Annotated in this window: 48 protein-coding genes, 1 tRNA gene and 1 other RNA gene (1 of these 50 running past the window's edge); 24 read left to right on the plus strand and 26 right to left on the minus strand. The window is 63.7% G+C overall.

Annotated features, from left to right (window positions below; translation table 11 throughout):
* Together PYR64_RS00855 and PYR64_RS00860 are read right to left on the minus strand one after the other, a co-directional pair.
* On the minus strand, positions 1 to 456 hold the 5' portion of the coding sequence (locus tag PYR64_RS00855; RefSeq protein ID WP_275777774.1) for a carbon-nitrogen family hydrolase. It extends 339 nt beyond the left edge of the window; the window shows 456 of its 795 coding nt (coding positions 1-456); the start codon lies at positions 454 to 456; its stop codon lies off the left edge, out of view.
* Entirely contained in the window at positions 453 to 1,814 is a 1,362-nt protein-coding gene (locus PYR64_RS00860; protein ID WP_039239561.1) for an MFS transporter, read from the minus strand. Before PYR64_RS00860 ends, PYR64_RS00855 begins: the two co-directional genes overlap by 4 nt.
* 230 nt (positions 1,815 to 2,044) lie before the next feature.
* On the opposite strand from PYR64_RS00860, the gene PYR64_RS00865 reads away from it, so the two are divergent.
* Complete coding sequence (locus PYR64_RS00865) at positions 2,045 to 2,686, plus strand: GntR family transcriptional regulator (RefSeq protein WP_026267479.1); 642 nt, start codon at positions 2,045 to 2,047, stop codon at positions 2,684 to 2,686.
* Here PYR64_RS00865 and PYR64_RS00870 read toward each other — a convergent pair.
* Positions 2,683 to 2,976, minus strand: a complete 294-nt coding sequence (locus PYR64_RS00870; RefSeq protein ID WP_018780000.1) for a DUF503 domain-containing protein — start codon at positions 2,974 to 2,976, stop codon at positions 2,683 to 2,685. The two genes, PYR64_RS00865 and PYR64_RS00870, sit on opposite strands and share 4 nt — an antisense overlap.
* Before the next feature lie 204 nt (positions 2,977 to 3,180).
* Here PYR64_RS00870 and PYR64_RS00875 point away from each other — a divergent pair, with 204 nt between their 5' ends.
* The 6 genes from PYR64_RS00875 (at position 3,181) to PYR64_RS00900 (ending at position 12,036) form a co-directional block, all read left to right on the plus strand.
* Positions 3,181 to 5,157: a cellulose biosynthesis cyclic di-GMP-binding regulatory protein BcsB gene (locus PYR64_RS00875; protein WP_275777777.1), complete on the plus strand. Its 1,977-nt coding sequence runs from the start codon at positions 3,181 to 3,183 to the stop codon at positions 5,155 to 5,157.
* Entirely contained in the window at positions 5,147 to 6,841 is a 1,695-nt protein-coding gene (locus PYR64_RS00880) for a hypothetical protein (RefSeq protein ID WP_079582723.1), read from the plus strand. Before PYR64_RS00875 ends, PYR64_RS00880 begins: the two co-directional genes overlap by 11 nt.
* Positions 6,838 to 8,793: a glycosyltransferase gene (locus PYR64_RS00885; protein WP_079582725.1), complete on the plus strand. Its 1,956-nt coding sequence runs from the start codon at positions 6,838 to 6,840 to the stop codon at positions 8,791 to 8,793. Before PYR64_RS00880 ends, PYR64_RS00885 begins: the two co-directional genes overlap by 4 nt.
* A 104-nt stretch (positions 8,794 to 8,897) precedes the next feature.
* Positions 8,898 to 10,082: a GGDEF domain-containing protein gene (locus PYR64_RS00890; RefSeq protein ID WP_079582727.1), complete on the plus strand. Its 1,185-nt coding sequence runs from the start codon at positions 8,898 to 8,900 to the stop codon at positions 10,080 to 10,082.
* Positions 10,079 to 10,582 (plus strand): hypothetical protein, encoded by a 504-nt coding sequence (locus PYR64_RS00895; RefSeq protein ID WP_275777781.1) that lies wholly within the window; start codon positions 10,079 to 10,081, stop codon positions 10,580 to 10,582. Before PYR64_RS00890 ends, PYR64_RS00895 begins: the two co-directional genes overlap by 4 nt.
* Entirely contained in the window at positions 10,579 to 12,036 is a 1,458-nt protein-coding gene (locus PYR64_RS00900) for a bifunctional diguanylate cyclase/phosphodiesterase (RefSeq protein WP_275777783.1), read from the plus strand. The genes PYR64_RS00895 and PYR64_RS00900 overlap by 4 nt, the downstream gene beginning before the upstream one ends.
* Positions 12,037 to 12,062: 26 nt before the next feature.
* Here the strand turns inward: PYR64_RS00900 and purL are convergent, their stop codons facing one another.
* Genes purL through purS form a run of 3 tightly spaced genes read right to left on the minus strand, consistent with a single transcriptional unit; the run spans position 12,063 to position 15,398 of the window.
* Positions 12,063 to 14,372 (minus strand): phosphoribosylformylglycinamidine synthase subunit PurL, encoded by a 2,310-nt coding sequence (gene purL / locus PYR64_RS00905; RefSeq protein WP_275777785.1) that lies wholly within the window; start codon positions 14,370 to 14,372, stop codon positions 12,063 to 12,065.
* Positions 14,369 to 15,145, minus strand: coding sequence for a phosphoribosylformylglycinamidine synthase subunit PurQ (gene purQ, locus PYR64_RS00910; RefSeq protein ID WP_018779992.1), 777 nt, complete (start codon positions 15,143 to 15,145; stop codon positions 14,369 to 14,371). The genes purL and purQ overlap by 4 nt, the downstream gene beginning before the upstream one ends.
* A 1-nt stretch (position 15,146) precedes the next feature.
* A complete protein-coding gene (purS, locus tag PYR64_RS00915) occupies positions 15,147 to 15,398 on the minus strand; it encodes a phosphoribosylformylglycinamidine synthase subunit PurS (protein WP_011773385.1) in 252 nt (83 codons plus the stop codon).
* Between the two features lie 325 nt (positions 15,399 to 15,723).
* On the opposite strand from purS, the gene PYR64_RS00920 reads away from it, so the two are divergent.
* Positions 15,724 to 15,906: a hypothetical protein gene (locus PYR64_RS00920; RefSeq protein WP_018779991.1), complete on the plus strand. Its 183-nt coding sequence runs from the start codon at positions 15,724 to 15,726 to the stop codon at positions 15,904 to 15,906.
* Between the two features lie 127 nt (positions 15,907 to 16,033).
* On the plus strand, positions 16,034 to 16,324 hold the full coding sequence (locus PYR64_RS00925; protein WP_018779990.1) for a DUF1540 domain-containing protein: 291 nt from the start codon (positions 16,034 to 16,036) through the stop codon (positions 16,322 to 16,324).
* Between the two features lie 259 nt (positions 16,325 to 16,583).
* Here PYR64_RS00925 and PYR64_RS00930 read toward each other — a convergent pair whose 3' ends face one another.
* On the minus strand, positions 16,584 to 17,531 hold the full coding sequence (locus PYR64_RS00930) for a phosphoglycerate dehydrogenase (RefSeq protein ID WP_275777800.1): 948 nt from the start codon (positions 17,529 to 17,531) through the stop codon (positions 16,584 to 16,586).
* 236 nt (positions 17,532 to 17,767) lie between these two features.
* Here PYR64_RS00930 and PYR64_RS00935 point away from each other — a divergent pair, with 236 nt between their 5' ends.
* Both PYR64_RS00935 and PYR64_RS00940 read left to right on the plus strand, forming a co-directional pair.
* On the plus strand, positions 17,768 to 20,716 hold the full coding sequence (locus tag PYR64_RS00935) for an exo-alpha-sialidase (protein ID WP_275777802.1): 2,949 nt from the start codon (positions 17,768 to 17,770) through the stop codon (positions 20,714 to 20,716).
* 349 nt (positions 20,717 to 21,065) lie between these two features.
* Positions 21,066 to 24,161, plus strand: coding sequence for a S8 family serine peptidase (locus PYR64_RS00940; protein WP_275780047.1), 3,096 nt, complete (start codon positions 21,066 to 21,068; stop codon positions 24,159 to 24,161).
* A 66-nt stretch (positions 24,162 to 24,227) separates the two neighbouring features.
* On the opposite strand, the gene PYR64_RS00945 is transcribed toward PYR64_RS00940, so the two are convergent.
* Genes PYR64_RS00945 through PYR64_RS00960 form a run of 4 tightly spaced genes read right to left on the minus strand, consistent with a single transcriptional unit; the run spans position 24,228 to position 26,638 of the window.
* Positions 24,228 to 24,641: a serine protease inhibitor gene (locus tag PYR64_RS00945; protein WP_275777803.1), complete on the minus strand. Its 414-nt coding sequence runs from the start codon at positions 24,639 to 24,641 to the stop codon at positions 24,228 to 24,230.
* A 29-nt stretch (positions 24,642 to 24,670) separates the two neighbouring features.
* Entirely contained in the window at positions 24,671 to 25,609 is a 939-nt protein-coding gene (locus tag PYR64_RS00950; protein WP_055977086.1) for a hypothetical protein, read from the minus strand.
* Positions 25,596 to 26,141 (minus strand): SSI family serine proteinase inhibitor, encoded by a 546-nt coding sequence (locus PYR64_RS00955; RefSeq protein WP_275777806.1) that lies wholly within the window; start codon positions 26,139 to 26,141, stop codon positions 25,596 to 25,598. The genes PYR64_RS00950 and PYR64_RS00955 overlap by 14 nt, the downstream gene beginning before the upstream one ends.
* Before the next feature lie 8 nt (positions 26,142 to 26,149).
* Positions 26,150 to 26,638 (minus strand): MarR family transcriptional regulator, encoded by a 489-nt coding sequence (locus PYR64_RS00960; RefSeq protein ID WP_018779982.1) that lies wholly within the window; start codon positions 26,636 to 26,638, stop codon positions 26,150 to 26,152.
* 114 nt (positions 26,639 to 26,752) lie between these two features.
* Between PYR64_RS00960 and PYR64_RS00965 the strand changes: the two genes are divergently transcribed.
* The gene (locus tag PYR64_RS00965) at positions 26,753 to 26,977 is read left to right on the plus strand and encodes a hypothetical protein (protein WP_018779981.1); all 225 of its coding nucleotides are present in this window, start codon (positions 26,753 to 26,755) and stop codon (positions 26,975 to 26,977) included.
* Positions 26,978 to 27,057: 80 nt separating this feature from the next.
* On the opposite strand, the gene PYR64_RS00970 is transcribed toward PYR64_RS00965, so the two are convergent.
* A complete protein-coding gene (locus PYR64_RS00970) occupies positions 27,058 to 28,104 on the minus strand; it encodes an IS30 family transposase (protein WP_200888294.1) in 1,047 nt (348 codons plus the stop codon).
* Between the two features lie 329 nt (positions 28,105 to 28,433).
* On the opposite strand from PYR64_RS00970, the gene PYR64_RS00975 reads away from it, so the two are divergent.
* Both PYR64_RS00975 and PYR64_RS00980 read left to right on the plus strand, forming a co-directional pair.
* Positions 28,434 to 28,664, plus strand: coding sequence for a hypothetical protein (locus tag PYR64_RS00975; RefSeq protein WP_026267218.1), 231 nt, complete (start codon positions 28,434 to 28,436; stop codon positions 28,662 to 28,664).
* A 184-nt stretch (positions 28,665 to 28,848) separates the two neighbouring features.
* Positions 28,849 to 29,232 (plus strand): LapA family protein, encoded by a 384-nt coding sequence (locus PYR64_RS00980; RefSeq protein ID WP_039239589.1) that lies wholly within the window; start codon positions 28,849 to 28,851, stop codon positions 29,230 to 29,232.
* A 123-nt stretch (positions 29,233 to 29,355) separates the two neighbouring features.
* Here the strand turns inward: PYR64_RS00980 and PYR64_RS00985 are convergent, their stop codons facing one another.
* The gene (locus PYR64_RS00985) at positions 29,356 to 29,655 is read right to left on the minus strand and encodes a DUF4193 domain-containing protein (RefSeq protein WP_018778105.1); all 300 of its coding nucleotides are present in this window, start codon (positions 29,653 to 29,655) and stop codon (positions 29,356 to 29,358) included.
* 156 nt (positions 29,656 to 29,811) lie between these two features.
* On the minus strand, positions 29,812 to 32,307 hold the full coding sequence (locus PYR64_RS00990; RefSeq protein WP_275777810.1) for a glycoside hydrolase family 3 C-terminal domain-containing protein: 2,496 nt from the start codon (positions 32,305 to 32,307) through the stop codon (positions 29,812 to 29,814).
* A gap of 100 nt (positions 32,308 to 32,407) precedes the next feature.
* On the opposite strand from PYR64_RS00990, the gene PYR64_RS00995 reads away from it, so the two are divergent.
* The 5 genes from PYR64_RS00995 (at position 32,408) to PYR64_RS01015 (ending at position 36,384) form a co-directional block, all read left to right on the plus strand.
* Entirely contained in the window at positions 32,408 to 33,076 is a 669-nt protein-coding gene (locus PYR64_RS00995) for a TetR/AcrR family transcriptional regulator (RefSeq protein ID WP_275777812.1), read from the plus strand.
* Positions 33,077 to 33,162: 86 nt separating this feature from the next.
* A complete protein-coding gene (locus tag PYR64_RS01000; RefSeq protein WP_275777814.1) occupies positions 33,163 to 33,798 on the plus strand; it encodes a hypothetical protein in 636 nt (211 codons plus the stop codon).
* 95 nt (positions 33,799 to 33,893) lie between these two features.
* Positions 33,894 to 34,499, plus strand: coding sequence for a copper resistance CopC family protein (locus tag PYR64_RS01005; RefSeq protein WP_275777816.1), 606 nt, complete (start codon positions 33,894 to 33,896; stop codon positions 34,497 to 34,499).
* A gap of 78 nt (positions 34,500 to 34,577) precedes the next feature.
* Positions 34,578 to 35,126: a copper chaperone PCu(A)C gene (locus tag PYR64_RS01010; protein WP_275777818.1), complete on the plus strand. Its 549-nt coding sequence runs from the start codon at positions 34,578 to 34,580 to the stop codon at positions 35,124 to 35,126.
* A 10-nt stretch (positions 35,127 to 35,136) separates the two neighbouring features.
* Positions 35,137 to 36,384 carry a Dyp-type peroxidase gene (locus tag PYR64_RS01015; RefSeq protein WP_275777820.1) on the plus strand — a complete coding sequence of 416 codons (1,248 nt, stop codon included), beginning with the start codon at positions 35,137 to 35,139 and terminating at the stop codon, positions 36,382 to 36,384.
* 57 nt (positions 36,385 to 36,441) lie between these two features.
* Here PYR64_RS01015 and PYR64_RS01020 read toward each other — a convergent pair whose 3' ends face one another.
* Together PYR64_RS01020 and PYR64_RS01025 are read right to left on the minus strand one after the other, a co-directional pair.
* Positions 36,442 to 37,788 carry an aspartate kinase gene (locus PYR64_RS01020; RefSeq protein ID WP_026267216.1) on the minus strand — a complete coding sequence of 449 codons (1,347 nt, stop codon included), beginning with the start codon at positions 37,786 to 37,788 and terminating at the stop codon, positions 36,442 to 36,444.
* 157 nt (positions 37,789 to 37,945) lie between these two features.
* Positions 37,946 to 38,470, minus strand: coding sequence for a DUF427 domain-containing protein (locus PYR64_RS01025; protein WP_275777822.1), 525 nt, complete (start codon positions 38,468 to 38,470; stop codon positions 37,946 to 37,948).
* Between the two features lie 88 nt (positions 38,471 to 38,558).
* Here PYR64_RS01025 and PYR64_RS01030 point away from each other — a divergent pair, with 88 nt between their 5' ends.
* Positions 38,559 to 39,656: a hypothetical protein gene (locus tag PYR64_RS01030; protein ID WP_275777824.1), complete on the plus strand. Its 1,098-nt coding sequence runs from the start codon at positions 38,559 to 38,561 to the stop codon at positions 39,654 to 39,656.
* Here PYR64_RS01030 and PYR64_RS01035 read toward each other — a convergent pair.
* From PYR64_RS01035 to ffs, 4 genes are all read right to left on the minus strand, one after another.
* Entirely contained in the window at positions 39,653 to 40,243 is a 591-nt protein-coding gene (locus PYR64_RS01035) for a dihydrofolate reductase family protein (RefSeq protein ID WP_110504907.1), read from the minus strand. The genes PYR64_RS01030 and PYR64_RS01035 overlap by 4 nt on opposite strands.
* 36 nt (positions 40,244 to 40,279) lie before the next feature.
* Entirely contained in the window at positions 40,280 to 40,879 is a 600-nt protein-coding gene (gene recR / locus PYR64_RS01040; protein ID WP_018778094.1) for a recombination mediator RecR, read from the minus strand.
* A gap of 33 nt (positions 40,880 to 40,912) precedes the next feature.
* Positions 40,913 to 44,218, minus strand: coding sequence for a DNA polymerase III subunit gamma and tau (locus tag PYR64_RS01045; protein WP_275777827.1), 3,306 nt, complete (start codon positions 44,216 to 44,218; stop codon positions 40,913 to 40,915).
* Positions 44,219 to 44,252: 34 nt separating this feature from the next.
* Positions 44,253 to 44,349, minus strand: an RNA gene (ffs, locus tag PYR64_RS01050) — signal recognition particle sRNA small type.
* Positions 44,350 to 45,557: 1,208 nt separating this feature from the next.
* On the opposite strand from ffs, the gene PYR64_RS01055 reads away from it, so the two are divergent.
* Positions 45,558 to 46,115, plus strand: a complete 558-nt coding sequence (locus PYR64_RS01055) for a DUF5067 domain-containing protein (RefSeq protein ID WP_275777829.1) — start codon at positions 45,558 to 45,560, stop codon at positions 46,113 to 46,115.
* Positions 46,116 to 46,337: 222 nt separating this feature from the next.
* On the opposite strand, the gene PYR64_RS01060 is transcribed toward PYR64_RS01055, so the two are convergent.
* The 3 genes from PYR64_RS01060 to PYR64_RS01070 form a co-directional block, all read right to left on the minus strand.
* Positions 46,338 to 47,456 (minus strand): IS110 family transposase, encoded by a 1,119-nt coding sequence (locus PYR64_RS01060; protein WP_275777831.1) that lies wholly within the window; start codon positions 47,454 to 47,456, stop codon positions 46,338 to 46,340.
* 314 nt (positions 47,457 to 47,770) lie between these two features.
* The gene (locus PYR64_RS01065; protein ID WP_275777833.1) at positions 47,771 to 48,127 is read right to left on the minus strand and encodes a hypothetical protein; all 357 of its coding nucleotides are present in this window, start codon (positions 48,125 to 48,127) and stop codon (positions 47,771 to 47,773) included.
* Positions 48,128 to 49,044: 917 nt separating this feature from the next.
* Positions 49,045 to 49,368: a hypothetical protein gene (locus PYR64_RS01070; RefSeq protein ID WP_039239596.1), complete on the minus strand. Its 324-nt coding sequence runs from the start codon at positions 49,366 to 49,368 to the stop codon at positions 49,045 to 49,047.
* 304 nt (positions 49,369 to 49,672) lie between these two features.
* On the opposite strand from PYR64_RS01070, the gene PYR64_RS01075 reads away from it, so the two are divergent.
* Positions 49,673 to 49,757, plus strand: a tRNA-Ser gene (locus PYR64_RS01075).
* Between the two features lie 64 nt (positions 49,758 to 49,821).
* Here the strand turns inward: PYR64_RS01075 and PYR64_RS01080 are convergent.
* Positions 49,822 to 50,751 carry a LysR family transcriptional regulator gene (locus PYR64_RS01080; protein ID WP_055977164.1) on the minus strand — a complete coding sequence of 310 codons (930 nt, stop codon included), beginning with the start codon at positions 50,749 to 50,751 and terminating at the stop codon, positions 49,822 to 49,824.
* Between the two features lie 123 nt (positions 50,752 to 50,874).
* On the opposite strand from PYR64_RS01080, the gene PYR64_RS01085 reads away from it, so the two are divergent.
* A complete protein-coding gene (locus PYR64_RS01085) occupies positions 50,875 to 54,336 on the plus strand; it encodes a proline dehydrogenase family protein (protein ID WP_275777835.1) in 3,462 nt (1,153 codons plus the stop codon).
* A 160-nt stretch (positions 54,337 to 54,496) separates the two neighbouring features.
* On the opposite strand, the gene PYR64_RS01090 is transcribed toward PYR64_RS01085, so the two are convergent.
* Both PYR64_RS01090 and PYR64_RS01095 read right to left on the minus strand, forming a co-directional pair.
* Positions 54,497 to 55,417 (minus strand): oxygenase MpaB family protein, encoded by a 921-nt coding sequence (locus PYR64_RS01090; protein WP_275777837.1) that lies wholly within the window; start codon positions 55,415 to 55,417, stop codon positions 54,497 to 54,499.
* A gap of 98 nt (positions 55,418 to 55,515) precedes the next feature.
* Positions 55,516 to 56,958: an MFS transporter gene (locus PYR64_RS01095; RefSeq protein ID WP_039239599.1), complete on the minus strand. Its 1,443-nt coding sequence runs from the start codon at positions 56,956 to 56,958 to the stop codon at positions 55,516 to 55,518.
* Between the two features lie 96 nt (positions 56,959 to 57,054).
* On the opposite strand from PYR64_RS01095, the gene PYR64_RS01100 reads away from it, so the two are divergent.
* Positions 57,055 to 57,447: a MarR family transcriptional regulator gene (locus PYR64_RS01100; protein ID WP_018778087.1), complete on the plus strand. Its 393-nt coding sequence runs from the start codon at positions 57,055 to 57,057 to the stop codon at positions 57,445 to 57,447.
* Positions 57,448 to 57,524: the final 77 nt, after the last annotated feature.

Here is a 57,524-nt window from a genome sequence, read left to right on the forward strand (position 1 = left end):
CGGGAAACGCAGGTCGTAGCACGTGATTCCTGCCGTGGCCCCGAAGGGGAGCGGGACCACGGGCAGTGCGGCCCCGGCTGTCAGGAGACTGGCTTCCTTAGATTTGTAACCGAAGACGTGGATCTTCCTGTAGGTGTGGACCACGCTGCCGTCCGGGCCCAGCAGGATTGATGTGTTGCTGAGTTGCCCGTCCGCGCCGGCTTCAATGATGCTGCCGAGATGGAGATGGATGCCCAGTTCTTTCGCAACCCGTGAGCACATTGAAACGGTGGGGCCGGAGAGTGTCTCTGCCAGGGTCGCGTAGTCATCGAAGTGGAAGTAGCCTGCACTCCACAGTTCCGGGAGGACGATCAGCTCGGCGCCGCTGATGTTGCGAAGAATTTTCTCGACCCGGTCGATCCGGTCCCCGCGGCTTTCGGTGTCCGGACTGGCTACCTGGACCAATGCGATTTTCATGCTTGTTCCTTCTCTTTGCTGCTCGGCTCGTCCAGATCACTGAGCTTCAGGCCCTTGGTTTCCTTAGCAAACATCACCGAGACCATGGAGATCAGGCCCATCCCTGCCAGGTAGATGCCGATCGCGTAGCCCGTACCGAAGGCGCTGTAGAGAGCCAACGCAATGATGGGAGACAGCGACCCGGCGATCAGCGAAGCCAGATTGTAGGCCACGGAGGTGCCGCTGTACCGGACATCGGTGGGGAAGAGTTCGGAGAAGAAGGCGCCGATCACCGAGCTGTACGCGGCGAAGATCAACAGGCCACCTACCGCCGCGGCGATGATGCCCCACATCTGTCCGGTGTTGAGGAGGGCAAAGAAGGCGAATGCCCAGATGACGGTGGCGATCGAAGCCCCGATCATGATGGGCTTCCGGCCTACGCGGTCCGCGTAGATGGCCAGGACAGGAATAGCGACGACGGCCGCTGCCTGACCGATCATGACGGCGGTGAGTCCGGCTTGCCTTTGCAATCCCATGATTTGGGTGACGTACGTGATGATGAACAGCGAGTAGATGTAGAAGCCTGCGTTCTCACCCATGCGGCTTCCTGTGGCGATGAGGATTTCGCGCCAGTTGCGGCGGAAAAGGATGGCCAAGGGCATCTTGCGCTCGGACACTGCCATGGTCTCGCGCTTCCGCTGCGCTTCTTTGAACAGCGGTGTTTCCTGCACGTAGAGGCGGAGGACCAGGCCAATGATGACCAGCAATGCGGACAATCCGAATGCTATGCGCCAGCCCCATGCAAGGAATTCGCTCTCCGGCAAGGTGCCGGCGAGGATAGCGAGCACGCCGGCTGCCATGAGATTGCCCAGGGGCGGGCCCACGTTCGGCCAGGAGGACCAGAACGCGCGGCGTGAACTGTCATTGCTGTGCTCCGACACAAGAAGGACAGCGCCGCCCCATTCCCCTCCGAGTGCGAACCCTTGGATCAGCCGCAGCAACAGCAGCAGCAACGGTGCTGCAATACCAATGGCCGCGTATGACGGGATGAAGGCGATGAGGGTCGTCGCGACCCCCATGAGCATGAGGCTTGCTACCAACGTGGCGCGTCGGCCGTGTTTGTCGCCAAGGTGCCCCAGGACAATCGCGCCGAGGGGCCGGGCGAGGAAGCCGGCGGCGAATGTGCCCAGCGCCAGCATGGTGCCGACGAGGGGATCGTCCGTGGGGAAGAAGAGCTTATTGAATACCAGGGCAGCGGCTGTGCCGTAGAGAAAGAAGTCGTACCATTCCACTGCCGTACCGGCGAGGCTCGAAGCAGCAACCACGGGCAAGCTGGAGTGCTTTTGCTGCCTTGGCTCGGCTTTCTTCAAATCGGTCATTGTGGGGATCCTTTTGCGATTGGGAGCGGCCGGGCTTCTTGTGAGGCGGGCCGATGTCCCAAGAAATTGAGGGGTTCCAGTGCGTGAGCGGAATCACTTGAGCCGCCACTGAAAACTACTGTAGACGAGTTGTATACAACCTGTCTATAGTTGGGGTTAAAGATTCTTCCAGACGTCCGGGACCCTCCTGGAGGCAACTCGTATACTGGGCTTCGCGAGAAAGGCTCTCCATGATCCAAATGACTCCCACTGCGCAATCCCAGCCCGAAGTGGCTTATCAGTGGATGAAAAGCTACATCGCTGCCCTCCCGCGGGAGGAGGAAACGTTCCTCAACGAGGCCGTCCTCGCCAAGACCACGGGCACATCCCGTACGCCGGTACGGGAGGCCCTGCTGCGCCTCGAAGCGGAAGGCTTCGTCAAGCGGATCCCCCATAAGGGCGCGTTCGTGCCCCCAATTTCCGACCCCGATGTGCGGGCAATCCTGCAGGCCAGGGCCGTGGTGGAAAAGTGGGCCGTGTCAGCCCTGGACACCATGGCCGACGGACAGATCGACGCTTTCCAGAGCGTCATCGACCAGCAACGGGAAGCCAAGGACGATCCCGCGCGCTTCATTGAGCTGGATACCGAGTTCCATACGCTCATGGTTCAGGCCGGCGGAAATCCGGTCCTCGCCGACTTCTACGCCTCGCTCCGGCAGAAGCAGCTGAGAATCGGCGTCAAAGCAGTGTCCCGGGGATCGGATCGCGCCGGTGATGTGCTTCGCGAGCATCAACTGATTGTGGACGCCCTGCGCAGCCGAAGCCTGGAAGCGGCCCACCAAGCCATCGATGCGCACTTGGACTCCACCCGATGGGCCGTCATCGGCTACTAATCTTCGCTGTGCAACTCCCGCTGCCGTGCGCTAAGCAGCTCAAATTCAGGCCTGGCAGCCACGAAACGTTCAACGGCGTCGAGCACTTGCTGAAGGTGGGCGTGGTCAGGGGCCACCACAGCAGCGCCAATCAAAGCGCGCCGGTGCTGGTCCTGGAAGCCGGTCTCAGCTGCGGAGACCTCAAAGCGGCGCTTGAGTTCGGCGACCAGCGGCCGGACCAGCGAACGCTTCTCCTTCAGGCTGTGAACATCGCCCAGCAGGACATCAAATTCGATCCACCCGATCCACATAAACCCCATTCAACAGCAACGCGGGGTCACTTAAGGCCCATGTCAGGGGCGTTTACGGGCCAAAAGTGACCCCGCCTTGTTTGAGGTCTTGAGGGAATCTTGATCGAACGCAGCAAGGCGTCTTGAGTTCGGCCCGGCAGTGTCTATGAGGTGGCCCAAAAGGGCCCCCGACTCATCCGCTGCTAGTTACCCAGGACTGACATCGTGACCCAAAACCCTGCCAGAGCCCGCGCCCGATCCCGCACCACAGCCATACTCATCGCCTGCGCCGCCACCCTCGCGGTTTCCGCCATCACGGCCCCTATGGCTTCGGCCGGGCCCGCGCAGGGAGCAGTGGTCCGGGCGACCTCCAGCGTGTCGGCCATGGCCGGCCAGGTGGAGCAGACACTTGTGGTTCCGGTGACTGCGGGATTGGAGCCCACGCGGATCAAGGGCAGCATCGTGGTCTCCGGAAAGCCGGAAGGAACAGTCCGCGCAACGGTCAACGGCAGGATAGTCCTCGAAACCAACGCAGCAGCAGCCATCGCCCTGGACCAGGCAGTGAGCAGCGCAGACGTCATCAACCAACAGATGACCGTGGGACTGCAGTTCATCCCGGCGGCGCAGACTATGTGCGTCCTCTCAAACGCCACAGCCACGCTGAACAACCTCGCAGTCGATTTCTCCGGAACCGCGGAGGTTCCCACGACCGTCGGCGGGTTCTTCCCGGTGTCCGTGCCCGCCGTCGTACTTCCCGTCCCGGCGGACCCGGGTGCCGATGTTTCCGCAGCCGTCATGACTGCCGCCGCCTCGATGACGCACCGCTACCCGGACGCCTCTGTCAGCGTGGTCCCGGAAGCCGGACTTGCCGCCCGGGTGGCCGGCCTTCCTGCGGGCAGCCGGGTCCTCAGCGTCGTGGGTGACCAAGGCGAAACCAGCACCAAACTCTCCACCACAGCCGGCCTCCCGCAGCTCATCCTCAGCGGCCATGACGAACAGCTCCGTACCGCCGCGCGCGCACTGGCCAGCGACAATACAGCGCTCGCCGTGACGTCGTCCGTCACCGGGTTGACGTCCGCATTGCCTGCGTCGCCCGGCCTGACGCAAAGCCTCAAGGACCTGGGCAGCAGCACCCTGAAACTCTCCGGATACGGCACGCCGGAATCGTACGTGGGAGTCACACAGTCCCAGTTCGGCGGTCCCGTCCAATCAGTGAAGGTCCAGCTCAAGGGCACGCACACGGCGGTCCCGGCCAACGCCCAGGCTCAGCTTTCCGTCTTCTGGAACGATTACCTGCTTAGCTCCAGGAACCTCGACGGCGGTGACAGCTTTTCGGTGGACGCCGAAGTACCAGCCGGGCAGCTTCAGGCGAACAACGGCCTCCGGATCCGGCTCGCGGCCCTTCCCGCGGGCGGTGATTGCACCGGCCCCGCAGGTGTGATGCCCATGGAGGTCACCGTGGACACGGCAGGCAGCACGCTGACTGCCGCCCGGGGCGGTTCCATGAAGGCCGGTTTTGCACGGTTCCCCCAGGCCCTGGGACAGAGTGTTCCCGTAGCGTTCGGCGACGGCAACGCGCAGGCAAACACCGTGAACGCGGCCACCCTGGTAGCTTCCCTGCAGCGGCAGAGCGCCACCCTGCTGGACACCCGGGTGGTGGGCCTGGATACCTTGGCCGGCTCCAGCGAGTCCGGACTGGTGGTGGGCGCCACCGGCGATGTTGCCGACAAGCTCTCGGCACCCCTGCGTTTGGCCGAGTTCCGCACCATCTCCCCGAAGGACGTCGAATACGGGGTGGGCACGTCGGCACCGTTCGGTGTCCTGGAGGCGTTCGAACAAGGCGGCCGTGATCTTTTGCTCCTCGGGGCATGGGCACCGGACGGCGACGCTTCCGCGGCTGCGTTGCAGGCTTCCCTGACCTCGCACATCAGTGGTGTTGACGGCGGTTGGGCATCATTGTCCCGGAACCTCCTGGTCACCCAGCCCTCGGGTACGCCGGTCTTGCTGGAAAGCAACGTGGTGGTTCCGCAGAAGGCCGTCACCGACGACTACCGTCCCTACGCCGGGTGGATCGGCGGTGCAGTGCTGGTGCTGGGCCTCGCGTTCGCCGCCCGCACCATCCTGATGCGGCGCCGGGCCAAGGAAGCTCAGGCCTACGTGGACGCTGAACAGAAGGCGACCGAACCGGGCCATGGCAACTAGCGTTGCCACGCGGCGCCGCGCTGCCCACCGGCAGCCGGTGCTGCGGTCCCTGTCATCGCTGATGATCCGGGGTTGGGAACGGCTCGGCGCCCCGGTGGACGGACGCAAGGTCCCGGGCACCAGGATTGTGGCCTTGTTGGCCGCAGTGGTGGGCTACGTTGCTTGCCTGTACACCATCGGCCACGGCACCAACCTGGACTACTCCGACGCCCAAAGCCACCTGACCATCGCCCGGCGCATCTTCGACAGCAAGGCGCCCGGCTTTGAACAGCTCGGCACGGTGTGGCTGCCCATGCCCCACCTTCTGCTGGCGCCGTTCGTGGTGAACATGTGGCTGTTCAGCACGGGCTGGGCTGCGGGACTATTGGGGATCCTCGCCTTGTCCGCTACCGCCACGGGCCTGTACCTGATCGCAGCGCGCCTCGGTTTGGGCCGGGCGGGCCGCCTGGCGACCACACTGGTGGTCCTGGCGAACCCGGCGGTCCTCTACGTTTACACCACTGCTTTGACCGAACCCGTGCTGATCATGTGCATCGTGGGCGGCATGGCAGGGCTGGCACATTGGTCCACCAGCCGGCGTCGGATGAGCGCCGGTGAACTGGCTGTCTTCGCAGGCATTCCCTCGGCCGCAGCCGTCCTCTCCCGCTATGAGGGGTGGGCGCTGGTGATGACCGGGACGCTGTTCGTGCTGATCGTCTCCAAACGCCGCACAGGCCAATGGCGCGAAGCCCTCACCATGGCCGGCGGCTACGTGATGATCCCTGCTGCGGCGGTGCTGTGGTGGCTTTCGTACAACTGGGCCATCTACGGCAACCCGCTTGAGTTCATGTTCGGGCAGTATTCCGCTTACGCGCAGCAGAAAAACATCACCGACGGCGGCCTGTTGCCTACCAAGGGCAACCTCGGACTGACGCTGACTACTTTCCACTGGTCGTTGCTGGAAACCGCGGGGGTGGTGGTCCTCGCCCTGGCGGCGTGCGGCGCCGTCGTGCTGGTCTTCAGGAGGGGCTTCGCGAACAGCACCCTCCTGGTGGCGGTGACCGGCAGCGCCTACGCCTTTGCGCTGTTGAGCCTTTTCCTGGGCCAAACGGCCATCAACAATGACCACTCGCTTCCCACTACCTGGTGGAACAACCGCTTCGCCCTGACGGCGTTGCCGTTGGTAGCGGTTTTGGTGGCCGTCTTCGTGCAGGAACTGACCCGGCCGGCGCGGCTCCGGCCCTGGCTGATCTGTGCTTTGCTGGGTGCATTGGTGGTGCAGAACGTGTGGTGGAACGAGGACCCCACCGGGAGGTTGGCCGTCCTGGCGGAAGGCAGGATGTCAGCTGAATCCACCACCAACTCCACCGCCGCCGCCCGTTGGCTGAACCAGCACTACGAATCCGGCGGGATCCTGATGGACGAAAGCGCACGCGGAAACGCAGTGCTTCCAGTGATGGGCATCCCGCTCAAGGAAATCTACAACAGGGCCTCCGGCGATTACTTCGCTCCTGCGCTGGATGATCCGGCCAAGTATGCCAAATGGGTGTTCGTCAACGTCGAAGCAGGTACAGGAGCGCGGGATTCGGGCCCCACCGACCTCGTTTACCAGGCGATCATCAAGAACCCTTCCTTCGGCGTGCGCTACTCCGTCGCCTTTTCCACGCCCACGCACCGGATCTATGAAAGGTCCTCGGATTCATGACCCCTGCTTCCCTCGTCAAAGGACAGTTCAACCGGCAGTCGATCGGCCAGACACTGCTCGCCGCAGGCCTTGTGACCCCTGAACAACTGCAGCGTGCACTGGATCGGGCCGCGATCGAAGGCGGTTTGCTGGGACGGCACTTGATCCTGGAAGCCGGGCTGGACCGGCGTCGGATCTATGAAGTGCTGGCCCGGCAGTGGGACGCCCCGCTGGTGGATCTGGTGGCCGAGCCACCAGCGGACGAACTCATGGAGCAGCTCATTTTCAGCGAGCTTGCGGAACCTCAATGGTTGCCGTGGCGCAGCGAGGACGGCGTCCTGACCGTGGCGACGGCGGTTGTTCCGTCCGCGGCAATCGCCGAGGAAGCAGCAGCGAAGTTCGGGGCCACCGACGTCGTCTTCCGCACTACGACGGACTGGGACATCAACCAATCCATCCAACGCTCCTTCAGGCGCCACCTGCTTTACGAATCCGCTGAACGCCTGGCCGAGGAACGGCCGGGTGACTCCGCTCGCATCGCGTTGACGCCGTGGCAACGGTACCTTCCTGTGGTCCTTGTAGCGGCAATCATGGTGGGGTTCGTGATCTCGCCGCTGACGGCGGTCATCGTGCTGCTGGCTGCAGCGAACATCGTCTTCCTGATCAGCATCGGATTCAAGACGTTGGCCAGTCTCCGCCGGCCTTTCGACAAGCTCCACGAGGCGGCAGTGGTCCGGGCACGGAACAAGGAACGTGCACGACGCGGCCTTCCGCCGGTGGCCGATGAGCGGATTCCGGATTCCGAACTGCCCGTCTACACGATCCTCGTCCCGGTGTTCCGCGAGGCCAACATCATCGACAAACTGCTGACGAACCTGGGGCAGCTGGACTACCCCCGGTCCAAGCTGGATGTGCTGGTCCTCCTGGAGGAAGACGACGCCGAGACCATCGCCGCGGCCAAGGCCTCCAGGCCGCCGGAGTACGTCCGTATCCTCATCGTTCCGCGGGGCGAGCCCCAAACCAAGCCAAGGGCGTGCAATTACGGACTGACGTTTGCGCGGGGCGAATACGTGGTCATTTACGACGCCGAGGACCGCCCTGATCCGGGACAGCTGAGGGCTTCCATTGCAGCCTTCAAACGGGATGAGTTCGAGCGGGAGCACCTGAACCCCGGCCGCAAACCGCTCATCTGTGTCCAGGCCGCGCTGAATTACTTCAACGCCGACCAGAACGTGCTCACGCGCCTGTTCACCATCGAGTACACGCACTGGTTCGATTCCATGCTCCCGGGCCTGGACAACTCCGGGATCCCGTTGCCGCTGGGCGGCACGTCCAACCACTTCGTCACCGCGCTGCTCAAGGAAGTTGGCGCGTGGGACCCGTGGAACGTGACAGAGGACGCGGACCTGGGACTTCGGGCAGCCGTGGACGGTTACCGGGTGGGTGTCATCGACTCCACAACGTGGGAGGAGGCCTGTTCACAGGTGCCTGCCTGGATTAAGCAACGCACCCGCTGGATCAAGGGGTACATGATTACCTCGGCGGTGAATACCCGGAACTCCCTGAGGTACATCAAGAGCACGGGGGTAGCCGGAACCGTAGGCTTCCTTGGGCTGATCCTCGGCACGCCGCTGGCCTTCCTGGCTTATCCGCTGGTGGTTGGATTCACCGTGGTGACCTACATCGGTTACGACATCGTAGGCCTGGTCCTTCCCGGCTGGTTGCTGGCCGGAGGGGTGGTGTCCATGCTGTTCGGCAATGCCATGATGATCATCGTCTCCGGTGTCGCCACCTTCCGCAGGCATGGTTGGAGGATCGCGATTTTTGCCTTGCTGAACCCGTTCTACTGGGTCCTGCATTCCGTGGCGGCGTGGCGCGCGGCCTGGCAGATGCTGACCAGCCCCCATAAATGGGAGAAGACCCCGCACGGGCTGGAGGCGGAATACCACGACGACGGCCACTGGGTCGGGTGACGTACCGCACCTGATCTTGAGCCAATCTTGAGCAAATGCCGCAGAGAGGTTGAGTAAGCACCGCCACACTGAATCCAAAGCCGCAGGATGACCAGCTGAGGGGGTTGGACACGGTGCTCGATCCGTTCTCTGTAAGAGTCGCCCTGGGCGTCGTCACAGTAACCCTCTTGGTGTTGTTCTGTACCTCCTTCCACCGCACCCGTTCGCCGTATGCCGGTTGGTGGAGCCTGGCCTTGCTGCAATTCATGGCCGGTAACACAGCCTTCCTGCTCAACGGGTCCCCGCATCAGCAATGGGCCAATCCGGTGGGAAACGTCCTGGTGGTGGCTGGAGCATTCAGCGTGTGGGCCGGAGCCCGCTCCTTGCGGGACCTCAAGACCGCCCGCTGGCAACTTGCCGCAGGTCCTGTGGTCACTGCTGTTGCTTCTGTCCTCGAAAGCCCCGCCACCAATGTCTGGTCCGGGGGCTTCGTCTATCTGGCCATGATGGCCACCGGGATTGCCTTGGCCGCCCGGGATCTTTGGCTGATCAAAGCTTCCCATTCCCAGGTCCACAAGGCTTTGTCGCTGGCAGCAGGTCTCCTGGCCACGTACTATCTGGGCCGCTTTACGGTCTATGCACTGGAAGGGCCGGCAAGTGAGGCCTTCCGTATGTACTTCGGTCCCGGACCGTCGGGCCTGGTTTCGCTGGTGCTGTTGGTGACGGTGTCCTTCAGTATGACGGCCCTCACCAGCGACCAACTCATCAAGGGTTTGAAGGAGCGGGCGGCCCGCGACCACCTGACCGGCCTGCTCAACCGTGGAACGTTCCTCGAACTGGCCACCACCGAGCTCCACCGTTTGTACTCCACAGGATCCGGCGCTGCCGTGGTCCTGGCAGACCTGGATCACTTCAAGGCAGTCAACGACGAATACGGTCATGGCGCCGGGGATGAGGCCTTGAAGGCCTTCGCTGCGGCCTGCGCCGCGTCCGTGAGGTCCACGGACCTCATTGGACGCTACGGCGGGGAGGAGTTCATCCTTTTCCTGCCCGGGGCCACACAGGAGCGGGCTGAGAGCATCGCCGTCGAAATCAGCCGCCGGACCGCAGGCATGCGCACACCGGAAGGTATCCCGTTCCCCACCATCAGCTATGGAGTTACGTCCAGCATCTCTGCCGGAGCCGATCTGAACTTCATGATCGAGGTAGCTGACGCAGCGCTTTACAGTGCCAAGGCACAAGGAAGAAACCGGATTGTAGGAGCCGACCGCCTCGAGGCGGCCACTATTGCGGATGAGGCACGATCATGACGCTCAATGAACTGACCACCAGGATCCAGATCCAGCACAGCCAGGAGTTGTCCGTCTTCAGGAAAGACATCACCAGTGCTCCCTACAAAGCCGGAACAGTCACATCCTTGAACGCGGACCGGCGCTCGGTGCGGATGGGTCCTGTCCAGTCCGTTGAGGACGGAAACGCCAACCTGACCATCGTGGCCGATGTTGAAGGCCTTGCCTGGTTCACTGCGGACAAGGGTCTCCTGGGAAGTTGCATCACAGTGTCCATCGCCGGCCACCGGCGGAACACCGGCACGCGCGTCCATCTCCCGCTAACTGAATGCGATGCCTGGATCGAGGCCATCCTGGGCGGGTCATGGATCACAAACGTCTACCGCATGGGCAACAAGGCAAAGCCCGACGGCCGGCTGGATATCGCTTCCTATCGCTTGTTCCTGGACGAGCACCGCAACCCGGTTCCCAAGCCCCAGGCCGTAGCCGATATGACGCTGCGCAGCCTGGACGAATCGTGACCAGTACCAAGCCTCGCCGGCTGGTGTCCACCGATGATGACGACCCCCGAATACAAAGCCTGGAACGGCAGGTCCGGGCACTCATGCAAGAACTCCATGAGGTCCGGAATGAACGACGCCATGAGGCCCTTACCGACCCCCTGACAGGTGTCGGCAACCGGCTGGCCCTGGCCGATGCCTTCAAGGAAGCCGCGGCTGCCATGGCCAACAGCATCGCCCCGCCCGCGCTGCTCCTGTTGAACCTGGACGGATTCAAGACGTTGAAGAACTCTGCGGGCCATGCGGCAGCGGACCAGGTTCTGGTCACCGTTGCCATGCGCATCCGCTCGGCAGTCCGGGAGAACGACGTCGTCACCCGCCTGGGTGGCGACGAATTCGCTGTGTTGATGCCCGGCACCCCCAAGAACCGGGCTGCCGCCGTGGGGAACCGCATCCTGGCCGCGCTGGAACCCGGCATCGACCTCGGCAACAACAGTGTCCAGTGTGCTGCCAGCATGGGCCTGCGGATCGCCGAGCCGCACCACACCTTGGAGGACCTCCTCCAGGAAGCCGATTTCGCCCTGGAGGAATCCAAGAGCGAGGGCCGGAACAAGCTCAAGCTGTTCGATCCCGTGACCCTGCATTCCCGGCAACTCCAGCGGCAGATCGTGGGCGACTTGAGGGAGGGGATCCGCTCTGAGCAGCTGGTCCTCTATTACCAACCAATCGTTGACCTTGCCACGGGAACCATTGAGGGTTGCGAGGCCCTGGTCCGCTGGAACCATCCGATACACGGGCTCATCATGCCGGACCAGTTCATTCCCGTGGCAGAGGCCACCGGGTTGATTGCGGAACTGGGCAGGTGGGTGCTTCGCACAGCAATGCGCCAGCTGAGGCAGTGGCGGGATAACCCGGCGACGTCGGATCCCGCCTTCTCCATGCGCATCAACGTCTCTGCCGCCGACCTTCAAAGCCTGGAATTCGTGGACGACGTCCGCGACGTTCTCCAAAAGGAAGGATTGTCCTCGGATTCGCTGGTCCTGGAACTTACCGAGAGCGCCATCATCCAGAACAACGAGCTGGACCGTTACACCCTGATGAGCTTGCACAGGCTGGGTGTAGGCCTGGAGATAGACGATTTCGGCGCCGGTTATTCCTCGATGGGCTACCTGCGCAAACTCCCCGTGGATCGGGTGAAGGTCGACCGGCAGTTCGTGAAGGACCTGGAGAAGGACCCGTCCCAGCTGGAGTTCCTGGCGGCAATCCAGCAAGTCATCCGCTCGTGCGGGCTGGAAGGGGTCTGGGAAGGCATTGAGACAGCGCGGGAAGCGGAGTTGCTGCGGAGTATTGGCTGCACGAGCGGACAGGGGTATTTCTTCGGCAGGCCGTTGCCCGAAGCCGACTTCCTTGCCCGGTTAAAGGAAACGCGAGGTCACTTATGGCCCATCCCGGAGGGATTTACGGGCCATAAGTGACCTCGCGTCACTTCAGGCGGAGAGGATCAGCCGAAGTACTTCGGCAGGGTTCCTTCGTGGGCTTCGCGCAGGGCGTCCAGCGAGAGCTCATCCACGCCGTTGATCTCCAGCTTTCCACCGGCAGCGTCAACGACGCCGATCCGGAGGTGGGCGAAGCCACGGGCGGTGCACATGTCCTTGAAGCGGACTTCCTCGGAGCGCGGCACGGACACGATGGCCCGGGCCTGGGACTCGGAGACGAGGGCCGTGAACAGGTCCACGCCGTCGCGCTCCATGAGTTCCTCAAGGGCGATGCGGGCGCCGACGCCGTAGCGCAGCGAGGACTCCACCAAAGCAGCCGCGAGGCCACCTTCGGAGAGGTCGTGTGCCGCGTCGACCATGCCGTCGCGTGAAGCGTTGATCAGGATTTCACCCAGTGCACGCTCAGCTGCGAGGTCAACCTTCGGCGGCAGGCCACCGAGATGTCCGCGCAGGTTGGACCATTCTGAACCATCCAGCTCAGCTGCGGTGGTACCCAGCAGGTAGATGGCCTGGCCATCTTCACGCCAGCCCGACGGCGTACGGCGGGCGACGTCGTCAAGCTTGCCCAGGACCGCCACAACGGGGGAGGGGTGGATCGGCGTGGTGCCGGTCTGGTTGTACAGAGAGACGTTGCCGCCGGTTACCGGGATGCCAAGTTCCATGCAGGCGTCCGAGAGGCCACGGATGGCCTCGGCGAGCTGCCACATGACATCCGGGTCCTCGGGGGAACCGAAGTTCAGGCAGTCGCTGACGGCCATCGGAACGGCGCCGGAGGTAGCGACATTGCGGTAGGCCTCAGCCAGTGCAAGCTGTGCGCCCTGGTACGGCTCAAGGTAGGTGTAGCGGCCGTTGGCGTCGGTGGCCAGGGCAACGCCCAGGCCCGTTTCCTCGTCAACACGGACTACGCCGGCGTCATCCGGGAACGCCATGGCGGTGTTGCCGCCAACGTAGCGGTCGTACTGCTTGGTGATCCAGGACTTGCTGCACATGTTGGGCGATGCCACCAGTTCGGTGACAGCCGCAGCCAGCTCGGTGGGAGCCGACGGGCGGCCGGCGTCCTCAACGGAACCGGTGAAGGAGTTTGCCTGGACGGAATCCTGCCACTCCGGACGGGCGAACGGACGGTCGTAGACCGGGCCGTCGTGCGCGACGGTGCGGGGATCGACGTCGACAATTACTTCGCCTTCCCAGGTGATGATGAGGCGGCCGGTGTCGGTGACTTCACCCAACCAGGAGTACTCCACGGCCCACTTGTCCATCACGGCTTCGAAGGCTTCGATGTTCTCCGGGGTAACGACGGCCATCATGCGTTCCTGCGACTCGGACATGAGGATCTCGCCCGGGGTCAGCGTGGGGTCGCGCAGCAGGACCGAGGTCAGCTCGACCTCCATGCCGCCGTCGCCGTTGGAGGCGAGCTCGGACGTGGCGCAGGAAATGCCTGCAGCGCCGAGGTCCTGGATACCTTCAACCAGGGAGCCCTTGAAGAGCTCAAGGCAGCACTCGATGAGGACCTTCTCAGCGAACGGGTCGCCCACCTGGACGGCCGGGCGCTTGGACGGCTTGGTGTCATCGAAGGACTCCGAGGCCAGCACCGAGGCGCCGCCAATGCCGTCGCCGCCGGTGCGGGCACCGAAGAGGACAACCTTGTTGCCCTTGCCGGAGGCGTTGGCCAGGCGGATATCCTCGTGGCGCATTACGCCCACGGCCAGCGCGTTCACCAGCGGGTTGCCCTGGTAGACGGAGTCGAAGACCATTTCGCCACCGATGTTCGGCAGGCCAAGGCAGTTGCCGTAGCCGCCGATGCCGGCAACGGCACCGTGCATGACGCGTGCGGTGTCCGGGTGGTCGATGGCGCCGAAGCGCAACGGGTCCATCACGGCTACCGGGCGGGCGCCCATGGAAATGATGTCGCGGACGATGCCGCCGATGCCGGTAGCGGCACCTTGGTACGGCTCAACGAACGACGGCGAGTTGTGGGACTCGATCTTGAACGTTACGGCCCAGCCGTCGCCCAGGTTGGTGACGCCGGCATTCTCGCCGATGCCCACCAGCATGTCCTTCTTCATTTCCTCGGTGACCTTCTCGCCGAACTGGCGGAGGTGGTTCTTGGAGGACTTGTAGGAGCAGTGCTCGCTCCACATGACCGAGTACATGGCCAGCTCGGCACCGGTGGGGCGCCGGCCAAGGACCTTGACGATCTCGTCGAATTCGTTCTGTTTCAGGCCCAGCTCGGCCCACGGGAGTTCCGTGTCCGGGGTCTTGGCAGCGTGCTCAACGGTGTCGATGTTGAACTTCTTGGTGGTTTCCGTGGTCACTTGTCGCCTCCCACAATCTTGGTCAGTACGGAGGTGAAGAAGCCCAGGCCGTCGGTGTCGCGGGGTTCGCCGTTCAGCGACTCGGGGCCGAAGCCGGCCTCCACTGCGTGCTCGGGGTGGGGCATGAGGCCCACCACGTTGCCGGCTGCGTTGGAGATACCGGCGATGTCGCGGCGGGAGCCGTTTGGGTTGAAGCCCACGTAGCGGAACACCACGCGGCCCTCAGCCTCAAGGGCGTCCAGGGTCTTCTCGTCGGCGATGTACTGTCCGTCCTGGTTCTTCAACGGCACGATGATTTCCTGGCCATCGGTGTAGTCCACGGTCCAGGCTGTGTTGGCGTTTTCCACGCGCAGCGTCTGGTCGCGGCAGATGAACTTCAGGTGGTCGTTCTTGATCATGGAACCGGGCAGCAGGTGCGACTCGGTGAGGATCTGGAAGCCGTTGCAAATACCCAGGACCGGGAGCTTGGCGTCGGAGTTCGCGGCGTCGATGATCTTGGACATCAGCGGTGCGAAACGCGAGATGGCGCCTGCGCGGAGGTAGTCGCCGTAGGAGAATCCGCCGGGGATGATGACTGCGTCAACATCGCCGAGTTCGGAGTCGGCATGCCAGAGCGGCACCGCTGTGCCACCTGCGAGACGCACTGCACGGGCGGCGTCGCGGTCGTCAAGGGTGCCGGGGAAGGTGACGACGCCGATCTTGGCACCAGCGAGGCCACGAGCACCATAAGCGTCGGCGGCGATAGCCTCGCCGATCAGGGGGAGTGAAGTCATATCAGGCCTCGACGACCTCGACGTTGACGACATCCTCGATCACCGGGTTGGACAGGAGGGTCTCGGCAGCTTCGCGGGCCTGGGCCAGGATAGCGTCGGTCACCTCGCCGTCGACAGTCAGTTCAAAGCGCTTGCCCTGGCGGACTGCGCTGAAGCTGTTGAAGCCGAGGCGGGGCAGTGCACCCACGATGGCCTTCCCCTGGGGGTCCAGAATCTCGGGCTTGGGCATGACGTCAACGACGATCCGGGGCATCCGGTAACTCCTGTGCGTGAGTTGGGTGAACCTTAAATAAGGCTGCCGCGGAGATGCCGTCTCACGCCGTTCAGCCGCATTCAAACAGCGTTATGGACACAGGGTTAAACACGGTTGTGAACTGCATTGTTTGAACGGCATGGGGGCGCTCCGCGAGCTTGCACAACCATTCTACCGGGAGCGGCGCACATACCCTATTCAGCCCGATTCTGCGAGGACACCCCGCCGTCACGGCGGAAATCGTGCCAAGGGAACGTCCGACGGCGGCAGGCACGAGCGCCTGTCGGCGCTGGCCGCCGCGGCCCGGCGTCACTAGGATTGCCGCATGGCTGAAAAACCGAAATCGATGGTGCTGGGTGTTGTGGCCGCAGCCGTTTTTGCAGGTTTGGGCCGCATGGTCATCCAAAAGATCAGGGCTGACAAAGCTGCCCGCGACCACAGGGTGACAGCTCCCTTGGACGCGGAGACCCGGGCGAAAATCAGCGACGCCCTGCGCGGACCCCGGTAGGGAACCTGACATTAGCGCACGTACAAATGCGCTATTCAAAGGGGTTAAACGGCGTGATTCCGGCGTACTTTGGAGATACACGCGGGGGTTCACCCCCCTGGTAACACAAAGATAACCAGGAGGACCAATGACCGATCACATTGCAGAAGTATCCGCCTGTAGCGTTGGCAGCTGCGGATTCAACCACGATGGCTGCACCGCTTTTGGAATCACCATCGGCGGAACCCAGGACCACGCTTCCTGCGCAACTTTCATTGACACCAATGCCATGGGCGGCCTGCCCAAGGTCCTGGCCCACGTCGGCGCCTGCCAGCGGTCCGAGTGCGTCCACAACAACAACCTCATGTGCGAGGCCCACGACGTCAAGGTCGGACCCGGCCGCGAAGCCGCCGATTGCCTTACCTACGAGCACGCCTGATTGCTGACTAAGCGAAAAGTGGGCCCACCTCCTGTGAACTGAGCACTGGGGAGGTCGGGCCCGTTTTTGCTGTCAGGCTATTGCCCTGCGGTCCTGGATGTGGCCGACGTGGAGGGCGTTGGCTGCTGCGGAGCCGGGCTCGTCCGCTGCATTCCGTTGATCAGGAGTTGGGTGTGCAGGTACATAGGTTTCCTCACGTTGGCTCATGCACTACGTGGGATGGGAACCCAAGGAATTTCGCAAGTAAGTGGAGATTCGTTCAGCCCGCCACTTGATTGGCGAGCGGCTTGCCTTCCTTGAGGGCGGAAATGTTGGCCAAGACCAGCTTCGCCGAACCCTTGGGGCGGTTGCCCGCGACGTGGGGCGTGATGATCAGGTTGGGCGCCGACCACAATTCCGAATAGGCCGGCAGTGGTTCCACCTTGGTCACATCCAGTGCTGCTGATCGCAGGCGGCCCTCCTTCAGCGCTGCCAGCAGCGCGTCTTCATCCACCGTCGCGCCGCGGCCCACGTTGACGAACACAGCGGTCGCCGGCAGATGACGCAGGACCTCGTCATTGAGGGCGTCGGCGGTTTCCGGGGTCGCGGGCAATATTGAAATCAGCACGTCCGTGGTGCCCAGGACCTCCGGGAACCCATCCGCGGCCACCACCGGGAAGCCATAGCGCTCGCCGGCGGAACTTGCGACGCCGGTGACCTCCGCGCCCAGCGCGGCCAGCAGGGGAGCCAGCCGCCCGGCGATGGAACCGAACCCCCAAATGGTGACCTTGGCGCCGTCGAGCGTGTAGAGCTGTTCGGTGCCGGGGTTGGACTGCTCGGCGTTGTACGGCTGGTTCCAGGTAGCGGCTTTTTGCGATTCCAGGAGGACATCCAGGCGCCGCACGGCAGCCAGGACCAGCGCCAGCGCGTGTTCAGCGACCGGGCCGTCGTGGAGTGAGCGTCCGGACGTGATGGCTGTGGTGTCCCCGAATCCAGCGGCGAGTACGGAGTCGGGTCCGGCTGCGAGCGTCTGGACCAGCTTGAGTGAGGTCATTTCCTTGGCGGCATCGGCGAGGTTCTCCGACGTGTTCCGCCATGCCACCAGAACCTCTGCGTCGCGGTGCTCGCCGGGGATGGGCTTGTCCACTGCGTAGACCACGATCTCGTCCCCGGAGGTTGCGGGATCGGAAAGGTCCAGTTCGATGGTGTCCGGGATGAGGATTTTCACGGCAACTCCAAGGTTTACGGGCGTCGGGCAGTTTGCACTCGAGGCTACCGCTTTATCCCGCCGCGCATCTGCTCCTGCTCCATCTCTGGCAATGTGACGGCCAGCACTCTATGGTTGTAGGACGTTCGACGTAGCACGTAACACGAACGCCCATCACGAGGTAGCACTACACGCAAATCCCTGAACCAACCACGCGTGAAGTGCCAACCCGGAGCCGATTCGAAAGGACACTGGATTTGAAATCCATACCCCCTGCACCATCGCTCGCCCGCATCGCAGCTGCCGGGACCCTGAGCCTGGGCCTGCTGGCCGGGCTCGGCCTTCCGGCCACCGCCGCCCCCATCCCGCCCAACAACCCCTCTGCATCCCCCGGCACCTTCACCGAGGCCAACATCGCCGCTGACCGCACGGCTGCCAACTTCTTCTACCGGATCCCCGCCCTGACCTATCTGGGCAACAATGTGGTGTTGGCAGCCTGGGACGGACGTCCCGGCTCAGCGGCCGACGCACCCAACCCGAACTCGATAGTCCAACGCCGCAGCACTGATGGCGGCCAGACCTGGGGGCCGGTGCAGGTCATCGCTGCGGGTCACGTGGCTGACGCCAGCGGACCCAAATACGGTTACAGCGACCCCTCCTACATCTACGACGCGGAAGCAGGCAAGGTCTTCGCTTTCTTCGTCTACTCCAAGGACCAAGGCTTCGGCGGCAGCCAGTTCGGCAACGACGACGCCGACAGGGCAGTGATCTCCTCGGCAGTCATCGAGTCCTCCGACGGCGGAATCACCTGGAGCCAGCCCCGGCTCATCACCAACGTGACCAAGCCCGGGACCAGCAAGACCAGCCCGGCGGCCGGGGACGTCCGCTCGAACTTTGCCTCCTCCGGCGAAGGCATCCAGCTCAAGTACGGCCAGTACAAAGGCCGGCTCATCCAGCAGTACGCCGGCGATGTGCGCCAGGCCGACGGCACCAACAAGATCCAGGCCTACAGCGTCTATTCGGACGATCACGGCGCCACCTGGCACAAGGGTGCCAACGTCGGTGACCGGATGGACGAAAACAAGACCGTTGAACTCTCCGACGGCCGTGTCCTCCTGAATTCCCGGGACAATGCCAACCAGGGCTACCGCAAGGTGGCCGTTTCCACTGACGGCGGCGCCACGTACGGTCCGGTCACGCAGGACACGGAGCTTCCGGATCCCGCCAACAACGGAGCCATCGCGCGCATGTTCCCGAACGCCGCGCAGGGCTCGGCCGATGCCAGGAAGCTCATCTTCACCAACGCCAACTCCAAGACCGGCCGCGAAAATGTCTCCGCCCGTGTCTCCTGCGACGACGGGGCTACGTGGCCGGGCGTCCGCACCATCCGCTCCGGTTTCTCCGCGTACTCCACTGTGACCCGGCTGGAGGATGGCAAGTTCGGCGTGCTCTACGAGGGCAACTACACGGACAACATGCCGTTCGCCAAGTTCGACGACGCCTGGCTGAACTACGTTTGCGCACCGTTGTCCGTGCCGGCCGTCACCGCTGCTCCCGGAGCTACGCAGCAAGTGCCGGTAACCGTGACAAACCAGGAAGCCACCACGCTCACTGGCGCCAACGCCACTGTTTACACACCCAGCGGCTGGTCGGCCACCACAGTGCCGGTTCCTGACGTCGCGCCGGGAGCCTCGGTCACCGTCAACGTAGCCCTCACCGCACCGGCAAACGCCAGCGGGCCGCAGAACCTCAACGCGGCCTTCACGACGGCGGATGGCCGGGTTTCGCAGTTCACCTTCACCGCCACCGTGCCGGTGGCGCCCCAGGTTGGCCTCACCATCACCGGTTCTGCACCCGCACGCGATGTCGTGGCCAGCCCCTACCAGGTGGGCGAAGTCCTCAGCTACTCGTTCAATGTCAAGAGCACGGCCAATGTCACGGCCAACTCCGTACCGGTCTCGGGAACCTTCGATTCCGGCTTCCTGCCGCCCTCGGCTCCCAACTGCCGGTTCAACAACCTGGCCGCAGGCGCCGCGTACAACTGCACCACTGCCAAGCATGTGATCACGGCTGCGGACGTCCAGCGTGGCTACTTCGTGCCCGACGCGAGCTTCAGCGTCACAGCCAGCGCGACGCCGTCGCTCAGCAAAACGGTGCAGTTCACTGGTGCTGCGGTCGCGTTGCGCGACGGTCTGCTGACGGCCGACATCAGCGGGGCGCGTGCCGACGTCGGGCGTGACCTCGCAACCCGGCCCTACGCCGCAGGTGAGCTGGTCCCGTACACGTTCACGGTGAAGAACACGAGCCCTTTGGTGGAGAAAACAGTCCCCACCGCCGGCAACTTCAGCCCGTTCCTTCCCGAGGGTCCGGGGAACTGCCGTTACAGCGTGTTGCCGGCGGGGCAAAGTTACGAGTGCACCACCCCGCGGCACACGGTGACTGCCGCCGAAGCCGAGCAGGGCTTCTTCGTCCCGGACACCACCTGGGAGGTCAGCGCTGCCGGCCAAAGCACCAAGACCATTACGGTGAACGGCGGCGAGGTGGACCTCAAAGTGCGCGAACCGAAGCTTGCGGCAACGGTTTCCGCTGAATGGCGGGACGCTGACGGAGATCGTTTCGCCAGCCCTGGTGATCCCGTGACCTACACGTACACGGTGGGCAACGCGGGCAACGTTGCGGTAACCGGGTTGGAGGCCCCCGACGCCGGTATTTCCGCAGTCGCGCTTGCTGAGGGCGCCACGGTGACGTCCACCCGGGAGCATGTCCTGACAGCTGCGGACGTGGCCGCCGGAAGCCTTGCGGCAGTGGGTTTCGAGGCGACGGCCCGCAACGGTGCAACGGAAGTGGCTGCGGCTGCGGCAGCGGATCCGCTGGTACTGACTGTCCAGCCGGCCAAGCCGGGCAACGTGCCTGCGCTGACAGTCCAGGACTTCGATGGCCGGACGCCGCCCTTTGACCTGGGCACGACGGACAAGTACCGGACCGGACAGAAGGTAGAGCTCAAGGGTCTTGAATACGGTCAGTGGTACTACGTCTATCTCAACAAGACGATGTACCGTCTCGGCTGGATCTTCCCCACCACCGATAACACCGTGGAGTTCATCCTGCCTTCGGATGTCAAGAACGGCCGCGACGACGTCGTGGTCCTGGACAAGGATGGCGTGCAGGTTTCGTTTGACCGGCTCCAGGTGACACCCAAGGGCTAGTCCTTTACGGCTGGCTGCACACGACGGACCGCAGGGTTGTTCCCTGCGGTCCGTTGCTGCTTTCCATGACGAATCGCGGCCATTGTGACAAGACAAATTCGCTGAAATGTGCTGTATGTCATATTCGGCTCTCAGTAGATACTCTATGACTCGGCTGGTTGTGCGGCTTTGACAAGAACTGTCAAAGGTTCAACCATCTGAAAGTTGACAGGCCTTGGCGATGGAGCCCGGGCCTCCTCAGTGAAAGGTGCAACCACTCGTGAAATCACAAGGAAAGAGCTTCGTCAGAAGCGGGGGACTCCGGAAGGCCGCGGTGCTTGCCGTCGGCCTGCCGTTGCTGCTCTCGTCCATGGCGATGCCGGCCCAGGCCGCCCCTGCCCCGGAGGCGCCCGGAAATGTTGCAGGCGTGGCCAAGAAGAACCTTGACCCCGGTTCCTACAAGGACGGCCGCTACATGGTGGTCCTTGCCGAAAAGCCTGCGGCAACCTACGACGGCGGCACGGCAGGGCTCGCGCCGACCAAACCGGAGGAAGGCAAAAAGCTCGACGCCGACAGTGCCGAGGTGAAGGAATACCAGCAGCACCTGCAGCAGAAGCAGCAGGAAGTTGCCCGGCAGGAAAACGTCACCATCAAGCGCGAGTTCACCACCGCCGTCAACGGCTTCAGCGCCAACCTGACCGCGGACCAGGCCATCAACCTTGCCAAGGATCCCAAAGTCCTGATGGTCGCACCGGACACGCAATACGCTCCGGACTACTCCACCACCGACTTCCTGAAGCTCAGCGGCCCAAACGGCACCTGGGCCACCCAGTATGGCGGGCAGGAGAATGCCGGCAAGGGCACGGTCGTGGGCGTCATCGACACCGGCTACACCCCTTCAAACCCGTTCTTCGCCGGTGAGCCCGTGGGTCCGCTGGTCGGCAACCCCCAGGTTGGCGTTCCCTACCGCACTGCAGACGGCAAGATCGCCATGCTCAAGGCCGACGGCGACACTTTCGTCGGCGAATGCCAGCCGGGCACCGGGACGGGCGCCGACTACGACGGCAGCGCCTGCAACTCCAAGGTCCTCAGCACCCACTACTTCGCAGACGCCTTCCTTGAAACAGTTCCCCCGGAAAACCGGGCTCCCGAAGAAGTCATTTCAGCGGTGGACGTGGACAGCCACGGCACCCACACCGCCAGCACGGCAGCAGGCAACGGCAACGTTGACGCCGTCGTGGATGGCAGGAGCTTCGGAACCACCAGCGGCATTGCACCGGCCGCCAAGCTCTCCATCTACAAAGTCTGCTGGGAAGACACCGATCCCGCCACCGGTGGCTGCTACGGCTCCGCTTCCGTGGATGCGATCGAGCAGGCCATCCTGGACGGCGTGGACGTACTGAACTACTCCATTTCCGGTTCCACCACTTCCACCACGGATCCGGTGTCGCTGGCATTCCTGTCCGCAGCGTCAGCCGGCATCTTCGTCGCCACCTCGGCCGGCAACTCCGGACCAACCGCCAGCACCGTCAATCACGGAGCTCCCTGGCTGACCACCGTTGCTGCGACGTCCTTCTCCCAGGAACTCCAGGGCACAGTTGAATTCTCCGACGGCAGCAAGTTCCGCGGAGCGAGCATCATGAACCGCGAGGTGAGCGGGGCCGGCGTCGTGCTGTCCACCAACGCCGCAAGCGGCCAAGGTAACGCAGCGCTGTGTGCTCCCGGGTCCCTGGACCCGGCAAAGGTTGCCGGCAAGGTTGTTGTTTGTGACCGTGGCGTGGTTGACCGCACCGCCAAGAGCGCTGAAGTCCTGCGCGGCGGTGGCGTTGGCATGATCCTCGTCAACCTGACGGACTCGTCGCTGGATACTGACAAGCACGTCATTCCCACCGTGCACGTGAACCCGCCCGCCACGCAGACCATCAAGGACAAGGTCACGGCAAACCCGGCCATCACTGTGTCCCTGTTGAACCGCGACACCACGGGACTGCCGGCCGAAGCACAGCCGCAGATCGCCGGGTTCTCCTCGCGCGGGCCGCTGCTTGCCACTGACTCGGACCTGCTGAAGCCGGATGTTTCGGCACCCGGTGTCGCCATCCTCGCAGGTGTATCCCCGATCGGAACCGGAGGCGACAACTTCGGCTTCCTGTCCGGAACGTCCATGGCTTCACCGCACGTGGCCGGTTTCGGCGCATTGATCCTCGGCAAGAACCCGCAGTGGTCCCCGGCTACGGTGAAGTCCGCCATGATGACCACCGCTGGTCCGGTCAAGCTGGCCAACGGCGCCGTCAACAAGGACGTCTTCGCCACCGGCGCCGGACAGGTTGATCCGGCAAAGGTCCTCAACCCGGGCCTGGTCTACGACGCCACCACCGAGGACTACCTGAAGTTCATCCAGGGCACCGGGATGGACCTGGGCATGGAAGGGCTCGGCACCACGGCCGCGCGCGACATGAACGTTCCCTCCTTCGCGCTGGGCAACCTGGCCGGCAAGATCGAGGTCACGCGTACGCTGACTGCGCTGACGCCGGGCACCTACAGGGCCACGGCCAACGTTCCGGGCGTCAACGTCAAGGTGACACCGTCCGTGCTGACCTTCGGTGCGCCCGGTGAAAAGAAGACCTTCAAGGTCCAGTTTGAGAACAAGAACGCCGAACTGGGCAAGTTCGCCATGGGTTCGCTCAACTGGCAGGGTGCCAACAAGACCGTCACCTCGCCGATCGCCGTCCGTCCGCAGTCCGTCATCGCGGACAAGGCCCTGGCCTTCACCGGCACGGGCCCCAACGGCTCGGGCACCATCAACATCACCTCCGGCACCAACCTGCCGGTGGGTGTGACCATTGATGGCCTGTCCAAGGCTGATTCTTCGGCTATCGAGCTGGTTCCCGGCCCGTTTGCCGGCCAAACCAACGCATCGAACTTCGTGAAGAAGGTGACCGTTGGTGAGGGCAGTGCCCTGGCCAAGTTCTCGGTGATCTCCTCCAATGAGGCCGCCGACTTCGACATGCTGGTCCTGACTCCGTCCGGTCAGCAGCTGCCGGCCGCAACGGCATCCGCCAGCGAAACCCTGTCCGTTCCCAACCCGGCCCCGGGTGACTACTTTGTCTACGCCAACCTCTACGCCAGCCCCAACAACCAGCCCACCAAGGCAACCGTTGATGCTGCAGTGCTGGGGGCCAACCAGGGCAACGCCACCGTGACGCCGAATCCGATCCGACTCGCCAACGGCAAGACGGGCCAGATTTCGCTGAACTGGAAGAACCTGGAACCGGGTTCCTACATCGGCCGCCTGACCTTCGCAGGAACCAGCGAGCCGAGCTTCGTCACGGTCCTGGTCAACCCCGGCGGAGCTGTTGTGGTTCCGGATGAGGAAGACCCCAAGAAGGACAAGAAGGACAAGAAGGACAAGAAGCCGCGGGGCAAGATCCGCGGCGATGAGCCGACTCAGAGCAACAACGCCGGCTAAAACTCTGCGGGACACGCAAATGGGCTGAGGACATCCGAATCCGGGCGTCCCCAGCCCATTTGCGTGTCATGAGCCGGAAGTTGCGCCTCCGGTATTGCCCAGCAACGCCGCCATGGTCTTCCACCGGGCGATCTCGCAACCATCCGTCCTGCTGAAATGGCTATGGACTTTACGCCCACGGAACCATCCCCGGACTTCGGCTACCTGCGGGCCCCCGTACTGTTGCGTGCAGATCCGGTCCGGCCGCGGCTGCGGGAAGAAGATCTCCTCCCCGAACTGCTCGACGGCGGCAAGCGCCGCCGTCGCATCCGGCAGGTTTGAGTCGACCGAGTCCGGGTCGGGGGAGAGGACACCCCCTGCCGACCGGAGGTGGAATATCCGGCTGTCAGCGCCCGGTGACTCTGTCAGCGTGACAGTGAGGTCGACGTCGTATTCGCTTGCGTTTGCGTCGGTGGTGTCGCTGTTGCTTGGGGAAACCATGGTGACCTTTCGCTGGTGGCGTCGGGTGCTCAGGCGGCCGCGCCGCTCAGCTCGTCCAAGAGCGGGCTTACTGCCTGAAGCACGCGGGCCCGCAGCTCCTGGGATTCGGCTGCGAAAGCCCGCTGGTACTCAACGTACTCGGCCTTGCCCTGCGGTGTCTCAATCCTGATGGGCGGGTAGCCCCATTCTTCGAGATCGTACGGAGAAGCCTGCATGTCCATGGCCCGGATCCGCCACGACAACTCAAAGCAGTCCATCACCAGCCCGCTTGGCAACGCGGGCGTCAGTTTGTAGGCCCACTTGTACAGGTCCATGTTGGCGTGCAGGCAGCCCGGTTGCTCCATGGTCCGCTGGTTTTCGCGGGTTGGCGTGAGCTCATTAAGGGGCAAGGCGTCGGGGGTGTAGAAGCGGAAGGCATCGAAGTGGGAGCAGCGGATCCGGTTCTCTTCCACCACGGTGTCAGTACCCTCGCCGCCCAGCCTGAGCTTGAGGTATTCGTGGCGCAGCTCGAACTTTTCCTGCCGGTACACCATGGCCCACTCGTGCAGGCCGAAGCAGCCGAACTGGGCCGGACGTTTCGCGGTCCCGGAGAGGATGATGCCCGCGAAGCGGACGGCCTCGGCGCGGTCGGCCAGGAAGCCGGCCCGGTCGAAGGTGACCGCCGGTGTACCCGAGGGCAGCCCCAGTGAGGCGAGTTCGCCGTCGTCGGGTGTCCTGTAGAACTTCCACGCGCTGCGCTCCAATGCCCGCTCACCGCTGAGGACTACGGCATCCCCGGGGTGCCAGCGAAGCAACTGGCCCGGCTTCTGGGTGTAGTAGGTGAAGAGGAAGTCCTCCACGGGGTGCTTCTTCCCGGCCGAACGCCGGGCCAAGTACGGGTCCGCATAGCGTGCGACCCGAGTGTGATGGGCAGCCTCCAGCCCAAGCCATTCCTCTTGGGGGAGGTGTCGCAGCCTAGAAACCGCCATCTGATCCGAGGACGCTCTTGGCGACGTCCCACATACCGATCTGGCAGCCGTCGGTGCGGTTGAAGGCCGCGACTACTTCCTTGCCGTCCACGGCGCCGGTCACCTTGGCGGTTGCGGGGCCGCCGTACTGCATGGTGCAGGCCCGATCGGCCCGGGGCGGAGCCGGGCTGAGCATGGAGGGGTTGTTCTTGATCGCGGCGCATGCTTCGGCGGCCGACGGGTGGTTGCTCTCCGCAGCGGGAGTTCCGCCCGTGCAGACAAGGGTGAAGGTCTTGGGCGCGGCCTCGTGGGTTTCCAGGAGTGTGATGCTCAGTTCAGCGTCGCCGCGTCCGTCCGTCGCCGATTGGCTGCCGCCCGCCGTCGGGGTGCTGCTGGTGGAGGGGCTGCCGGGTGCCGTGCTGCTGCTTGAAGGGCCCGACGTCGGCGCCTGGGTTGGGGTGCCTGTGGAACCTGGTGAGGGGGCGCCGGAGCATGCGGCGAGGCTTGCGACAGCAAGTACTGCCAGTAACGGGCGGACACTTCGCATGCTCATGGGATCTCCTAGGTTGCCTCCATTTTACGTGGCTCGTCGGCGGTGCGCTGAGTGGCGGCAATCAGGCCGGTCATCGCTTGGTGGAGCTCGGCTACTTCTTCGCGGCTGAGGTGCAGGCGATTGCGGATTTCGCCGGGCACAGCCGTGGCCTGTGCGCGGAGGGCCGCTCCCTTGTCAGTGAGGGTGATGGCCAGTGCGCGCTCATTACCGGGCACGCGCTCGCGGGTGATGAGCTGTGCTTCTTCCAGGCGTTTGAGCAAGGGGGAGAGGGTGGCGGGATCGTGGAGCAGGCTGTCGCTGATGTCTTTCAGTGTCCTCGGGCTGCGTTCCCACAGTGCCAACATCACCAAGTACTGGGGGTGGGTCAGGCCGAGCTTTTCAAGAACGGGCTTGTAGACACCCACAACGCTGCGCGAGGCTACGGTGAGGGCAAAGCACAGTTGGCGCTCCAGAAGGAGGTCATCGGTTTCCTGGCTGGTATCGCTGATGGTCGTCATGGCTTCCTCCTGCTTGCTGCACTGACGAGGCTACACCGAACCAATTAGTTAGTGTACTAATGATTAGCGTACTATGAACGTATAGAGTCGTCGAACACTGAGGAGTCGATCCGCGTGGCAAAGGAATCCTTCACCCGGAAATTCATGCGCGCAACCGGAAAGTTTCGCGTGATTTTTGGTCCGGCACACAGCAGCTCCCTGGATCACGAAATGACGGAAGCCAACCGGAAGCTGCTCGCCCAGCGCCAAGCGGAGACCCAGCAGTGGGAAACCCTCCGCCGTCCGGATGGCAGTACCTACGTGGTTCCCCGCAATCCGGACGACAAGTCCCTGCGCTAAACCCCTTCTCCTCTCGCCGAGGTGGCACTTAATGACAATGCCGGGCAGGCAAAGTCAATTGGTGGGAGCAACGCTGGGGGTTAGGCCGCTTGTAGCAGCTGGTTTAGCCGGTTGGCTGGGGTCTCGAGGTTCAGTGTTGGTCTGGGGCGGCGGTTGAGTTTCGCTGCGACCAGGCGGATGTCCTCGGGGGTGTGCACTGAAAGGTCAGTGCCTTTCTCGAACCAGAACCGCAGGAGCCGGTTGGTGTTTTCGTTGGTGCCGCGCTGCCAGGGCGAGTGCGGGTCGCAGAAGTACATCGTCGTATCGAGAGCGGTCTGGATTTTTGCGTAGTCGGCCAGTTCGGTGCCGCGGTCCCAGGTGATCGACCGGCGCAGGTGATCCGGGAGGGAGGCCATCTCCCGGATCATCGCGGCGGCAACGGTTTCCGCGGTGTGGTCCCCTGGCAGGTGCAGCAGGATCGTGAACCGGGTTGAGCGTTCCACCAAGGTTCCGATCGCTGTCCCGTTGGCGCCGATGATGAGGTCACCTTCCCAATGCCCGGGCACTGCCCGGTCCTGGACCTCGGCGGGACGTTGGCTGATCTTGAAGGCCTCTTTATAGGGGCTGTTGGCGCGCCGGTCAGTGCCGTGGGGGATGCGTTGTTTGCGTTTCAGGCTGAGCTTTTCGGCCAGGTCCGCCCGCAGGTTCCCGCGGGTTTGGACGTAAAGGGCCTGGTAGATCGTCTCGTGGCTCACCTGCATAGTCTGATCGTCACCGAAGTAATACGCCAACATCGAGGAGATCAGCTTCGGACTCCACCCGTCATCCATCCAGACGCCGATCAGCCGGCACAAACCCTCGTCCTTGGCCAGCCTGAAGGGTTTGGGACGGCGCCTGTCCTGATGCGCTTTGGCGTGAGCGACCGAGGCGTAGTACTTCCCGTCCGCGCTCGTGTGGCGTTTGACCTCCCGCCAAACTACGGACTTATCCCGCCCGATCAATGCGCCGATCTTCGCGTAACTGAGGCCCATCCGCACACCCATCTGGATCATGCCTCGCTCTTCCAGACCCAACGCACGGCCAGGGCCCCCGACTGAAGGAGCAGGATCGGCAAGACCTCCGGTAGCACCCCGGTTCACGGTCATCATTAGGCCAGACTGAACCCACCAATTGTGCCCGGTAGCGTGCACCGCCCCGACACGCCGGGCAGCAGTACGAACAGGCATCCCCGCACACACCAAATCAAGAAACTCAGTACGCGCAGCCTTGGGGAACAACTTGACCATAAAACGCTCCATCAATCAGAGCGTTGCAACGACCCTATGACTTTGCCGCACTCGGATTGTCATTAACTGCCAACTTGGCGCACGGCCGACCCGGAGCCTTTTCGGGCCCGCGGGCGTAAAATTGGCTCACTGAACGGCACGCACCAGCCCTGCCGCTTTTTCGCTCTCCGGTAAGAAGGGAGGTGGAAAACATGGGACGCAGAATGGAAGGCTTCGTCCACGTGACCGAGCGGCTGCAGTCCGTTTTTGGACCGGCAACCCACGGCGATACGGACAGCCCCGTGGTGCATAAGCATGATGATTTCGAATCCGCTTCCGAGGAAGATTTGAAGCACTTCGATATCGAGACTGACTCCGAGGGTCACCACTACGCAGTCCGCAACGACGATCCCGGCCCCACCACCACTGACTATGCCCTGTAGGACTATGCCCTGTAGCGGGGCGTGAGATGCCGAAGGGCCGGACCGCGAACTCCGGCCCTTCCTTGCGTGCCGGCAAACGCGCCACCTTGACCCCGGTTTGGTGGCCGTGCCACTGTTGAGCAACTAGTCAGCATGCTTATTATGCAATTGCACGGTAGGTGCTGGCGTACTAAGGGGGCCGTCAATGAGTTTCCATGAAGATGCAGCAGGAGTTCCGGGCGGTTCGGCACGCCCGGACCGGGCCGGTTCCGGGCACCACGAGCGGGTGATCCCACCGCCCGCGCCAGGCCACGCCCGGCCCACCCGCACCGCAGCCCTGTGGGTAGCGGTGGCAGTCGGCCTGGTGGTCCTGGTGATGCTGATTGTGTTCTTCGTCCAAAACCAGGACATGATCACCGTCCGGTTCTTCGGGCTGGAGGGGACACTCGCCCTGGGCACCACGCTCTTCATCGCAGCGGTGGGTGGCGGAGTGCTGGTTGCCCTCGCCGGGGGAGCGCGCATCCTTCAACTCCGAATGGGCAATCATCGGCGCAAGAAGGTCGTGGGCGGTCCGGGAACGGCACCCTAGATTCATACGGCGCCCAGGTTTAACTGCGGAAGGACCGGAGCGCATGCTCCGGTCCTTCCGCAATTTAATCCCGACGCCGGCACTCCCTGACGACGTTCAGTCCGCCGGGGTGTTGGGGTCGTCTTAGCCTTCGCAGTCAGTGCAGTAGGCAACGCCATCTTTTTCGCGCGCAATTTGCGAGCGGTGGCGGACCAGGAAACAAGAGTTGCAAGTGAACTCGTCGTTTGCCTGCGGGATGACCTGGATGACCAGTTCCTCGGCGACGATTTCGCCACCGGGGCCATTGGCGTCAAGGCCGTCGGTTTCGTCCAGTTCCAGCACGACGCTCTTGGCCGTGGGGGCGCTGGCAGATTGAAGAGCCTGGAGCGACTGCTCCTGGTTCTCTTTTACATCGGTACGGAGTTCGTCGTAATCGGCTGCCACTTTTTAATGCCTCTTCGTGTTAGGGGGTTACCGGGTATGCAACGTACAGCATGCCATGAAAATTCCATACCATACCCCAGTTCTACAGCTTGTGGCGAAAACCACGTGCGTGGCGGTCAAAAAAAGGCTGCCACGCACGGAGATCCTACTCCTGTATTACCGGAGTTCTATGTCAAGGAACTGGAATTCGTCAGCTGCATGGCGACCCACCAGCAGGCGGAACGTGCCATGCTCAAACTGCCAGCCGCCGTCGTAATGCGCAAATGCCTTGGCGGGGATCCGGACTTCCACGCTCTCGGTGCCGGCTGGAGCGAGGTGCGTTCCGGCGTAACCGGCCAACCAGCGGACCGGGCGCTCAACCGCGGAGGCCGGTCGGTCCAGGTAAACCTGCACCACTTCGCGGCCTGTACGCGAGCCCGTGTTCCTGACGGGCACGTGGACCACAACATCGCTCCCCGCCGTGACCACCTGCGGTGCGTGGGCGGTCCCGAGCTCGAACGTCGTGTATCCGAGGCCGTAGCCGAACGGGATGGCCGGCTTGGCTCCGCCTTCGGCTTCCTGCTTCAGCCATGCGCGGTAGCCGACGTGGATTCCCTCGGAGTAGACCACCTTGCCGTCAACGGGCGTGGTGCTCAGGACGGGGACGTCCTCCAGCGCGGCCGGCCAGGTTGTGGGAAGGCGGCCGCCGGGCTCTTCCTTGCCCAACAGGATGTCGGCGATCGCGCTGCCGAATTCCTGGCCTCCGAACCAGCCCAACAGGACCGCATCCACCGTGTCGAGCCAAGGCATCACCACCGGTGAGCCGGAGTTCACCACCACCACTGTCCGCGGGTTGGCTGCTGCTACCGCCTCCACCAGCTGGTTCTGATAGCCGGGGAGGTTAAGGTCCTTCCGGTCGAAGCCCTCCGATTCGATCGTTGCGTTGGTACCCACCACGACGACGGCGACATCGGCCGCCTTGGCGGCCTCCACTGCCGCGTCGATCTCGGCCTGTGGATCAGCTACCACCGTTTCCTCGCCCAGGAGAATCGCGGTGAACGGAATGACCTGCTGCTTGGGCAGTTGGTATTCGGCCTCGATCCGCATGGTCTGCCCGGCAGCGGCTTCGATTGGGTGGGTTGTCTTGGGCGGATCGAACAGCGCGGCGCCGAGGACTTCCGTGTCGTCCTCAAGTTCACTGTTGAATACCTCTGTTCCGTCCAGGGCGAAACGGATCCGGCCCACAGTACCGACGCCCAGGTGGTGCACGCCCGCTGTTTCGGCAGTCCAGGCCGTTTCCATCCGGATGGAGGCGGCACAGTCGGGAATCCCCACGCCGAACCAGATCAGGTGGGACGCCAGGCGGTCTTCGCCCGAGATCTCCGAGCCGTCCTCCGCGAGGAACGTCACCCGGATTCCCGGAACGCCGGACACCGGGTTGTGCAGGCTCGTGCGGGGGAACGCCTGGATTCCCTCGGCCACCTTGGCGCCGCGCGCATAGGTGACTTTGACGTCGTCGGGCAATGCTTTCCGGAGGCCTTCGAGCGGGGACACGGTGTACTTGGGCATGACGGTGGCGCTGCCGCCGCCCTGCGTGCGGGCCTCGTCGGCGTTGTGGCCGATCACCGCGACGCTGCTGAGCGCCTTGGCATCCAGCGGCAGGAGGCCCTTGTTGCGGACCAGGACGGCCCCGCGGACCGCAACTTCACGCGCGACGGCGGCCCCGTCAAGCTGCGTCGGAAGCTGGGTCACCGCAGGTTCGAAACCCTCCAATGAGCCCACGCGGGCTGCCAGGCGAAGGATGCGGGTGACCTTTTCAAGGATGGCGTCACGGCTGACCCGGCCATCATGGACGGCGGCGAGTAGCTTGGGGCCCCAGTGGCCCACCGGGCCAGGCATTTCGAGGTCCTGGTGCGCGTTGGCGGCGTCGATTGAGCGGACGCCCGTCCAGTCGGAAACCACTACGCCGTCGAAGCCCCATTCGGTGGACAGCGGCGTTTCGAGGAGCTTGTTCTCACTGGCAGTGGTCCCGTTGATGGAGTTGTAGGAGCTCATGACCAGCCAGGCGCGGGCCTCGGTGATGGCGTCTTCGAACGCCGCAAGGTAGAGCTCGCGCAAGGGCCGCTCGTCCACCACGGAGTCCGCCGTGAAGCGCTCGGTTTCAGCTTCGTTGGCGAGGTAGTGCTTGGGCGTTGCACCGACACCCATGGACTGCACTCCGGCGACGTACCCGGCTGCCATGGTTGCCGTGAGCCGCGGGTCTTCGCTCATGCATTCGAAGTGCCGGCCGCCCAGCGGGGAGCGGTGCAGGTTGATGGTGGGACCGAGGACGGCGTGGACGCCCTTGCGCCGCGCTTCCTGGCCCAGGATCTGGCCGTAGCGGTGGGCGGTTTCGACACTCCACGTAGCCGACAACGCCGAGGAGGGCGGAAGGGAAACGGAATCGTGGCGCTCGTCGAAGTCTTCGCCACGGACTCCGGCTGGGCCATCCGACAGCACCACGCGCGCCAGGCCGATCTCCGGGATGGCGTGCGTGGACCAAACGTCCGCCCCTGTCAGAAGCCGGATCTGCTGCTCAAGGCTGAGGCTTCGGGCGAGTTCGCGGATCTTCGTGTCGGCGTCCTGGCCTTCGGCGGGCGGGACGGTGACGGCGGCCGAGAGTGTCGGGTTCATTTCATGACTCCTTCGTGGCCCATCGTTGGGCATCTTTGTTGAGTCTAATCGTCAAAATCTAGTATGACTAGGTTTTCGTTTGCTCATCTACACTGAACGAATGTCATCGTCGAAGGCCCGGGGCCAGTACGCAAAGGGTGCGGAACGCCGAGAACAGATCATCCAGACGGCCACGGACGTCTTCGCTACGGAAGGCTTCGAAGGAACAGCGCTCAAGCGGGTCGCCGAGCTTGTGGGGGTCAAGGAAGCCACGCTTTTCCACTACTTCAAGGGAAAGCAGGAGCTCCTTACAGCGGTCCTCACGGAACGGGACAAGCGCTCTCTGGCGGCAACGGGGCAGAGTGACATCGGGCTGAACCACATGCCCGCCATCGCCGAACGGAATCGGAGCGAGCCCGGGCTGACCACGCTCTACGCGGTCGCATCGGCTACGGCGAACGACCCCGGGCACGACTCCCACGCGTACTTCCAGGAACGCTATTCGGTGATCGTGCGCGACGTCAGCGCGGACATTGCCCGCCGCCAGGAAGCAGGAGAAATCCGGACGGATGTTGCAGCGATCCCTCTGGCACGGCTGGTCGTAGCTGCCTTTGACGGCCTTCAATTGCAGTGGCTGTACGACAAAGATGTGGACATGGCCGAGGGGTTACGGCAATTGACGAACATCCTGCTGGCTCCTGGCGCTGCGGCCCCTGCCGGCGGCGCGGAGGACGACGACGGTGCAGCCGACGCCGGGGATTCAGCCGGCGCCGCAGCGCCCGGATTGTGATTATGCTTGGAAGATTCTACGCTGCGTAGAATTAGTGCATCACGAGGAGGGCCCGCCCGGGCGGCCCCTCAACAGGCGGGAGGGACATGACGGCACGCACGGTGCGCTTCGCGCGCGGGTGGGCGGGAGCCGTTGCCGCCACCCTCATCGCTGCTGCCTCGCACGTGCTGTCCGGCGGCAACGCGCCGGGAGCCCCTGTCCTGATCCTGTCCTTGGCTCTTTCCGGGCTTGTGTGCATGGCCCTGGCCGGGAAAGTGCTGTCGCTATGGCGTCTTGCCACGGCCGTGCTGGTAAGCCAAACCGTCTTCCATGGCCTGTACAGCCTTGATCCCGGTGCCCACCACGACGACGGGACCGCGGCCGCAGCAGGGCACGCCGGGCACGGGGCGCACACACTCGCTTCCGTCGCCGCCGGTCCCTCGGACCACTCCTCGCCGTCGATGGTGGTGGGGCACGTCCTCGCAGCCGTCGCCACCATCGCAGTCCTGCGGTACGGCGAGGTCACGGCTGTCCGTTTGCTGGCCGCCCTTGGCCTGCGCCTGATTCCTTTCCTGAGGATCATCCAGCCCTTGGCTGTGAACCCCGGGCCGAACGTCATCCCCTCGGACTGGGCTGTACGCCCGCTGCGCAATCTTGGCGTTCCGTTGCTTGCCATGCGCCATCGAGGACCGCCACGGCGTCCAGCAACGTCCCAGGCGCCCGGCGCCTTCATCACCCTATAAGCCCCGCCACCCCGTGAGGGGAGGCCATCCTTCCACGGACTGCCGGACCTTTTTCACAGGCAGCGGGGCGGGAAGCAGCCATGGCAAGAAAATCCTTGCGTACTTTTTCATGGCGAAACCCAGGACCCGGCGGAGCGTTCCTCCTTACCGTCTTTGCGCTGTGCATCGCCTTCGGGCTCGTCAGCGCGCCGGCGGCGTCCGCCCATGACCAACTGGTTTCGTCCACACCTTCCACCGGCGAGCGGCTGGCCGTGCCGCCGTCGGCCATTGAACTGAAATTCAGTGCACCGTTGCTGGCCATCGGCCACGAAGTCCGCGTCGTAGATGCGGCATCAAAGAACTGGGTCCAGGGCGATTCTGCGCTGGACCGCGGGACCTTGACCCAGCCGCTCGCCCCGGGCATGCCCGACGGGGAGTACCAGGTCAGGTGGCGCGTGGTTTCCAGCGACGGCCACCCCATCAACGGCAGTTACTCCTTCCTGGTGGGGGCCGGCGCCACAGCAGGTGCCATCCCGGCCCCCGGAAACACGGCCACCCCCGGCGTTCCTCCCGGATCAGCCGAACCAGGAGCCACGGCCTCCACGGTCCAGGTACCCGATTGGCTGATTGCTGCAGCCCTCGGGGCGGTCGCGGGCCTCGCCTTGTATTTGGGCTGGGGCTTTTTCAAGCGCCGACGCCGGTCCGGCCCGCGGGGCGGCTAAGCCACCAACCTGCCATCCCACCTGTTCCGGAGCAGATTCAGCCCGGTGCAGCACACCACTTTCACAGAGAGCATCACCATGACAAAAAGAAAAGTCATTCCCGTCGTGTCCATCCTGGCAGCGGCCTCGTTGGCCCTGGTGGGTTGCGGACAAAGCAACACACCAACCACCACAACCCAGTCCGCTTCCCGGTCCTCCCAACCATTGACGGTGAGTGACACGTGGATCAAAGCCGCGGACTCAGGGATGTCGGCCGCGTTCGGGACCATTCGGAACACGAGCGACAAGGATGTGACCATCGTCAGCGCGGCAGCACCGGTGGCCACCATGGTGGAACTGCACGAAACCGTGATGGGACCGGACGGAACCATGAAAATGCAGGCCAAACAGGGCGGATTCGTCATCCCCGCGAAGGGCGAAATCAAACTCGAGCCCGGGGCAAACCACATCATGCTCATGGACCTGACCAAGCCGGTCCAGGCCGGGGACCAAGTCGCCTTCGACCTGAAGACGTCCGACGGCGGCTCGGTCACCTTTACTGCCCAAGCGAAAGACTTCACGGGTGCCAACGAGAACTACACAGCAGGCGAAGGCAGCGGTTCGGCACCCGCTGCGCCAGCCAAGTAGGGCAGCAGCCGTGGGAAGTTCCGAACGGGACAACACCACCCCCAAGCCCGGGGTCGGAGTGCGGCGGCGGCACCTCCTCTTTGGCGGTGCTGCCGCGGGCGTCGGAGCATTGGCCGCCGTGGGCACGCAACTCGCCGGGAAACCGGTCCCACCGCTGCCAAGTGATTCCGGGGACGGGGCAAACGGTGCCAGGACGGTGCCGTTTTACGGTGACAGGCAGGCGGGCGTTGGCACGGCTGCCCAGGCCCACGGTGTTTTCCTTGCTCTCGACCTGAAGGAAGGGACAACGCCTGAGCGGCTCAAGTCGCTCCTGAAACTGCTGAGTGACGATGCCGCGAACTTGACCCAGGGAAAGGCAGCGCTGGCCGATACCGAGGGTGAATTGGCGCTCCGGCCCGCACGCCTGACGGTCACGTTCGGCTTTGGTCCTGGCCTGTTCCGGGTTGCGGGCACCGTGCCGGTCCCGGACGGCGTATCCGGACTTCCGGCCTTCTCCATCGACAAATTGGTACCGGAGTTCTGCGGAGGTGACCTCCTGCTGCAGATATGCGCCGACGACCCCCTTTCGGTTGCGCACGCCCAGCGCATGCTGCTTAAGGACAGCCGCCGTTTCACCACGGTGCGCTGGGTCCAAACAGGGTTCCGGCGCGCCTACGGCACGGAACAGTCCGGAACGACCATGAGGAACCTTTTTGGCCAGGTGGATGGGACATCGAATCCAGTGCCGGGAAGCGCGGAATTTGAGAAGGTTGTCTATGGCGACGGCGGTACCGGGTCATGGGCGCCCCACGGAACATCCCTGGTGATCCGCCGGATCAGCATGGACCTGGACAAATGGGACGAGCTGGACAGGTCCGGACGGGAAGAGTCCGTGGGCCGCAAATTGGCGAACGGCGCTCCGTTGACGGGCACGGCCGAGCACGACGAGCCGGACTTTGCCGCCGTCACGCCCGTCGGGTTTCCGGTCATAGCCGATTTCGCCCATCTGCGGAGGGCTCGCCCGGACGACCCGTCCCAGCGGATTTTCCGGCGGGCCTTCAACTACGACTCCGTTCCCGGGGCCGGGAGCGTGTCGGATTCCGGATTGATTTTCGCGTCCTACCAAGCGGACATCGGACGGCAGTTCGTTCCCATCCAGCGCCGCCTCGACGAGCTGGACCTGCTGAATCTCTGGACCACGCCCGTGGGTTCGGCCGTCTTCGCGATTCCACCGGGATGCGCTCCCGGCGGTTTCGTCGGCGAAGGGCTTTTCGCCTGAAAGAAATGAAGGACCGGAGCACTGGCTCCGGTCCTTCATGTCGTCGTAGCGGCTGGCCTAGCGGCCGGTGCCGCCGTAAACGGTAGCCTCGGCGTCGCCGTCGAGCTCGAACGCATTGTGGATGGCGCGAACGGCGTCATCCAGGGCGTCGGCACTGGTGACAACGGAGATGCGGATTTCCGACGTGGAGATCATGTCGATGTTGATGCCTGCGTCGGAGAGTGCCTTGAAGAAGGTGGCCGAAACGCCGGGGTGGGAACGCATGCCTGCGCCGATGAGGGAGAGCTTGCCTACGTGCTCGTTGTACTCGATGCTCTCGAAGCCGATCTGTCCTTCAGCAGCGCGGAGGGCAGCCAGGGCGTCGGCGCCTTCCACGATGGGCAGGGTGAACGAAATGTCCGTGCGGCCCGTGCCGTGCGTGGACACGTTTTGGACGATCATGTCGATGTTAGAGTGTGCGTCTGCGATCACCTGGAAGATCGCGGCAGCCTTGCCGGGGATGTCGGGGACGCCCACAACGGTGACCTTGGCTTCGGACCGGTCGTGTGCAACGCCGGAGATGATTGGCTGCTCCAAGGCAACTCCCTCTTCAATCGTGAACTTTTCGTCGGCGCCCGGGATGACCCAGGTGCCTTCCTTCTGGCTGAATGACGAACGGACGTGCAGGGGCACACCAAAGCGGCGGGCGTACTCAACGCAACGCAGGTGGAGAATCTTGGCACCGGAGGCGGCCAGTTCCAGCATTTCCTCGCTGGAAATCCGGTCGATCTTCTGGGCCGACGTCACCACGCGGGGGTCGGCCGTGTAGATGCCGTCCACGTCCGTGTAGATCTCGCACACATCGGCTTCGAGGGCTGCGGCCAGGGCGACCGCGGTGGTATCGGAACCGCCGCGACCCAAAGTGGTGATCTCGTTGGTGCTGCGGCTCATGCCCTGGAAGCCCGCGACGATCGCGATGTGTCCCTTGTCCAGGGCGGTGCGGATGCGGTGCGGGTCGACGGCGATAATTCGCGCCTTGCCGTGGATGCCGTCGGTAATCATGCCGGCCTGGGAACCCGTGAAGGACTGCGCCGAGGCACCGAACTTGTTAATGGCCATGGCAAGGAGGGCCATGGAAATCCGCTCGCCGGCGGACAACAGCATGTCCATCTCGCGGGCAGGTGCGGAGTCCGTCACCTGGGCGGCAAGGTCCAGGAGTTCATCGGTGGTATCGCCCATTGCGGAGACAACCACCACGACCTCGTTGCCGGCCTTCTGCGCATCCACGACGCGCTGTGCGACCCGCTTGATGCCATCGGCATCGGCAACCGAGGAGCCGCCGAACTTTTGAACGATCAGCTGCTTGGTAATGGCAGCCTCGTTGGAGAGCTCTTCGATCTTCACTTCGGTAGTGGGCATAGTCATGCGCGCACCCTCACTGCATCAATAGGGTTCGAACGCGGCATGCTGGATTCCAAATTGGAGCACGCCTGCGTAGCTTATTTGCCCAGTTTATCGCCGGGTGGAGTGCTGGCAGGAATTGTGACCATATGGCGGCCACACAAACAGCGGCCGGGGGAGCTCACCACCCGGCAGTGTCCGGAGCGCCCTTGAAAGGACCCACGATGTTCCGCGTAATCCAGCCGCCATAGAAGTTCCCGTCCTGGGGCGTTACCTGCTCGCCGTCCACCTCGCAGGAGTCCATCCGGCCGGGGTAGAGGGCCACCCGGGTCCGCAGTGCTTCGAAACCGCGGCTGGGTTCCGGGTAGGTCCACCCGGCACGGGAAGCCACCATCCCGCCTGCCGCGACATCGAAATACCCGGCCATGCCCTTGTATTCGCAGAAGGTGGCGCCGTCCACGGGGACGAGCACCCCGGGCGCAAAGGCATCGAACGGCAGGTAATAGACGGGCGGATGACTTGTCTCCAGGACCCGCACTGAATCTACAGTGGCGGCAATGACATGGCCGCCAAGCCGCACCACGATTCGCTCCGAACGGGCCTCGACCCTCGGCGGCCGCGGATAGTCCCACACCGATTCCTGTCCAGCTTCCGGTGTGATGCGGTGCGGACGCTTGGAACGGGGGAAACCGGGAATGGGGACCATCTCTCCATGGTGCCACCTTCTCCCCGGAATGGATGTCGGTGCCGGTCCGCCCGGCGTACCATCCACATCATGAGGATTGCGTGTGGCAATGGCCGGCGTCCCTGACCATCCAGGCCGTGATGACGGCTGGAATGAGCCCGAGTACGAGGTCATCGGGGGTGGGCTGGTTGATGACCAGCCCCGTACCGGGCAGTCCGGCCATGGTTCCAATCCACCACGCGACGCCGGCTACAAGAACGCAGCCTTCAAGAACGCCGTCGGAATCGCCTGGCGGGATGCCCGGAAGTCCTTTTCATCGTGGCTGTTTTGGCTCTCGTGCTGTTCAGGGGTGGCCCTCGCCGCAGGAACGGCTGCAGGACTGGTGGCCTGGGCTCTGCGGAATGGTTGGATCGAGAACGCGATGCCCGCGGCCACCTTCGTGATTATGGCGGTATTCCTTGGTTTCCCGGCAGCCGTGCTCGGTGTCGTCTGGGGATTCCGGCACGTCCATGAAAGCGTCCTGGTGATGCTTCTGGCAGGCGCTCTGCGGGGGCTGGCTCTGGCTGTGGTGGCGTTGCCGTTTTTGCTCATGCTGGGCATCAGCAGCGGCGGGCCTCTCGCGCTGGCCGGTGCCGCCGTCGTCGTGGTGGTCCTTGAAGTGGCTGTGTTCGGGCTCATGGGGGCCGGTTCGCGTGCTTGCTTCGCAGCTACCGTCCCGGGCGTCGCCCTGGCCTCCGTGCTGGCGGCCTTTTTCTGCGCAGGAAATGTTGCCCTCACCGTTCTCCTGCTGCCCGGCACCACGGACCTTGCCAGCGCTTCAGTCCCCGTGAATGTGGAGCGCGACGACGCCGGGAGAATCACTGCCTACGAGTGTGTTGGCAGCTTGCACCAGGTGGAAGTGGCGCACACGGACAGGGTGGCATGGTTGGCGGCGTCGCACCCGGCCTTGTTGCTAGCCAGCGTCGGGGCGGAGTTTGTGCCGCCGGACAACGACGTAGCCTGGGTTTTGTCCGGGCTCCAGTTCGCGGCTGACGGGCCTGCGAGGGAAGTCCCGTGTCTCGGCGGGGTCTCCAGCGACGGACTGGCACCCGCGGTGCCGGTGGCTCTCACGGGGTTGTTCCTGCAGGGCCTGCTCGCCGCGGTGGTGCTTGCTGCAGGCCGCTGGCTGGCCTCCCGACGGATGACGACTGATTCGGTTTCCGGCTAGATCTTCCGCCGCACGTATTCGGAGATCACGACGCCCGAGTCGAATGCCGTGGTGCCTGCCTCGTCGAAAGCACGTGGCTGGTAGGTGCCGGGTGCAAAGAGCGGAATCCCGTCGCCAAAGAGCAGCGGGCTGCGTTTGAGCACAAGCCTGTCGATTTCATCGGCCAGCTGTGTGGCCAGCTCTCCGCCACCACAGAGCCAGATCGACCGGCCAGGCTCCGACTTCAACCGTCGCACCACCTCTACGGGGTCCTCGGAGGTCAACGTCAGGTTGGGATGTTCGCCCGGGATGTCAGCCTCGGATTTTGTCCGTGAGAACACCACCTGGCGGAGGTGTTGGTACGGGCTTGTCATGCCTACCGGCAGTCCGACGGCGTACGTGTTCCAACCCATCACTACGGTGTCGAACATGGTTCCGGTGCGCTCGATGCCCATGGCATCGGCAATGACCGTGGGGATGGCATCGGCAAAGCGTTCATTCTGGGCGGCCATATGATCGCCCTCCACGGGAAAAGCGTCGAACTCGCCTCCCGGACCGGCAATGTAGCCGTCCAGGCTGACGGCAACGTAGTAGACAAGTTCTCGCACGGGACCCCAATCACGATTGATGTTGTGGTTGCGAGATTACAACAGGGCGTTGCGTCGGCCTTCGAAGGCGCGTCCCAGCGTGACCTCATCGGCATACTCAAGGTCTCCGCCGACGGGCAAGCCGGACGCCAGCCGCGTCACCGTGATCCCGATGGATTTGAGCATGCGGGCCAGGTAGGTGGCCGTGGCCTCACCTTCCAGGTTGGGGTCCGTGGCGATGATGATTTCCTGGATGGCGCCGTCGTTGAGCCGCGTCAGGAGCTCGCGGATGCGCAGCTGCTCGGGGCCGATGCCTGCAATGGGATTGATGGCGCCGCCCAGCACGTGGTACCGGCCGCGGAAAGAACGTGTCCGTTCCACAGCCAGCACATCCTTGGACTCTTCGACCACACAGATCACCGAAGGATCCCGACGGGGATCACGGCAGATGTTGCATGTTTCCTGCTCGGTGACGTTGAAGCAGACGGAGCAGAACTTCACGCGTTCCTTGACCGTGGTGATAGCCGTGACCAGGCGTTTCATGTCCTCGGGGTCGGCCTCCAGGATGTGGAACGCCAGGCGCTGCGCTGACTTGGGGCCCACGCCGGGAAGCCGGCCGAGCTCGTCAATCAGCTCTTGAACTGCACCTTCGTACACAATGTCCTCGTTTGTTTGAAATCAATGCCGGGATCAGCGGGTTTGCAGGGGAGAACCGTCCAAGGCGCGCTCTTCGATCAGCTTTCCGCCCAGAATACGCTCCACCGCAGCCCTCCCAAAGACCCTCGATTCCTCGATGGTTTCGTCCTCGGGACTGGGAATGTCCTCCGGCGCGGCGGCCGGCGCTGCCTGCGTCCGCACAGGCGCCTGCACACGTCCTGCCTGGGCTTCGGGGCTGTTAGTGAGCCGTTGGTACAGGCTCTGGCGTCCGTTCGGATTGCCCGACGGCGCGTCGTCCTCGAGCGTGGCGACGGAACCGCGTGCTTCCTCAGGTTGGGTCGCCAACGACGGCCACGTGGGGATGCTGCCGGCGGCCGGTGCACCCGAAACGGCCGCGCTGGGCGCCTGAGTTCCAGGCCAGTTCGACGCCGGTGCGACGTCCCAGCTGGAGCTTGGGTTCTCTTCGGCGTTGGTTGGGTGACCGTACGATGCGGCGGGGGCCGGCTCCGGGACCTGTGCCGCGGCCGGCTCATAGTCCGGGGTGTCCGCTGCTGGAGCGACGGTTTCTTCTGCTGCCTGCGGGTTTTTGCCGACGTTGGATTCCGTGCCGACCACCCACGTGCCCGGAGCTTGTTCCACCGCGCGGGACCACGGGTCATCCGAGGAGGCGTGTGCCGTGGTGGCTTGAGGCGCGGCTGTGCGTGTGGGCGCGCTTGCTGGTGCTGGTGCAGGTGCTGGTGCTGGTGCAGGTGTTGGGGCGGCAGAGGAGGCGGAGGCTGCTTGTGGGTAGCTCCGGGGTTCCCCCTGGTGGCCGTACGGTGGCTCCCAATCAGCTGGCGGCTCTTCCTCCAGTGGAGGGGCGTCCTCGTCCAGGGGCGGACCCCAGTCGTCGTCAGGGTAGGAGTACTCTCCGGCGGAGGAGGGAGCGGTCTCGACGACGGCAGACACAGGCACAGGCGCAGCCTGAGCGGGGGCCGGTGGTCGTGTCGGTGTCGGTGTTGTAGCTGGAGCGGGAGCAGAAGCCGGAGTGGGCGTCTGACCGGTTGCCTGAGCCGGCGCCGTAGTGGCAGGAACTGATGCTGCTGCCGGGACGGGGGTCGCCGGTGGCTGGGGCTGCTCTGCAGGAGCCACATCAGCTGCACGGGATGGCGCCGAGGACGCAACTGTGCCCGCGTGAGGGCCGGCCGATGGAACGGTCCCCGAGGCAGGGGTGGCTGGAGCGAGGCCCCACGCCGAGTCGACCGAAGACACCGGAGCCGGTGCCGGGGCAGCCGTTGGCGTTGAAGCAGCCGGACTCTCCCGGCTAGTAGGCGCTTTTGGGTTTGGCTCAGAGCTCGCTGAACTGTTGCCGCCGGCCACTGCGACGATCTGGCAGTCGATGCCGATGGTCTTGTGGATTGCCTGGCGTAGGTTCTCGGAGTGGTCTGCGCGTCCAAAGGCACCAGCAAGGCCGCCGGTGGTGAACGCGAGGGTCAGCACCTGGCCGTCGAACTGGGCAACTTGGGCGTTGGGCTCAACTAGGGCCCACGTGCTGCGCTTGATCTTGGTCAGCGTTTGCAGCACATCGGGCCATGCCCGGCGAAGAGCCTCGACGTCCCCGCTGCCTCCGGCATTCGGAACCGGGGCAGCCGTGGGCTGCGGCGCTGACGCAGGTGCCTGAGATGCGGCCGGGGACGGCTGTGCCTGCGGCACTGCCTGAGAGGGCATCGCCTGAGACGGCGCTGGTTGTGACGGCGCTGGTTGTGACGGCGCTGCCGGGGGCGTTGCTTGTGATGGCTGCGTCTGCGGCGCTGCGGAAGCAGATGCCTGGACAGGCTCAGGCTGCGGGGTTTGTGCCGGGGTCGGAGCAGCCGCAGCACTCGGAGCAGACGGGGCCGCAGCGGCCTGGCCAGCGCGACCGGAAGACGTACGTTCCTCGACGGGCCAATCGTTGGTGGACACCCGCGGTGCTGAGATGGCATCGCGCGGACCAGCTGCGGTGGATGGTTCGGGAACGGCAGGGACTGAAGCCGCAGGGACCTGCTCCACTGCTGCGGGCTCAGTTGCAGGTGCGGGAGAAGCCGTGTGGGCCGGGGCCGACTGTGTAACGGGCGCGGCCGCCGGCGGAACAGCCGAAGCAGCCGCAGCTGTAGGCGCGCCGGCAGCAACAGCCGGTGTTCCGCCGTCGCCCGCGTAGTTCAGGCGACGTTCCACGCGATCGATGCGCGCGGCGATACCACGCTCGGTTTGTTCAGCGCTGGGGAGCAGGATGCGCGCGCACAGCAGCTCAAGGTGGAGCCGGGGCGAGGTTGCGCCCGTCATCTCCGTAAGCGCGGTGTTGGTGACGTCCGCGGCCCGGGACAGCTCAGCCGCGCCCAGGTTGGTTGCCTGGTTGCGCATGCGGGCGATCTGATCGGCGGGAATTCCTCGAAGGATGGCCTGGGCGCTTTCGGGCATCGCCTGCACGATGATGAGGTCGCGGAAGCGCTCCAGCAGGTCCTCGACGAAGCGCCGGGGGTCGTGGCCGGTCTGGATGACGCGGTCCACGGCGCGGAAAACGGTGGCGGCGTCGGCGGCAGCAACGGCGTCGACGATGTCATCCAGCAACGAAGCGTGGGTGTAGCCGAGCAGCGCCACGGCGAGCTCGTAGTCCAGGCCGTTAGGGCCGGCGCCGGCCATGAGCTGATCGAGCACCGAAAGGGTGTCCCGGACAGAACCCCCGCCAGCGCGGATAACGAGTGAGAGCACGCCGGGGGCAACAGGAACGTTCTCCTGCTGGCAGAGCAGCTCAAGGTAGTGCATCAGCGGCTCGGGTGGCACCAACCGGAAGGGGTAGTGGTGCGTGCGGGAGCGGATGGTGCCGATGACCTTGTCCGGCTCCGTGGTGGCGAAGATGAACTTGATGTGTTCCGGCGGCTCCTCCACGATCTTCAGCAGAGCGTTGAAGCCGGCAGACGTGACCATGTGGGCCTCGTCGATGATGAAAATCTTGTAGCGGTCCCGGACGGGGGCGAAGGTGGCGCGCTCACGGAGATCGCGGGCATCGTCCACGCCACCGTGGCTGGCGGCGTCGATCTCGATGACGTCCAGGGAGCCCGAACCGCCGCGGGCAAGTTCGATGCAGCTGGGGCACTTGCCGCAAGGCGTGTCAGTGGGGCCTTCGGCGCAGTTCAGGCAGCGTGCCAGGATGCGCGCGGAGGTGGTCTTGCCACAGCCGCGCGGACCGGAGAAGAGGTAGGCGTGGTTCACACGGTTCTTCCGGAGTGCCGTCATCAGGGGCTCTGTGACGTGTTCCTGCCCGATAACGTCCGCGAAAGAGTCCGGGCGATACCTTCGATACAGGGCAGTTGTAACAGTCACAAGTGAAACCTACCTATAGGGACTGACAGTTAAAGTAAGTGACCCCTCATGCACCCGCCAGAGCCCATCTACCCTTGCTACCTTCCGGTCCTGGGGGAGTTCAACAGGATGACGCCACATGAGGGGCCGTCGATAAGCTTACCCGAACTTGGTTCGGGGTTCGAATCGGTGCGGACGGCTGTGGATAACGCTCGACGGCGGGTGGTTGGGTCACTTTACTGTCGGGGCCGGGTGGTAAACCCGTAGTCAACAACGTCGGTTGGCGGGGAGGTTTGCGACTGTGGGGTGCCATGAGTAACGGCGATTGGTTGGATGTGGCCGATGCGTCCAACGAGATTCACAAGGACGTGCTGGCGGCGGTTCGAGCATTGGTGGCGGTGGGTTGGAGGCTGCGCAGGCAAGGGCACAAATTCTATTTGTATTGTCTGGGAGTCTTTGAATAGCTGGTCCGAGACTGGCTGGCAGGCTGATGTTGTGACTTTGGTCGTGTGTGGCTCTTGTGTCGTATTGCCCTCTGCGTTGCGGAGGTGCGCTTGCCGGGATCTGCCCACCCGTCCACAGATCAACATTGGTCCTGTCCACTGCGATGGCTTGATTAGAAGCTTGCCCATCTCAGAATTGTGGCTCATCCCAGTGCTGCCCCGCAGTGCACCTTGGTCCAACACTCACATCGTCCAAACAAACTGCAGGAGTAACGTATGACGGTCGTCGCGCAAACCAATGACTACGTAGTTGGCATCGACACACACTCCAAAACCCATACGTTGGCAATTATTTCTACGCTCACTGGCGGCGAGACCGCCAACGAAACTTTCCCCTCGACTGCGGCCGGTATGGCTCGAGCAGTGACCTGGATTTCACGTCGAAGCACGAAGGACCCCGGGCGAGTACTTATCTCCATGGAAGGCACTGGGTCCTATGGAGCCAAATTGCGTCAGTTTGCAACGCAGGCCGGCTACCGTCTCATAGAGGCCCCCTTTCCACAGCGACGGCTCAGTTGACTTCTTCTTCACCAATCGAGTCATTCAGGTAAGCGACGCAGAAACCGGAAACATCCTCTACGGGCATGGTCAAGGCGAGGTGCCCTGAGGCGAAAATCTATTGGTACCTCTAACCTCCTTGGTCCGACTGCCATGAAACCCCGCTTGACGGATCTAGAAGCAAACCCGGCTGAAAAACCTGCACATCACGGTAGGGGAGTCGGGTGTCGAGCCCTTGCTTCTATATCCGTCAATATCTAGCCACTAATGAAACAAAATTGGCTTTAGGAATCGAGCCCGTAGGCTACTGCTTGTTAATTATTTGCTTGCGTTGGCAAGCCTTGGGGATGAGGATCCAGATGAAGAAGTCTTTGGTAGTGATTGCTGCGGCGTCGATTGCTCTCGTGCTTAGCGGGTGCGCCGGAACGGCGGTCGAAGGCAAGGCATCTGATGCAAAGAGCTCGTCCAATGAGTCGAGTGCGCCTTCGACTACGGCTGGTAAGAGCGATTCGTCCTTCAAGGATGGTGTACTTACCACTCAGGATCTGAAAATTGTGATCACCGACCATAAGGTCCTGGCGGTGGGTGAGAAGGGCAATGAATACGGCAAGAAGCCTGTCATCGCGTTCTGGTATGAGATCACGAACCTGGGCACAAAGGACGTGAGTCCGATGAATTTCATATTCAACATCACGGCATTCCAAGACAACAACCCCAATGCTGAGAACAAGCTTGAGGTTGGTTCCCTTCCCGACGACAGGTTCTTAGAAAGCCAGACGGAGAAGATCAAGAAGGACGGAACCGTTGCAAATGCGATCGCCTATGAACTTGATGACCAAGAGACTCCCGTCGATCTCGTTGCATCTACCGACCTGGGTATGAACGAACTCGGTAAGACGAGCTACAAGCTCAAGTAGGACCAACCGCATTCACTGGTAATAGACGCCGGACGTTTGCTGTCGCTGGAGAACGACAATGTCGAGCCTGTTCCGCATGTCGGCGTGCCCTATAGGCCGTCGACATGCGGAACAAAGGCTGCGAGCCCAGCGGGTTTCTGTCCAACCCCACTGTTGTGACCGAGATTCTGAATGGTTTCTTCCCTGCATGCTGGCCACGAACAAGGCCGTCTGATACGTCGCCTATCCACTGTAAGCCTGGGTATGGCCGGGCATAAGGCCCACTCTTCCTGCTGGCGGAACCGTTTCAAGAGGCGATGGCACTGAAGTGAGTTGTCGGTAGATCTGGCGGGTGATGTAGCGCTTGAGGCTGCGGATGATCTCTTTCTTATTGCGTCCTTGGCTTGTCCGTTTTGCGACATAGTCTTTCGTGGCTTGGTCGCGGTTCATTCTGATGAGGGCGATGGTGTAGATCGCTTTGTTGAGTTGGCGCGCACCGCCGCGGTGCAGCCGGAATCTGGTGGTGCCACCTGATGAGGCCGGGACCGGGCAGGTGCCGGCTAGTGCTGCGAATGCGGCTTCGGATTGCACCCTGCCGGTATGTGACCAGGCGGTGAGGATGATTGCGGCAAGGACCGGTCCGATGCCGTAGACATTCAGAAGTCCTGGATGCACTTGCTGCACCAGTGTCTCGAGTTCTGCGTGGTTCTTGGCCATTTGTTCCTGGAGCGTCAGGATTTGTTTCGCTAACCGGACGGCCTCGCGGCGGCAGGTCTGAGTTCCGAAGTCCTCGTCCCGTTCCCTCCAGGCTGCGATGGTGCTAATTTGGGTGACGGTCAGGGGTTTGTGGGCGTCCACGGCGAGGTCCACGACGCGAAGGAGGGCCGTCAGAGCGTTGATAGCTGCGGTGCGTTCGCGGGCCATGGATCGGCGCGCACTAGTGAGGATTCGAAGTACCATCTGGTTCTGGCCCGATCGGGGTTCCCTGAGTCGGTCCATAGGGACGCTCAGGATGGCTCGTGCTGCACGGGTGGCGTCGATGGCATCGGACTTTCCCTGATACCTACCCAAACGCTGGTTGGGGACGGGCGCTTCGGTGACTTGGAAGCCGGCGTCGCAGGCTTGTTGCCTGAGTTTGGCGCCGTACGATCCTGTCCCTTCCATCGAGAGTAGAACTTGCTCAGGAGACGCGCCGGTGCGGCGGAGGATCCAGGACAGGGCGCGGTTGCCTCCGGTTGCGGTCGCCGGGAATGTCTCATTTGCGATTTCTCCACCGCTTGCGGTGTCGATGATGGCTAGGGTGTGCGTTTTCGCGTGGGTATCAATGCCGACGACGAAGCCGAAATGCTCTGCAACGATCATTTTTCCTCCTTGGTGCCGGGACTGGAAGCGCGTCGGTGGGTTACGGCGTGGCAGGTCTGTAATGGGCCACACCCGAGCACGGGTGGGCATGCTTTTAATCAGGCCAGCGCTGTAGACAGAACCGATGCTGGGCCCGGCCAGGGCGGACATATCCAAGAAAGCGCACTCCGGGGAAAGCTCAGATCGGAGGCAAGCCCATGGGTGAGTCACACCCCAGCCCGGCCACAGCACCAGACTGCCAGCCGCTCACGGAGCAACCGGGTAAAGACTTACAGACCATGGGGGACTGGCCTGGTTGCACAAGCTGATGCTTATTAGTCCGGTGAACGAAACTCAAGGCTGAGGTTGTTACCGGTGTGTATTGTCACGACGACCCCACTTGACCAGTCCGCCATCCTTGCTTCGACATTTGCCTTTAGTGCGCTGATTCGATCATCGTCGGGCGTATAGTCCTTGCTCGTGGTGAATTTGATGACGCACCACGGCGCCATTCCTCCGTCGCCCCAAGTGCTGTCGATGGTTGGAAGGGCCCCGGTGGCATGGCCAATAGCGGGCGAGAGTTTCTTTGAAAGATCGTCGCATTCTCCGGATGCAGCGTAGTCGCCAAGGCATCCTGTCAGTAGCGGGGTCAGCACCAGAAGGAGTGCAGCTGATGCAAATCCTCGTTTCATGCTCTCAAACTAGCAGCCGCGCGGTGACTTGGTGCCTGCGCATCCCGAACTGTAGAACTTCCATAGTTCCGGACGCAGAAATTTCCAACTGCCATGCCGGGGCAAGTTCTTGGTCAGCAAGGACGAGGTCTTCGAAGCCCATCGCCTCATCCCGATAGAAGCTGGCAGCCCTGGCCGTCGCTGTAGGCCACGCGCGATCAGCTCACGGACCTTGCGGCGAACGGACTTGACGAATATAGAAGCATCCCTGCGGGCCGGAGGGTGCGTAGTTGAGGGTGGATGGCACGCCCAGAAATGCTACACAGCGGGCGAAAATCCTGCTGCGTGATGCCCGGCGATGTCCTGGGCAACACGATCTGCTCAGAGGGAGGAGTTAGTTGTTGTCACTTGTCAACAACCGGAGATATCCGGAGGTCATGAGCATCGAGCAAACATTCGAAGTGAGGCTAAGGCTCGAGGAACTTCCGGACGAGATCGAAGACCTGTTGGTGGCGGAACTTGGCGGCATTGCTTCCCGCTTTGCAGGCGTTCCGTATGTGACCTTGCTTCAAGCGGCGCCCAACGGCCGGAAGGCTGCCCTGCGCCTTGTTGCGCGTGTGGTGGAACTGGGTGGCAAAGTCCGATCCGTCGATTTCGACTATGTCACCCGAAGCGAGATTGCAGAGCGGTTGGGGGCGACGAGGCAGGCCGTGACCCATTGGACAGCAGGACTGCGCCAGGCCGGCTTCCCCTTTCCCCGCCCGGCGATCCAAGCGGGGTCTCTTTGTGGTGTTGGTCCGATGTTGTGGACTGGGCTGTGGCCTCGAATCACCCCGTTGACGAGGATGTCAGCCTCTTGTCGGCTGATGAGATCGCAGTCGTCAATGGTGAGTTGGCCGCTGGTCGACTGCCCATCTTCGTCTAGTGGATTCCCCGGATCACCGCCAGCCGTTCACCGGCCACGTCATGAACGCCGGTTCCTCGTAAGGGTGCGCCGCCCGCAGGGCCAGCACCACGCCGTCGAGCGCTGCCTCCTCAACCACGCACTCAACCCGGGTTTCGGGCACCTGCTCCTCGATGCCGACCGCTCCCACGAAGGGCTGCGCGCCGGGCTGGGGAGTGAACCGGCCTGTGCCCGGGGACGTGTAGAAACAGTGGGAGTAGTCGCCTATCCGTCCCGCGCCGGCGTCGCCGATGGCCAGCAGGACCTCTTCGAGATGCGACTCGGGCACGTAGACCACCAAGGCATGAAGCTGCGTCATGGGGACATCTTGTCAGCAAATTAGGCTACAAAGCGGTCTCAACCATTGCAAAAGAAGGGGTGGCAGCGGACCATGGGTATGTACACCGATTGGGGCAATCTCAAGGTTGTGAGCTGCGGGGCCTGGGGGCGAGGGGCCGGACCCGGTAGCTCAACGGTTGTGCCGCAAGAATGGGCGCGTTGGGGGCGTCCATTTTTCCGTTAAGCGGTGTGCTCCCCTGGCTGGGCAAAAGGGGCGATTCGGCTCGATTACACGATGCCGAAATTCTCAGGTACAGTAGTATCTGCTTTCGAATCGGAAGCAAGGAGAATTCGCCTAGCGGCCTATGGCGCACGCCTGGAACGCGTGTTGGGTTAACGCCCTCGGGGGTTCAAATCCCCCATTCTCCGCGTTTGGCCCCGGTCCACTGGACCGGGGCCTTTTGCGTTCCCTGGACGCGGCGGCTAAGTCTGGCTAGCCTGCGTCCGCCTGTTGTTCGGCGTCCTGCTGCTGGGTTGCCGCCACGCGTTCCAGTACCTCGCGGCACGCTGCGGTGGCCGGGTGGATTCTGCCGGCTGTCCTGGTTGAGGTGAACACGGTCCGTTTCGGCAGGCCCGGGAGATCCAGGAGCTGGACCGTCCTGCTTCGCCCGGTCCAGACGAGGTCCGGCATGAGGGCCACGGCATTTCCGGACTCGATGAGCCGGATCTGCGCCTGGAGGTCGGCCGTTTCGTAGCGCACGTCCGGTTCGAAGCCTGCGGAGCGGCACGCCTGCTCGGCCCAGTGCCTTGAAGCGGCACCACGGGGCTCCATGACCCACGGCATCGAGGCCGTGTCGGCCAGGGTCGCAACTGTTTCGCCGCCCAGCCCGACCGGGGGAGTGGCCAGCCGGATGGCATCGCTGGTCAGCGTGACCCGGTCCAGTCCGCTGTGGTGCGGCGCGGCATGGCCGGGGTATTGCTCGGCTACCACCAGATCGAAGTCGCGGGCCCACGTTTCATAGAGGGCGGTCTCGGGCTCGCGCTGGGTCATTTCCACGCGCACTTCCGGGTACTCCCGGCGCATAATGCTGAGGAAATCGGGCAGCAGCGCCAGTGCTGCGGACTGGAACACGGCCAGGCGCACGGTCCCGGTCACCATGGACAGGGATGCAGCGAGCTCGGTTTCCGCCCGTTCCAGGGTCTCCAGCAGCGCCGCGGTGTGTGCCACGAGGATCTCGGCCTGGGGCGTCAACTGGACCCGGCGGCCCGCCTTGCGCAGCAGTTCCACCCCGGCTTCCTTCTCCAAGAGCGTCAATTGCTGGGATACCGATGAAGGGCTGTATTGCATCGCGTCGGCGACCTCGGCCAGGGTCCCGCGGATCTTCAGCTCGTGCAGCAAACGCAGCCTGCGGACATCCAGCAAGGCGGCCTCCAAAGGTTCGGGATGGGTAATCAATATTCGTCAGAAAAGATCGCTTTTCCTAATGAGATTGTAGATCCATACTGATGGAAACAAACAAACTTCTCCGTCTCAGAAGGAGCCCCCATGACCAGCACCCTCCCGGATGCCACCGCCCCGCGCACCGAGGAATCGGGGCAGTTCGATGCTCTGGCCCAGGAAGCCATTGCCTTGGTCCGCCACTGGTTGACTGAAGCCGGCAAGATCCCCGTGGACGTCTCCGCACAGCGCCTCGCCGGCGTCCTGAAGGACCCGAACGGCCTTGACTTCACGGTTGGATTCGTCGACGGCGTCATCCGCCCCGAGGACCTGTCGGTCGCCGGCCGTAAACTCGCCGAGCTCGCCCCGAAGGTTCCCAAGTTCCTTCCCTGGTACATGCGCAGCGCTGTCCGGGTGGGTGGCGTCATGGCCCCGATCCTGCCGCAGATTGTCATCCCGATCGCCCGCCGCGTGCTCCGCGAGATGGTGGGCCACTTGATCGTTGACGCCACCGACGCCAAGCTCGGTCCGGCCATCGCCAAGATCCGCCAGGACGGCGTGCACCTGAACGTGAACCTCCTCGGCGAAGCCGTCCTGGGCGAGCACGAAGCCCAGCGTCGTCTGGAAGGCACCCTGAAGCTGCTGGCCCGCGAGGACGTTGACTACGTCTCCATCAAGGAATCCTCCACAGTTGCTCCGCACTCCCCGTGGGCCTTCGACGAAGCCGTCGACCACGTTGTTGAGAAGCTCACCCCGCTCTACCGCCTCGCAGCGTCCTTCCCCAAGCCCAAGTTCATCAACCTGGACATGGAGGAATACAAGGACCTCAGCATGACCATCGCGGTGTTCAAGCGCATCCTGGACATGCCGGAGTTCAAGAACCTGGAAGCCGGCATTGTCCTCCAGGCCTACCTGCCTGACGCACTTGGTGCCATGCAGGAACTGCAGGAGTGGGCCTCCGCCCGTCGCGCCGAAGGTGGCGCACCCATCAAGGTCCGCGTCGTCAAGGGTGCCAACCTCCCCATGGAGCAGGTTGAAGCCTCGCTGCACGACTGGCCGCTGGCTACCTGGGGCACCAAGCAGGACTCGGACACCAGCTACAAGAACGTCATCAACTACGCCCTCACCCCGGAGCGCGTTGACGCCGTCCGCATCGGCGTCGCCGGTCACAACCTCTTCGATGTTGCCTTCGCCTGGCTCCTGGCCAAGCAGCGCGGGGTTACTGAGGGCATCGAGTTCGAAATGCTCCTGGGCATGGCAACCGGCCAGGCCACCGCGGTCCGCAAGGATGTCGGCAGCCTCCTGCTCTACACACCGGTGGTCCACCCGGGCGAGTTCGACGTCGCCATCGCCTACCTGATCCGCCGCCTCGAAGAGGGTGCCAGCCAGGAAAACTTCATGTCCGCGGTCTTCGAACTCAGTGAAAATGAGAGTCTCTTCAAGCGCGAGCAGCAGCGCTTCCTGAGCTCACTGGCCAACATGAAGAGTGAAGTTCCAGGGCCCAACCGCAAGCAGGACCGCCGCCTTCCGGCCGAACCCGCCCCCACCGAGGGCTTCCGCAACACCCCTGACACCGACCCGGCACTCCCGGCAAACCGTGCCTGGGGCCGCGACATCCTCAAGCGCATCCCGGGATCCACGGCCGGGAACAAGATCGTCGAATCCACCAAGGTTTCCGACGCCGCCCAGCTGGACCAGATCATTGCCTCCGCCGTTGACGCCGGGAAGGCCTGGGGCGCCCGTCCCGCCGCCGAGCGGGCAGCCATCCTGCACCGCGCCGGTGAAGTCCTGGAGGCCCGACGCGCCGAACTCCTGGAGGTCATGGCTTCCGAAACCGGCAAGACCATCGACCAGGGCGACCCCGAGGTCAGCGAAGCAATCGACTTCGCGCACTACTACGCCGAGCGCGCCAAGGACCTGGAAACGGTCGACGGCGCCACATTCGTCCCAGCGAACCTCACCGTGGTGACACCACCGTGGAACTTCCCGGTGGCGATCCCCGCAGGCTCGACGCTCGCAGCGCTCGCCTCAGGTTCCGCCGTCGTGATCAAGCCTGCAAAGCAGGCCCGCCGGTCCGGTTCGGTCATGGTGGATGCCCTGTGGGAAGCCGGTGTGCCGCGTGAAGTTCTGGCGCTGGTGCAGCTCGAAGAGCGTGACCTGGGAACCCAGCTGGTCTCGCACCCGAGCGTTGACCGCGTGATCCTCACCGGTGGCTATGAAACCGCTGAGCTGTTCCGCTCCTTCCGCCAGGACCTGCCGCTGCTCGCCGAGACCTCCGGCAAGAACGCCATCATCGTCACCCCAAGCGCCGATCTTGACCTCGCAGCCAAGGACGTCGTGTACTCGGCGTTCGGCCACGCCGGACAGAAGTGCTCGGCCGCATCGCTGGTGATCCTGGTGGGCTCGGTCGCGAAGAGCGCCCGCTTCCACAACCAGCTGATCGACGCCGCGCGCTCCCTGACTGTTGGCTACCCGGAGAACGCCACCTCGCAGATGGGGCCGATCATCGAGCCTGCCAACGGCAAGCTCCTGAACGCGCTCACCACCCTGGGCGACGGCGAAACCTGGGCCATCAAGCCCGAGCGCCTCGACGAGACCGGCCGCTTGTGGTCCCCGGGCATCCGTTCGGGCGTCAAGCGTGGCTCCTACTTCCACCTGACCGAGTTCTTCGGCCCTGTGCTGGGTGTCATGACCGCTGAAACCCTCGAAGAAGCCATCGCCATCCAGAACGAGATCGAGTACGGCCTCACCGCCGGCCTGCACTCCCTGGACTCAGCTGAAATGGGTGTCTGGCTGGACAAGATCCAGGCCGGAAACCTGTACGTCAACCGCGGCATCACCGGTGCGATTGTGCAGCGCCAGCCGTTTGGTGGCTGGAAGAAGTCGGCCGTCGGTGCAGGAACCAAGGCAGGCGGACCGAACTACCTGATCGGGCTCGGCTCGTGGGTACCAGCCGAGGCCAAGGGGCAGCGGGGCACCGTCCTTCAGGGTGCTGCTGCCCAGCTCCTCGCTGCAGCCAAGTCCGCTGACGTGACCGCCGAGGAATACGAGACCCTCCAGCAGGCACTCTTCAGCGACGCCGCAGCCTGGGAATCCGAGTTCGGCACCTGCAAGGACGTCTCCGCCCTGACCGCAGAGCGCAACGTCTTCCGTTACCGGTCCCTGCCCGTGACCATCCGCCTCTCCGAAGGCGAACGGCTCGCTGAGCTGATCCGCGTGGTGGCAGCCGGTGCAGTGGCGGGCTCGAAGCTCACGGTGAGCTCCGCCGTCGCACTTCCTGACGCTGTGGTGACCGCTTTCGCCGGTCTGGGCGTCAACGTGCGGATCGAGGACGACGCCGCGTGGCTGGGCCGTGCGGCCAACTTCGACGCCGGTCGGATCCGCTTGATCGGTGGCGACTTCGCCGCGCTGAGCGCAGCGATGGGTGGCCGTCCCGACGTCGCGGTGTACCACGGCGCCGTGACCCAGGCCGGACGGATCGAGATGCTGCCGTTCCTCCGCGAGCAGGCGGTGTCCATCACGGCCCACCGCTTCGGCACCCCGAACCACCTGTCGGATCACCTGATCTAGTTCGCGCGCCGAGGGGTGAGCTCTCGGCACAATAAATGCCCGTAAAAGGTTGAAAGCCAACCCCTCGGCGAACCCCACACAAAGTGAGGTCCCGCTGAGGGGTTGGCTTTCGGCATTTCGCGGAGTCCCCAAAAGGGTGAGAGCTCGCCCCTGGGTGATGTCAGGCGGCGTAGCCGAGACGTTGCAGTCTTTGCCGCGCCGCCTGTTCGCTGGGGCCGTGTGATCCCAGAGCGAGCCGGACCATGCCCAGCACCACCCTCGCCGCCGTGATGACCGGCAGCGGGACGACGCCCAGCTGGGCGCGCTGGAGCCCCAGCAGTTCCCTGTACTTCGGTTCAAGGCTTGCGACGGCGGCCGCGAACAGAATGCGGTAGCCGGGCTTGAGGAGCGGGCTCAGGGGAGGGTGCCGAATGAACGAGACGGTCTCTGCCAGGCGGTCATCCGCCCGAAGGATGCCGGAGGCGTACCAACCCTCCAGCTCGTCACGGACCTGCGCTTCGGTGAGCGGCGGATCCTGAACGCCGATGAGTCGGCCTGCCGCAGCCCATTCGCGGACGTAGGCGTCGGCCCCGCCCGGGATGGCAGCACCCCAAATGCGGTTGGCCGTGAGGAACGAGTCGGCGTAGGTGACGTGGACCCAGCGGAGGAGTTCGGGATCATTGGCCGCGTACGGTCGTTGGACGCCGAGCCCGTCCACGTAGGTCCCACGGACGCGTTCGTGGATCCGGCGCACCACGGCGGTTGCGGACTCGGCCGCTTCGGTGGAGCCGTAGGTCACGGTGAAGATCCACCGGACCGTGTTAGCCAGGCGCCCCAAGGGGTCCTTCTGGAAACCCGAGTGCTCATACACTCCGGCCAGCGCGCCGGGGTGGAGGGCCTGCATCAGCAGGACCCGGATGCCTGCCACGATGGTGGCGACGTGGCCGTGAACCGCCCAGACGGCCGAGCCCGGGAGGTGATATCCGGCGTCGTTCCCTTCCGCCAGGCGCGGCACCCACTCAGGCGGCGTCCCCGACGTGCCGGTGAACGTGCGCTGCAATTCGTGGCGGTACTCAGTGAGGTAATTCCTCATGCATCCCATGAGACCGCAGATTCGCCAGACCGTACAGAGGGAGTTTTTGTACAGCTAATGCCCTTACGAAGGGCTCATAAGGGCATTAGCTGTACAAAAACTCCGGGTTAGGGGCGGACGCGACGACGGGAGGGTGCCGCTGCCACCAGCAGGGCGGCAATTGCGACGGCGGCACTGAGGATGAGTCCCGGACGGTACTGTTCCAGCATGGCTTGGGCGCTGACGGTTCCCGCGGCCTGGCCGTGACCGCTGACCAATGCGGTGGTGACGGCGAGGACCAGCGCCGCCCCAACCTGGGTGCTCGTTTGGATCAGGCCCGCAGCGAGTCCCTGTTCGGAGTCCTTGATCCCGGCTGTGGCCTGGACGTTGATGGAAGGGAAGGCCAGGGCAAAGCCGACGCCCAGCAGGACCACCGAGGGCAGGATGTCCAGGGCGTAGTTCGGAGTTGTGCCCACGCGGAGGAAGAGGACGTAACCCAGGCCGAGGGCGGTAAGACCGGTGAGGATCAGCTGCGTGGCCCCGAACTTTTCAATGAGCCGGTCCGCAAACGGTGCGCTGGTGGCCACCAGAAGGCCGGCCGGCAGCAGGGCCAGCGCCATACCCAACGGTGTCCAGCCGAGTACGGACTGCAGGAACATGGTGACGATGAACTGGAAGCTCAGGTAGGACCCGAACAGTCCCACGGCGCTGAGGTTGGCCCTTGCTACCCAGCCTTCCTTCAGGATGCCGAAACGGATCAGCGGATGCTTGACCTTGTTTTCAATGATTGCAAAGGCTGCCAGCACGGCGACAGAAACTGCGAACCCGGCGATTGTTGCCACAGATCCCCAGCCCTGCTCCGGTGCTGAAACCAAGGTGTACACAAGGCCGAGCATGCCCAGTGCCAGCGTCACCGCACCCCAGATGTCGTGTCCGCTGTTTTCGGCGGACGGCTTGTCCTTGGGGATGAATTTGATCCCCAGCAGGACCACGACGACGGCGATCGGGACGGAGACCAGGAAGGTCCAGCGCCAGCTGAGGCTGGTCATCAGGCCGCCGACCACCAGTCCCAGCGAGAATCCGCTGGCTCCGAATGTTGTGAAGATGGACAGCGCCTTGTTGCGCTCGCGTCCTTCGGCGAAGTTCGTGGTGATGATCGAGAATCCGGTAGGTGCGGTGAAGGCCGCTGCGAGGCCCTTCACGAAACGTGTGGCGATCAGGACGGCGGGGTCGTCCACCAGGCCGCCAAGGAGCGACGCTGCGGCGAACACCGTCAAGGCGATGAGGAAGATTCGACGGCGGCCCAACAGGTCCGCGAGGCGGCCACCAAGGAGCAGCAGGCTGCCGTAACCAAGGACGTAGGCGGAGACGATCCACTGCAGCGAATCGGTTCCGAGGTGGAGTTCTTGTCCGATGGATGGAAGCGCGACGCCGACCATGGATACGTCCAGCCCGTCCAAGGCCAGGACGGTGCAGACGACCATCAACAGGAGCCATTGGGCCCGGGTCCAGCGAACAGCTGAAACCAAGGGCGGCTCGGCAGAGGTTTTGAGGGTGGTGGGTGAGGTCATGCGATCAATCTATATGACACGTCATTCAATGACAAGGAATATGACGCGGAATCTTATGACGTGGATTTTAACTGGTTCATGAACTAGAATCGGGGCATGGCAACGACGCGTGACCGCCAGCTGGAAGACCGTGAACTGGTCGAGCAGTGGCGCGACATCCAGAGCTCCTACTTCCGAACCGCAGGAGCAATCGACCGCGCCCTGGAAGCCAAATTCGACATCGGCCTCAATGAGTTCGAAATCCTTGACCTCGTGGCCGAGAGCGAAGAGTCGTCGTGCCGCATGAAGTCCCTGGGGGAGCGGACCCCCATGACGCAAAGTGCTGTCTCCAAAGTGGTGGACCGCTTGGAAAAGGCAGGCTTGGTGTCCCGGCAGACCTGCGAAGAGGACCGCCGCTCGCTGTTCCTGGAACTTACTGAGGCGGGCCGTGCGCTCCACTCCACCGCCGCCGTCGAGCACCGCGCGCTGCTCAAGGAAAACCTGGGCTGATCCGGCCGCGGGCAAACCCCGGGCGTCCCGAGGGGGGCTCCCTCAGTGGAACATTGACACTCGAAAACTTAGGCCCG

The organism is Paenarthrobacter sp. Y-19 (genome assembly GCF_029223985.1).
GTDB lineage: Bacteria > Actinomycetota > Actinomycetes > Actinomycetales > Micrococcaceae > Arthrobacter > Arthrobacter nicotinovorans.

Excerpts from the sequence above, each read along its gene's own strand:
- PYR64_RS00860 (WP_039239561.1), bottom strand. The coding sequence starts at position 1,814 with ATGACCGATTTGAAGAAAGCCGAGCCAAGGCAGCAAAAGCACTCCAGC.
- PYR64_RS00865 (WP_026267479.1), top strand. The coding sequence starts at position 2,045 with ATGATCCAAATGACTCCCACTGCGCAATCCCAGCCCGAAGTGGCTTAT.
- PYR64_RS00870 (WP_018780000.1), bottom strand. The coding sequence starts at position 2,976 with ATGTGGATCGGGTGGATCGAATTTGATGTCCTGCTGGGCGATGTTCAC.
- PYR64_RS00880 (WP_079582723.1), top strand. The coding sequence starts at position 5,147 with ATGGCAACTAGCGTTGCCACGCGGCGCCGCGCTGCCCACCGGCAGCCG.
- PYR64_RS00885 (WP_079582725.1), top strand. The coding sequence starts at position 6,838 with ATGACCCCTGCTTCCCTCGTCAAAGGACAGTTCAACCGGCAGTCGATC.
- PYR64_RS00895 (WP_275777781.1), top strand. The coding sequence starts at position 10,079 with ATGACGCTCAATGAACTGACCACCAGGATCCAGATCCAGCACAGCCAG.
- purQ (WP_018779992.1), bottom strand. The coding sequence starts at position 15,145 with ATGACTTCACTCCCCCTGATCGGCGAGGCTATCGCCGCCGACGCTTAT.
- purS (WP_011773385.1), bottom strand. The coding sequence starts at position 15,398 with ATGCCCCGGATCGTCGTTGACGTCATGCCCAAGCCCGAGATTCTGGAC.
- PYR64_RS00920 (WP_018779991.1), top strand. The coding sequence starts at position 15,724 with ATGGCTGAAAAACCGAAATCGATGGTGCTGGGTGTTGTGGCCGCAGCC.
- PYR64_RS00925 (WP_018779990.1), top strand. The coding sequence starts at position 16,034 with ATGACCGATCACATTGCAGAAGTATCCGCCTGTAGCGTTGGCAGCTGC.
- PYR64_RS00940 (WP_275780047.1), top strand. The coding sequence starts at position 21,066 with ATGGCGATGCCGGCCCAGGCCGCCCCTGCCCCGGAGGCGCCCGGAAAT.
- PYR64_RS00945 (WP_275777803.1), bottom strand. The coding sequence starts at position 24,641 with ATGGTTTCCCCAAGCAACAGCGACACCACCGACGCAAACGCAAGCGAA.
- PYR64_RS00950 (WP_055977086.1), bottom strand. The coding sequence starts at position 25,609 with ATGGCGGTTTCTAGGCTGCGACACCTCCCCCAAGAGGAATGGCTTGGG.
- PYR64_RS00955 (WP_275777806.1), bottom strand. The coding sequence starts at position 26,141 with ATGAGCATGCGAAGTGTCCGCCCGTTACTGGCAGTACTTGCTGTCGCA.
- PYR64_RS00960 (WP_018779982.1), bottom strand. The coding sequence starts at position 26,638 with ATGACGACCATCAGCGATACCAGCCAGGAAACCGATGACCTCCTTCTG.
- PYR64_RS00970 (WP_200888294.1), bottom strand. The coding sequence starts at position 28,104 with ATGATGACCGTGAACCGGGGTGCTACCGGAGGTCTTGCCGATCCTGCT.
- PYR64_RS00975 (WP_026267218.1), top strand. The coding sequence starts at position 28,434 with ATGGGACGCAGAATGGAAGGCTTCGTCCACGTGACCGAGCGGCTGCAG.
- PYR64_RS00980 (WP_039239589.1), top strand. The coding sequence starts at position 28,849 with ATGAGTTTCCATGAAGATGCAGCAGGAGTTCCGGGCGGTTCGGCACGC.
- PYR64_RS00990 (WP_275777810.1), bottom strand. The coding sequence starts at position 32,307 with ATGAACCCGACACTCTCGGCCGCCGTCACCGTCCCGCCCGCCGAAGGC.
- PYR64_RS00995 (WP_275777812.1), top strand. The coding sequence starts at position 32,408 with ATGTCATCGTCGAAGGCCCGGGGCCAGTACGCAAAGGGTGCGGAACGC.
- PYR64_RS01000 (WP_275777814.1), top strand. The coding sequence starts at position 33,163 with ATGACGGCACGCACGGTGCGCTTCGCGCGCGGGTGGGCGGGAGCCGTT.
- PYR64_RS01010 (WP_275777818.1), top strand. The coding sequence starts at position 34,578 with ATGACAAAAAGAAAAGTCATTCCCGTCGTGTCCATCCTGGCAGCGGCC.
- PYR64_RS01020 (WP_026267216.1), bottom strand. The coding sequence starts at position 37,788 with ATGACTATGCCCACTACCGAAGTGAAGATCGAAGAGCTCTCCAACGAG.
- PYR64_RS01025 (WP_275777822.1), bottom strand. The coding sequence starts at position 38,470 with ATGGTCCCCATTCCCGGTTTCCCCCGTTCCAAGCGTCCGCACCGCATC.
- PYR64_RS01030 (WP_275777824.1), top strand. The coding sequence starts at position 38,559 with ATGGCCGGCGTCCCTGACCATCCAGGCCGTGATGACGGCTGGAATGAG.
- PYR64_RS01055 (WP_275777829.1), top strand. The coding sequence starts at position 45,558 with ATGAAGAAGTCTTTGGTAGTGATTGCTGCGGCGTCGATTGCTCTCGTG.
- PYR64_RS01060 (WP_275777831.1), bottom strand. The coding sequence starts at position 47,456 with ATGATCGTTGCAGAGCATTTCGGCTTCGTCGTCGGCATTGATACCCAC.
- PYR64_RS01065 (WP_275777833.1), bottom strand. The coding sequence starts at position 48,127 with ATGAAACGAGGATTTGCATCAGCTGCACTCCTTCTGGTGCTGACCCCG.
- PYR64_RS01070 (WP_039239596.1), bottom strand. The coding sequence starts at position 49,368 with ATGACGCAGCTTCATGCCTTGGTGGTCTACGTGCCCGAGTCGCATCTC.
- PYR64_RS01085 (WP_275777835.1), top strand. The coding sequence starts at position 50,875 with ATGACCAGCACCCTCCCGGATGCCACCGCCCCGCGCACCGAGGAATCG.
- PYR64_RS01090 (WP_275777837.1), bottom strand. The coding sequence starts at position 55,417 with ATGGGATGCATGAGGAATTACCTCACTGAGTACCGCCACGAATTGCAG.
- PYR64_RS01095 (WP_039239599.1), bottom strand. The coding sequence starts at position 56,958 with ATGACCTCACCCACCACCCTCAAAACCTCTGCCGAGCCGCCCTTGGTT.
- PYR64_RS01100 (WP_018778087.1), top strand. The coding sequence starts at position 57,055 with ATGGCAACGACGCGTGACCGCCAGCTGGAAGACCGTGAACTGGTCGAG.